At 33.9% G+C, this 57,671-nt stretch carries 59 protein-coding genes (2 of these 59 running past the window's edge); 18 read left to right on the plus strand and 41 right to left on the minus strand.

Features of this window, described 5'->3' with window-relative positions; translation table 11 throughout:
- On the plus strand, positions 1-227 hold the 3' end of the coding sequence (locus HUE87_RS07865; protein WP_194365649.1) for a nucleotidyl transferase AbiEii/AbiGii toxin family protein. Its footprint begins 472 nt before the window's first position; only the last 227 of its 699 coding nucleotides appear in the window; its start codon lies off the left edge, out of view; its stop codon occupies positions 225-227.
- A gap of 88 nt (positions 228-315) precedes the next feature.
- On the opposite strand, the gene HUE87_RS07870 is transcribed toward HUE87_RS07865, so the two are convergent.
- The 11 genes from HUE87_RS07870 to nifN form a co-directional block, all read right to left on the minus strand.
- Entirely contained in the window at positions 316-2,163 is a 1,848-nt protein-coding gene (locus tag HUE87_RS07870; RefSeq protein WP_194365650.1) for a PAS domain-containing protein, read from the minus strand.
- A 304-nt stretch (positions 2,164-2,467) separates the two neighbouring features.
- Positions 2,468-3,706, minus strand: coding sequence for an RNA polymerase factor sigma-54 (locus HUE87_RS07875; RefSeq protein ID WP_194365651.1), 1,239 nt, complete (start codon positions 3,704-3,706; stop codon positions 2,468-2,470).
- Positions 3,707-3,772: 66 nt separating this feature from the next.
- Positions 3,773-4,069, minus strand: coding sequence for a 2Fe-2S iron-sulfur cluster-binding protein (locus HUE87_RS07880; RefSeq protein ID WP_194365652.1), 297 nt, complete (start codon positions 4,067-4,069; stop codon positions 3,773-3,775).
- 81 nt (positions 4,070-4,150) lie between these two features.
- Positions 4,151-4,492, minus strand: a complete 342-nt coding sequence (locus HUE87_RS07885; protein ID WP_194365653.1) for a 2Fe-2S iron-sulfur cluster-binding protein — start codon at positions 4,490-4,492, stop codon at positions 4,151-4,153.
- A gap of 25 nt (positions 4,493-4,517) precedes the next feature.
- Positions 4,518-4,940 carry a nitrogen fixation protein NifZ gene (locus tag HUE87_RS07890; protein ID WP_229855091.1) on the minus strand — a complete coding sequence of 141 codons (423 nt, stop codon included), beginning with the start codon at positions 4,938-4,940 and terminating at the stop codon, positions 4,518-4,520.
- Positions 4,891-5,232 (minus strand): nitrogenase-stabilizing/protective protein NifW, encoded by a 342-nt coding sequence (locus HUE87_RS07895; RefSeq protein ID WP_194365654.1) that lies wholly within the window; start codon positions 5,230-5,232, stop codon positions 4,891-4,893. The genes HUE87_RS07890 and HUE87_RS07895 overlap by 50 nt, the downstream gene beginning before the upstream one ends.
- 11 nt (positions 5,233-5,243) lie before the next feature.
- Positions 5,244-5,645 carry a P-II family nitrogen regulator gene (locus HUE87_RS07900; RefSeq protein WP_194365655.1) on the minus strand — a complete coding sequence of 134 codons (402 nt, stop codon included), beginning with the start codon at positions 5,643-5,645 and terminating at the stop codon, positions 5,244-5,246.
- Between the two features lies 1 nt (position 5,646).
- Positions 5,647-6,171, minus strand: a complete 525-nt coding sequence (locus tag HUE87_RS07905) for a flavodoxin domain-containing protein (protein WP_194365656.1) — start codon at positions 6,169-6,171, stop codon at positions 5,647-5,649.
- Positions 6,172-6,182: 11 nt separating this feature from the next.
- On the minus strand, positions 6,183-6,605 hold the full coding sequence (locus tag HUE87_RS07910; protein WP_194365657.1) for a NifX-associated nitrogen fixation protein: 423 nt from the start codon (positions 6,603-6,605) through the stop codon (positions 6,183-6,185).
- Positions 6,605-7,003, minus strand: a complete 399-nt coding sequence (locus HUE87_RS07915) for a NifB/NifX family molybdenum-iron cluster-binding protein (RefSeq protein WP_194365658.1) — start codon at positions 7,001-7,003, stop codon at positions 6,605-6,607. The genes HUE87_RS07910 and HUE87_RS07915 overlap by 1 nt, the downstream gene beginning before the upstream one ends.
- 45 nt (positions 7,004-7,048) lie before the next feature.
- Positions 7,049-8,308, minus strand: a complete 1,260-nt coding sequence (gene nifN, locus HUE87_RS07920) for a nitrogenase iron-molybdenum cofactor biosynthesis protein NifN (protein ID WP_194365659.1) — start codon at positions 8,306-8,308, stop codon at positions 7,049-7,051.
- 151 nt (positions 8,309-8,459) lie between these two features.
- Between nifN and HUE87_RS07925 the strand changes: the two genes are divergently transcribed.
- On the plus strand, positions 8,460-8,759 hold the full coding sequence (locus HUE87_RS07925; RefSeq protein WP_194365660.1) for a DUF1294 domain-containing protein: 300 nt from the start codon (positions 8,460-8,462) through the stop codon (positions 8,757-8,759).
- A gap of 1 nt (position 8,760) precedes the next feature.
- Here HUE87_RS07925 and HUE87_RS07930 read toward each other — a convergent pair whose 3' ends face one another.
- The gene (locus HUE87_RS07930) at positions 8,761-9,288 is read right to left on the minus strand and encodes a 3'-5' exonuclease (protein ID WP_194365661.1); all 528 of its coding nucleotides are present in this window, start codon (positions 9,286-9,288) and stop codon (positions 8,761-8,763) included.
- Positions 9,289-9,308: 20 nt separating this feature from the next.
- Positions 9,309-9,680: a thioredoxin family protein gene (locus tag HUE87_RS07935; protein ID WP_194365662.1), complete on the minus strand. Its 372-nt coding sequence runs from the start codon at positions 9,678-9,680 to the stop codon at positions 9,309-9,311.
- A gap of 177 nt (positions 9,681-9,857) precedes the next feature.
- Here HUE87_RS07935 and HUE87_RS07940 point away from each other — a divergent pair, with 177 nt between their 5' ends.
- Both HUE87_RS07940 and HUE87_RS07945 read left to right on the plus strand, forming a co-directional pair.
- Complete coding sequence (locus HUE87_RS07940) at positions 9,858-10,043, plus strand: hypothetical protein (protein ID WP_194365663.1); 186 nt, start codon at positions 9,858-9,860, stop codon at positions 10,041-10,043.
- Between the two features lie 18 nt (positions 10,044-10,061).
- The gene (locus tag HUE87_RS07945) at positions 10,062-10,556 is read left to right on the plus strand and encodes a SprT-like domain-containing protein (RefSeq protein ID WP_194365664.1); all 495 of its coding nucleotides are present in this window, start codon (positions 10,062-10,064) and stop codon (positions 10,554-10,556) included.
- A gap of 34 nt (positions 10,557-10,590) precedes the next feature.
- Here the strand turns inward: HUE87_RS07945 and HUE87_RS07950 are convergent, their stop codons facing one another.
- From HUE87_RS07950 to HUE87_RS08010, 13 genes are read right to left on the minus strand one after another with little or no spacing between them, the layout of a single operon-like run.
- Complete coding sequence (locus HUE87_RS07950; protein ID WP_194365665.1) at positions 10,591-11,610, minus strand: aldo/keto reductase; 1,020 nt, start codon at positions 11,608-11,610, stop codon at positions 10,591-10,593.
- Positions 11,600-12,007, minus strand: a complete 408-nt coding sequence (locus tag HUE87_RS07955; RefSeq protein ID WP_194365666.1) for a 4Fe-4S dicluster domain-containing protein — start codon at positions 12,005-12,007, stop codon at positions 11,600-11,602. The genes HUE87_RS07950 and HUE87_RS07955 overlap by 11 nt, the downstream gene beginning before the upstream one ends.
- 9 nt (positions 12,008-12,016) lie before the next feature.
- Complete coding sequence (locus tag HUE87_RS07960; RefSeq protein WP_194365667.1) at positions 12,017-13,105, minus strand: hydrogenase large subunit; 1,089 nt, start codon at positions 13,103-13,105, stop codon at positions 12,017-12,019.
- Positions 13,102-13,344 (minus strand): hypothetical protein, encoded by a 243-nt coding sequence (locus tag HUE87_RS07965; RefSeq protein WP_194365668.1) that lies wholly within the window; start codon positions 13,342-13,344, stop codon positions 13,102-13,104. Before HUE87_RS07965 ends, HUE87_RS07960 begins: the two co-directional genes overlap by 4 nt.
- The gene (locus HUE87_RS07970; RefSeq protein ID WP_194365669.1) at positions 13,341-15,113 is read right to left on the minus strand and encodes a Na/Pi cotransporter family protein; all 1,773 of its coding nucleotides are present in this window, start codon (positions 15,111-15,113) and stop codon (positions 13,341-13,343) included. Before HUE87_RS07970 ends, HUE87_RS07965 begins: the two co-directional genes overlap by 4 nt.
- Before the next feature lies 1 nt (position 15,114).
- Positions 15,115-15,468, minus strand: a complete 354-nt coding sequence (locus tag HUE87_RS07975) for an NADH-quinone oxidoreductase subunit C (protein ID WP_194365670.1) — start codon at positions 15,466-15,468, stop codon at positions 15,115-15,117.
- Positions 15,455-15,988: an NADH-quinone oxidoreductase subunit B family protein gene (locus tag HUE87_RS07980; protein WP_194365671.1), complete on the minus strand. Its 534-nt coding sequence runs from the start codon at positions 15,986-15,988 to the stop codon at positions 15,455-15,457. The genes HUE87_RS07975 and HUE87_RS07980 overlap by 14 nt, the downstream gene beginning before the upstream one ends.
- Positions 15,981-16,805: a respiratory chain complex I subunit 1 family protein gene (locus HUE87_RS07985; RefSeq protein ID WP_194365672.1), complete on the minus strand. Its 825-nt coding sequence runs from the start codon at positions 16,803-16,805 to the stop codon at positions 15,981-15,983. Before HUE87_RS07985 ends, HUE87_RS07980 begins: the two co-directional genes overlap by 8 nt.
- The gene (locus HUE87_RS07990) at positions 16,802-18,547 is read right to left on the minus strand and encodes a proton-conducting transporter transmembrane domain-containing protein (RefSeq protein ID WP_229855092.1); all 1,746 of its coding nucleotides are present in this window, start codon (positions 18,545-18,547) and stop codon (positions 16,802-16,804) included. Before HUE87_RS07990 ends, HUE87_RS07985 begins: the two co-directional genes overlap by 4 nt.
- Positions 18,548-18,572: 25 nt before the next feature.
- Positions 18,573-21,278, minus strand: coding sequence for a cation-transporting P-type ATPase (locus HUE87_RS07995; protein WP_194365674.1), 2,706 nt, complete (start codon positions 21,276-21,278; stop codon positions 18,573-18,575).
- 31 nt (positions 21,279-21,309) lie between these two features.
- Positions 21,310-21,828 carry a HyaD/HybD family hydrogenase maturation endopeptidase gene (locus HUE87_RS08000; RefSeq protein WP_194365675.1) on the minus strand — a complete coding sequence of 173 codons (519 nt, stop codon included), beginning with the start codon at positions 21,826-21,828 and terminating at the stop codon, positions 21,310-21,312.
- Positions 21,829-21,842: 14 nt separating this feature from the next.
- Entirely contained in the window at positions 21,843-23,522 is a 1,680-nt protein-coding gene (locus HUE87_RS08005; RefSeq protein WP_229855093.1) for a nickel-dependent hydrogenase large subunit, read from the minus strand.
- Positions 23,522-25,939, minus strand: coding sequence for a hydrogenase small subunit (locus tag HUE87_RS08010; RefSeq protein ID WP_194365676.1), 2,418 nt, complete (start codon positions 25,937-25,939; stop codon positions 23,522-23,524). The genes HUE87_RS08005 and HUE87_RS08010 overlap by 1 nt, the downstream gene beginning before the upstream one ends.
- Positions 25,940-26,142: 203 nt before the next feature.
- Between HUE87_RS08010 and HUE87_RS08015 the strand changes: the two genes are divergently transcribed.
- The gene (locus HUE87_RS08015; protein ID WP_194365677.1) at positions 26,143-28,539 is read left to right on the plus strand and encodes a Lon protease family protein; all 2,397 of its coding nucleotides are present in this window, start codon (positions 26,143-26,145) and stop codon (positions 28,537-28,539) included.
- 3 nt (positions 28,540-28,542) lie between these two features.
- Here HUE87_RS08015 and HUE87_RS08020 read toward each other — a convergent pair whose 3' ends face one another.
- On the minus strand, positions 28,543-29,088 hold the full coding sequence (locus tag HUE87_RS08020) for an Hsp20/alpha crystallin family protein (protein ID WP_194365678.1): 546 nt from the start codon (positions 29,086-29,088) through the stop codon (positions 28,543-28,545).
- 214 nt (positions 29,089-29,302) lie between these two features.
- Between HUE87_RS08020 and HUE87_RS08025 the strand changes: the two genes are divergently transcribed.
- Complete coding sequence (locus HUE87_RS08025; protein ID WP_194365679.1) at positions 29,303-29,587, plus strand: c-type cytochrome; 285 nt, start codon at positions 29,303-29,305, stop codon at positions 29,585-29,587.
- A gap of 33 nt (positions 29,588-29,620) precedes the next feature.
- Here HUE87_RS08025 and HUE87_RS08030 read toward each other — a convergent pair whose 3' ends face one another.
- The 4 genes from HUE87_RS08030 to HUE87_RS08045 all read right to left on the minus strand — a co-directional run bounded on the left by HUE87_RS08030 (position 29,621) and on the right by HUE87_RS08045 (position 37,304).
- Positions 29,621-32,134 (minus strand): PAS domain-containing sensor histidine kinase, encoded by a 2,514-nt coding sequence (locus HUE87_RS08030; RefSeq protein WP_194365680.1) that lies wholly within the window; start codon positions 32,132-32,134, stop codon positions 29,621-29,623.
- Positions 32,135-32,349: 215 nt separating this feature from the next.
- Positions 32,350-32,901, minus strand: coding sequence for a manganese efflux pump MntP (locus HUE87_RS08035; protein ID WP_194365681.1), 552 nt, complete (start codon positions 32,899-32,901; stop codon positions 32,350-32,352).
- Positions 32,902-33,014: 113 nt separating this feature from the next.
- Positions 33,015-34,307 carry a PAS domain-containing sensor histidine kinase gene (locus tag HUE87_RS08040; RefSeq protein ID WP_194365682.1) on the minus strand — a complete coding sequence of 431 codons (1,293 nt, stop codon included), beginning with the start codon at positions 34,305-34,307 and terminating at the stop codon, positions 33,015-33,017.
- A 27-nt stretch (positions 34,308-34,334) separates the two neighbouring features.
- Positions 34,335-37,304 carry a chemotaxis protein CheB gene (locus tag HUE87_RS08045; protein ID WP_194365683.1) on the minus strand — a complete coding sequence of 990 codons (2,970 nt, stop codon included), beginning with the start codon at positions 37,302-37,304 and terminating at the stop codon, positions 34,335-34,337.
- Between the two features lie 226 nt (positions 37,305-37,530).
- On the opposite strand from HUE87_RS08045, the gene HUE87_RS08050 reads away from it, so the two are divergent.
- Together HUE87_RS08050 and HUE87_RS08055 are read left to right on the plus strand one after the other, a co-directional pair.
- Complete coding sequence (locus tag HUE87_RS08050) at positions 37,531-37,944, plus strand: permease (RefSeq protein WP_194365684.1); 414 nt, start codon at positions 37,531-37,533, stop codon at positions 37,942-37,944.
- Entirely contained in the window at positions 37,941-38,435 is a 495-nt protein-coding gene (locus HUE87_RS08055) for a permease (protein WP_194365685.1), read from the plus strand. Before HUE87_RS08050 ends, HUE87_RS08055 begins: the two co-directional genes overlap by 4 nt.
- Positions 38,436-38,462: 27 nt before the next feature.
- Here the strand turns inward: HUE87_RS08055 and HUE87_RS08060 are convergent, their stop codons facing one another.
- The gene (locus HUE87_RS08060; protein WP_194365686.1) at positions 38,463-38,978 is read right to left on the minus strand and encodes a ferritin-like domain-containing protein; all 516 of its coding nucleotides are present in this window, start codon (positions 38,976-38,978) and stop codon (positions 38,463-38,465) included.
- Positions 38,979-39,100: 122 nt separating this feature from the next.
- Here HUE87_RS08060 and HUE87_RS08065 point away from each other — a divergent pair, with 122 nt between their 5' ends.
- Genes HUE87_RS08065 through HUE87_RS08075 form a run of 4 tightly spaced genes read left to right on the plus strand, consistent with a single transcriptional unit; the run spans position 39,101 to position 43,539 of the window.
- A complete protein-coding gene (locus HUE87_RS08065) occupies positions 39,101-40,171 on the plus strand; it encodes a major outer membrane protein (protein ID WP_229855094.1) in 1,071 nt (356 codons plus the stop codon).
- Complete coding sequence (locus HUE87_RS12710; protein ID WP_229855095.1) at positions 40,172-40,447, plus strand: hypothetical protein; 276 nt, start codon at positions 40,172-40,174, stop codon at positions 40,445-40,447.
- 10 nt (positions 40,448-40,457) lie between these two features.
- On the plus strand, positions 40,458-41,198 hold the full coding sequence (locus HUE87_RS08070; protein WP_194365687.1) for a substrate-binding periplasmic protein: 741 nt from the start codon (positions 40,458-40,460) through the stop codon (positions 41,196-41,198).
- Positions 41,191-43,539, plus strand: coding sequence for an EAL domain-containing protein (locus HUE87_RS08075; RefSeq protein ID WP_194365688.1), 2,349 nt, complete (start codon positions 41,191-41,193; stop codon positions 43,537-43,539). The genes HUE87_RS08070 and HUE87_RS08075 overlap by 8 nt, the downstream gene beginning before the upstream one ends.
- Here the strand turns inward: HUE87_RS08075 and ald are convergent.
- From ald to HUE87_RS08110, 8 genes are all read right to left on the minus strand, one after another.
- Positions 43,536-44,636: an alanine dehydrogenase gene (gene ald, locus HUE87_RS08080; RefSeq protein WP_194365689.1), complete on the minus strand. Its 1,101-nt coding sequence runs from the start codon at positions 44,634-44,636 to the stop codon at positions 43,536-43,538. The two genes, HUE87_RS08075 and ald, sit on opposite strands and share 4 nt — an antisense overlap.
- A gap of 24 nt (positions 44,637-44,660) precedes the next feature.
- Positions 44,661-45,248 carry a superoxide dismutase gene (locus HUE87_RS08085; RefSeq protein ID WP_194365690.1) on the minus strand — a complete coding sequence of 196 codons (588 nt, stop codon included), beginning with the start codon at positions 45,246-45,248 and terminating at the stop codon, positions 44,661-44,663.
- A 272-nt stretch (positions 45,249-45,520) separates the two neighbouring features.
- Complete coding sequence (locus tag HUE87_RS08090) at positions 45,521-45,940, minus strand: HD-GYP domain-containing protein (protein WP_229855096.1); 420 nt, start codon at positions 45,938-45,940, stop codon at positions 45,521-45,523.
- Between the two features lie 49 nt (positions 45,941-45,989).
- On the minus strand, positions 45,990-46,109 hold the full coding sequence (locus tag HUE87_RS12935; RefSeq protein ID WP_430732984.1) for a HAMP domain-containing protein: 120 nt from the start codon (positions 46,107-46,109) through the stop codon (positions 45,990-45,992).
- A 185-nt stretch (positions 46,110-46,294) separates the two neighbouring features.
- Entirely contained in the window at positions 46,295-46,516 is a 222-nt protein-coding gene (locus HUE87_RS08095) for a hypothetical protein (protein ID WP_194365691.1), read from the minus strand.
- A 97-nt stretch (positions 46,517-46,613) separates the two neighbouring features.
- On the minus strand, positions 46,614-46,961 hold the full coding sequence (locus HUE87_RS08100; protein ID WP_194365692.1) for a hypothetical protein: 348 nt from the start codon (positions 46,959-46,961) through the stop codon (positions 46,614-46,616).
- Between the two features lie 106 nt (positions 46,962-47,067).
- On the minus strand, positions 47,068-49,029 hold the full coding sequence (locus HUE87_RS08105) for a hybrid sensor histidine kinase/response regulator (protein WP_194365693.1): 1,962 nt from the start codon (positions 49,027-49,029) through the stop codon (positions 47,068-47,070).
- A complete protein-coding gene (locus tag HUE87_RS08110; protein ID WP_194365694.1) occupies positions 49,026-50,255 on the minus strand; it encodes a sensor histidine kinase in 1,230 nt (409 codons plus the stop codon). The genes HUE87_RS08105 and HUE87_RS08110 overlap by 4 nt, the downstream gene beginning before the upstream one ends.
- 259 nt (positions 50,256-50,514) lie before the next feature.
- On the opposite strand from HUE87_RS08110, the gene HUE87_RS08115 reads away from it, so the two are divergent.
- The gene (locus HUE87_RS08115) at positions 50,515-52,452 is read left to right on the plus strand and encodes an ABC-F family ATP-binding cassette domain-containing protein (protein WP_194365695.1); all 1,938 of its coding nucleotides are present in this window, start codon (positions 50,515-50,517) and stop codon (positions 52,450-52,452) included.
- A 51-nt stretch (positions 52,453-52,503) separates the two neighbouring features.
- Here the strand turns inward: HUE87_RS08115 and HUE87_RS08120 are convergent, their stop codons facing one another.
- Complete coding sequence (locus tag HUE87_RS08120) at positions 52,504-53,853, minus strand: class II 3-deoxy-7-phosphoheptulonate synthase (RefSeq protein WP_194365696.1); 1,350 nt, start codon at positions 53,851-53,853, stop codon at positions 52,504-52,506.
- Between the two features lie 185 nt (positions 53,854-54,038).
- Here HUE87_RS08120 and HUE87_RS08125 point away from each other — a divergent pair, with 185 nt between their 5' ends.
- The 5 genes from HUE87_RS08125 to HUE87_RS08145 form a co-directional block, all read left to right on the plus strand.
- Complete coding sequence (locus tag HUE87_RS08125; RefSeq protein WP_194365697.1) at positions 54,039-54,953, plus strand: GGDEF domain-containing protein; 915 nt, start codon at positions 54,039-54,041, stop codon at positions 54,951-54,953.
- A complete protein-coding gene (locus HUE87_RS08130; protein WP_194365698.1) occupies positions 54,953-55,573 on the plus strand; it encodes a CvpA family protein in 621 nt (206 codons plus the stop codon). Before HUE87_RS08125 ends, HUE87_RS08130 begins: the two co-directional genes overlap by 1 nt.
- Before the next feature lies 1 nt (position 55,574).
- The gene (locus HUE87_RS08135; RefSeq protein ID WP_194365699.1) at positions 55,575-56,051 is read left to right on the plus strand and encodes a Fur family transcriptional regulator; all 477 of its coding nucleotides are present in this window, start codon (positions 55,575-55,577) and stop codon (positions 56,049-56,051) included.
- A gap of 11 nt (positions 56,052-56,062) precedes the next feature.
- Positions 56,063-57,571 (plus strand): lysine--tRNA ligase, encoded by a 1,509-nt coding sequence (gene lysS / locus HUE87_RS08140; RefSeq protein WP_194365700.1) that lies wholly within the window; start codon positions 56,063-56,065, stop codon positions 57,569-57,571.
- Between the two features lie 93 nt (positions 57,572-57,664).
- Positions 57,665-57,671, plus strand: the 5' portion of a protein-coding gene (locus HUE87_RS08145) for a serine hydroxymethyltransferase (protein ID WP_194365701.1). Its footprint extends 1,241 nt past the window's final position; the window shows 7 of its 1,248 coding nt (coding positions 1-7); its start codon is at positions 57,665-57,667; its stop codon lies off the right edge, out of view.

A 57,671-nucleotide genomic window follows, 5' to 3' on the forward strand; every position in this document is an offset into this window, starting at 1 on the left:
ATATCGCCATAGCTATAAAGTTAAAAGATGGCATCCTGCAAAATATGCTTGAGAGAGGCTTGATTAATGAACTAGATTTGAAAGAGTTAAAAACTTCATTGGAAGAGTTGGATAAAAAAACTTTTGAAGAAGAGATAGAAATTGTAGCGCCTTTTGAAAATTACATAAATGATGCTAAAAATGCTCCTGAGATTATAAAGCAAGAATGTCAAAAAATATTAACTTAGATGTGCTTCTGTGGAGTTCGTTTGTTCCAAAAAGAAGCGGTTGTGACATAATGAAAAAAAACGGGCTCCTGAATAATAAACCTTTAAATCATTCATGATTACTTTGAATATCATAAGGCAATTCAATTTTAAAACATGCCCCATCATCTTTATTATAAACGCTAAGTTTTCCTAAAAGATGCTTTTCAATAATCATTTTACTCATATATAATCCAAGGCCCGTTCCATTTTTTTCATTTTTTGTTGAAAAATATGGGTCAAATATCTTATCAATTATATCTTCGTGTATACCACCACCATTGTCACTAACTGTGATAATAGCACTCTCATCATTGCTTTGCTCACATCTGATTACTATGCTAGCATCGATGGTTTTTTTCTCCACTAAAATATCTTTAGCATTATTGATTATATTAATAAACACTTGCATGAGCTCTCTTGGATATATATTTATCTCTTTATCTTCTTTTGGTTTCTTCATTTTTAGAGTTATATTATTGGACTCTAAAGATTTGCCTATTACTGAAAGGGCACTTTGTATAACAGTGTTTATTTTGGTTCTTTGTTTAATCTTATCTGGCTTAAAAAAGTCTCTGAAGTCATCAATTGTTTTAGATAATTCTTGGGTGCTGGTATTTATTTTATTTGCTATTTCTTTTAATTCAATTACATTTAGGCTATCTAGGTCAATATCAGCTAAGATACTGTTAGACAGCATTGATATTGTTGATATGGGCTGTCTCCATTGGTGTGCTATCATACTTATCATCTCACCCATTGCAGCATTTCGGGATTGGACAAGAATCAAGTCATCTTTCTTTTTTGCATCTGTAATATCGTGAATATACCCATGCCATATTGTGCTACCATCTTCAAGTTTTTCAGGTTTAGAGAATCCTTGAAGCCAACGCACGCCTTTTTTTGGTAAATCTACTCTATATTTTAGATTCCAATCTTTCATACTCCGCGCGGAATCTTGAATTGTGCTTACTATCATCTCTAAATCATCTGGATGTAAAACATTAAATGCTGGCTGTGCGTCTTCGACTAGGTCTTTAGGTTCAGCTTCATATATGTCTTTTATTCCACTGCTAGCATAAGGAAAGCTTGCATGCCCATCTGCGTCAAGTTTATATTGGTACACGGTTCCCGGTATATTTTCAGTTAGTTTTCTTAACATAGTATGACTATTTGTAAGCTCGATTTTCTGCTGTATACTTTGGGTAACATCACGTGCTATTCCGTAAAGACCGATGAGTGTTCCGTCCTTATCATTAACGGGGTACTTTCGGTTGTCTACCCAACCACGTATTCCATCTTTTGAAAGTGTTTCTTGGATTTCATGAGCAATAGAAATACCAGCAAAAACTTGTTTTTCAAGATTGTAGTAAATATCGGCTAATTCTTCAGGAAAGACATCATAGTCTGTCTGTCCAAGCAAATCAGTCCAATGTTCAGCTGGATCGCAAAGTGAAACGAGGGATTGACTAGCTCCCGTAAATACATGATTACGGTCTTTGAAATAGATATAATCGTCAGTATTTTCCATTATTGCAGCAAAGTTGACCATCTCTGAGGAGTCTGCCATTGTTCTTTGCAAACTTTTTGAGTCTTGTAGCGTTACATCTAGCACTACGGTATCGGTAGCGATTTCTTTATTATATAGCATCTTAATACAACGGACACGTCCATTTGCTTGTCGGAGGCGGATATTAAACACACCTTCACTCAAGTCTTCGGTAGAGAATAGTATTTCGGCGATCTCAAGGTCATCTAAATGAAACTGCTCTTTTAAGGATACTTGTCCAGTGAGATAATCTTGCACTGTGTAACCAAGTAATCTTTCAATAGTATCGTCGATTGATAATACTAGTATGGATTCATTGCTTAATGACAATTTGAGGCTGACCTCAAGTATTGATTTTTGATTTAACAATTTTTCCCCTAAATGAGTTACTAATTTAGATTTTATATTTTGAATGATAATCTTATATAACATTTTAACATTTTTGACTTAATTAAAAAATGGATGCTTATATTGCTAATTTTTATACCTCATAAACTCTTATATTTGGAACACGAAGCACTCATATTAGTTTTCCGTGTTCCATAAAGTGTTTAAAAAGTAAAAACTGCAAAGTTCCACAAATCTTAAGGGATTATGGAACATATCATAGTCTTTGAAGATTTGCCTTTTCCGCTTCGAGAGCTGCTTCGGTAGACTTTGCTACATGTATAAACTAATCTCTAACCTTATAAATCTTCTTTCTCTCTTTAGAAGATGGAACATTTAGAAGTTTTCTGTACTTTGTTATGGTGCGTCTTACCATCTGCATGTTGTATCTCTGCATAACCATGTCAACTAAGTCTTGGTCAGTTAGTGGCTCTTCATGGTTCTCATTTTCTATAAGGTTTTGTAGATAGTTTTTAATCTCCGCTGATGATAAGTTTTTGCTTACTGCATTTGTAAAAAATGACTTGAGTGAAAACATTCCTCGCTCACACTTTATGTACTTGTTTGAAACTGCTCTGCTTATGGTCGACTCTTCAAAACCTATCTCATCTGCAACTTGAGCCATTGTCATTGGTTTAAGCTCGCTTCCGACAAAAAAGCCCATCTGTTTTTCCACTATAATCAGCACGAGTTTGTAAAGAGTTGATTTTCGAAGCTCCAGCAGGTTAACCAAGTCTCTAGCCTCTTTTAGTTTATCTTTTAACTCACTGTTTTTAGTTTTAAAAGGGTCTTTAATGATTATATCTGGATAATAACTCTGATTTATTTTGACTGATATATCATCCCCTACATCAACAAAAAAATCTGGAACTATATATGTAGAATCCTCTTGAAAGTCAATCGCAGGAGGATATTTGAACCTTTTTACAATCTCTGTAGCTTCTAAAAACCTATGATGTTTATGATACTTATCTATTTGTTTTAAATTTTGGATTATTTTTTGAACAAACAGATTTAACTCATCATCTATAAAAAGCTGTGAGAGTTGAAACTTAAATGATTCAATCATATCTAAAGAGCCTATCCCACTTGGTTCAAGATAAGAAAACCTTTGTCTGACACTCTCTACAAACTGATTTGTTGTGTTACATGTAATAGCTATTTGTTCTATATCACCTTCGAAATACCCATCACTGTTTATATTTTGAAGTATTTCATGAGCCACTTTTTGTGAAGAAGGAGTCGGAAACAGTGGAGCATCAATTTGATTTAAAACAGTATCGTATAAAGACTCTTTATATAAACTCATATTCTCAATAAAACTACTTTTATTATCAAATGTTGATAAACTGGAGTAATTTGATTCAAAAGATGATTTATATTCCAAAAATGGATTATCAAAGCTATGCTCTTTAAAGATTGTTTCCAAATCTTGAACCTGTGCTTGCAACAGTGGCAACCAAAGTTTTAGTGACAGTTGTAGTGATTGTTTTTGTGTTGTAAATAAATTAAATGTACTTGACATAAGAATATTATACTCAAACCATAAGAGGCTTGAGCAGCTCAATTGTGCATATATTATGCAGTTTCATTAGTATTTTAGTCTAACTAAACCATTAGGTTTTTCGATTTTCATTTGACATGCAAGTCTGGAGTTTGGCGTACATGTACCAGAACAAATCTCTTTGAGCACTTTTACTTCTTTTTCTGTTTTATCAGATAAAAATTCCATTCCGGATACAACTTCAACTACACATGTACCACACTCACCGTCACGGCACCCAAAAGGAAGTGCAGAACCACTTGCCTCAACGATTTCTTGGATAGTACTACCCTCTTTTACATTGATTGCTAAAAAATCATTTACTATTTCTACTCTTGTTGTCATCTTTTTTCCTTAATTTTATTTCGCTCACGCTTGGTTTGACTCGGCGTCAAGCCCACGCACCTTAGTGCTTTTTAATTCTTATTATAGAAATGGTTTAATAATTACGTCGCCCTTAACTAATGTTTGACATGCTAGTCTAACCTTAGGACTGATTGTAAACTGCTGGCAATACTCAGCATCTTTAGAGTTCATTACACCCATTTCGATTAACTTATTAAGCTCCAAATCATCTATATAGTTTGTAGGCTCTTCATCCTCAATATTTTCATATTTGATTAAACAATTTCCACACTCACCATCTTGACACTCAAAGTTAATTGCAATACCATTCTCTTTAGCCAATCTTATAATCGGCTCACCTTTAGGTGCATGATAAAGACCGTCTTTATCTTTGCTAAAACCTATAAAAATCACTTTTGCCATCTTTTTATCCTTTTTTTTAAGATTGCTATTTATTTAATTTAGCCATTTTTTCTCTATGAGCTTTCATAGCTTCTTGTTCTAGTATGTCTTCGCTAACATAACCATCTTCTATTAGTTTTAGCTCATGCTCTCTACAACCAATAATATCTACTTCCATTTCTGTACCAAAAAAATGCACTTCATAAACTCTTATTACTTGTAAAAACTCACCCATATCTTTTATGTAACCTATGCTGCCCTTTGGCATCATTAAGCTACCTATCTTTGCATGTGGGTATGTTCCATCATTTACAATATCTTCTAAAAGTTCTACTTTTTGTCCAATAGCGTATTTAGCTTCCTCGGCATCTTTTCCAGAACGACTAGCTGTTACACTATCGTGTAGTTTGACATTTGGATCAACAACCACAACTGTTTCCTGGTTGTGGTGTACAAGCCATACATCCACTTAGTTTTCCATCTTTAAACATACCCCAAATATCAGCTGCACTCGGAGCATAGCCGTTTGTAAATCTTCCATATACCTTAATAAGTGAATACTTTAAAAAATCAAGCAGTTGTTCTTCTTGCTCGGCAAGATTTGAAAACCCTGTTTTAATTAAAGTGCCATACTCTTTTAGTATATGAAACCTCTTAACGTCTATAAGACCTGAGTCATATTCTAAATCAAAAAAATCAAAATAATCTTCCGCATCAGTTAGTTCATAAAACTCATCTAATGACTTTGTATCAGTATTCATAAATCATTCCTTTAACTACATGGTGTGTCAATATTGGTTGTTAAACCACATTGCACATTCTTAATTTTCTTATTTACTTGAGTAGTTAGAGCATCTACATCTTTTTCGCCAGTACGAATTCTCTCAACACCGCCAACTTCAACCCACCACATTTTTCCAGCACCTCTACCTAAATCTTGGCTGTTACTTCTGATACACTCCATGGCTATTTCCCTATGATTAGTATCAGATATAACAATCTCAAGCTTAACTTTAGCGAGTAAATCAGTTGGTATATTGTCGGCTTCTTTTAGCCCAAAAGAACCTTTACCGATTACATAACTAACAGTGATCCCTTCTATATCATTGGAAAACAAGTCTTCAAGTACACTTTTTAAGTCATCTTGATTTATTACTGCTGTTACCATATACATTTTAATCTCCTAGTTCCGATTTTAAGATACCAACCCATTGCTCAATCCTTTGTGTTGTTTTCTCAGACTCGTTGTGCTCATCAATTGCTAGTCCACATAACTTGTCATCCATCTCAGCAAGTGAAAACTCATAGTTATAACTATCTTTTGGCATAAAGCCAATTGCTTTTGCACCAGCACCTGTAAATGTTTTGTGAAGCTTTCCTATGGCAGAACAAAAATGTTCTCCATGCTTTATGCAGTCTCCTGCTCCAAAAAATGCAACTCTCTTTGAGCTAAAGTCTATACTCTCATCTTCTATCTCTAAAATAGGATCAACCCAACTAAAGTGCAAATCACCCTGTCCCCAAGTTGAACTTCCTAAAAATAAAACATCATATGCAAGTAGCTGTTCCTCAACATCATCAAAATCTTCCTCCATGTTAATAACATCATCTTCTTCAATTTCAAATGCTTCAATCAAAGCATTCGCAACCTTCATACTTGTTCCACCTGCTGTACCTACAAAAATTCCAATTTTACTCATATAAATCCTCCTTATTTTTTATATTCTTCATAAATTTCCATAACACTCTTGAGCATCTTTTCGCCCTCTTCTTCTAACTTTTCATATGTGCGAAATGAGTGTCTGTGTGCATCTTTAAAAAATTTGTTTACAATTACTATCTTGTCTGCAATAACAACTACTCTACCAAATCCCTCATGGCTCATCTCCATCACAACTGAACACATAATTCCTGTCTTTGTTTCAAAAGCTAATGCAATCGACTGATAAATAAGTCTAATATCTTGAATCTGCATCTCATCAATATCTGCAATAACTGGGATATTTTTCAAATCCTCTTTAGTTTTTACATACTTCTCTTTTAAAATATCCTCATCAGTTCTATTAGTCCATGTACCAAATTGGTCAAGTGCTCTTACTTGACCAACAAGCGTGCTTATAAATAACTCTTTCATTATTTACTCTTTTTTTCTATGATTTTTTTAATAAATGGAGGCGGGTTTTCATTCAACATATTTACAAGTTTATTTAGCTCTTCATCAATAGAGATAATCTCTTTGTACTTAATAGGAAAAATCCCTTTTCTGATTACTTTAGCAGCCGCAGTTGGACCAATATTTAAAAAATAAACTATGTCACATCCGTTCAGTAAAGCAACAGTTGCATCTGTATCTTTGGTTGTTATTTTAATAATTGTAGATATATCAAATCCATCACTATTGATGTCATATATATTAAACTGTTTCGTACTGCCAAAGTGTGCATCGATATGCTCATTGTCATTTGTAGCAAAAGCCACTTTGATACTACCAAGGCTGTCGCTATTTGAAGTTACTTTTATAGTTGAATTCATTTTACTCTCCGTATCTTTTATAAATATACATTCATAAAGTGTTCCCTAGAGAGAATTTATAGTGTTTGCTACCTCAAACAACATGTAACAACTCCCCTCATAAAGAGTGTCATTTACAAGTTGATTGCCAACAGTCTCGTAGTTTGGGTATCCTCTAAGGAGTAAGGCTTTTTTATGTTTATGTGCAATTCTTTCACCGTGAAAATTACTTATTAACAAATCTGCTTCTTGTAACTCTTTTTCAACATCTTCAAAATCACCAACAATAATATTTTCACAACCTAGTTCATCTAAAGCAGTTGTCTTTGTCGGAATCACAATAGCTTTTATATTCGCGCCAGCTTCTTTTATGGTAGTTGCTATAGACAAAACTTGGTCTGCTTCAAGTGCTAAAACTACATCTGTACCACCTAGTGCAAAATGAGTATCTAAAAGAGCATCTTGAAGTCTTTTTCTCCATCTGACAACACTTGGTTTTGGTTTTGATATATGTTTAAAATCCATCAAAGCCTTGTAAAACTTATCTACATGTAGAAGTCCGCTCAAAGTATTAAAATGAAGATGTGTAGATTTAGGATTTTTCTCTATAAACTTTTCACCAGCCTTGTTTACAGAGTCACCTACAGTTATAACCAAAGCACTGTCTCCAAGATTTTTTATCTCTTCAACACTAATTCCGCCACTGCTAAGCGCTCCTTGTTTTACTCCTAAATGACCATCAAGCGATTCACTTAAATCTGGCAAAGCAAAAGTCTCTAAGCCAAAACTGGAGATTTCATCTTTAATCTTCTCTACTTCTATTGGTGTCAAGTTTACATTTGGGATTAAAAGAGCTTTTTGCATATCTATTTCATTTTTAGGCTCTACAAGTTGCTCTATAATTGCCTCTATTGATTTAGCAAAACCGCTCTCTAAACCACCCTCAAAATCAGGTGTATGCACATACGACATAAGTTGTGTCTCTTTTAACAAAAATGTAGCACCCTTGATATCGTCACCTTTAGTCTCCGTCATACCGGTTGTAAAAAGGCCAACCAAATCAGGTTTAACTTTTTTTGTTATGTTCTCTACAGCTTCACTGATAGAATAATCCCCTCCATCAATTACAGCAGTTATATCATTCACTGCTGTTGTTTGTACAGCTATTGGATCGCTAAAATGGCGCGTAAAAAAAACTTTGCTAAAAGAGGCACACCCTTGAGCACCATGCATCAAAGGCATACAATTTTTTACGCCTAAAAAGCACAAAAGTGCTCCCATGGGTTGTGATAGTTTTATTGGATTAATCTGTAGTGGTTTGTTCATGATAAATTCCTATTATAGAATATACATGTACATTTTTTGTTCCATTAAAAATGAAGTAATGATTTGTATCTCTTAATCAGATTTAAAATATTACTACTTAAATATTGTTTTGATAAAATTGTGGAATAAGAAAATTAAAAAAGAACTTTGGATGATACACATAAACTTCACACTAAGCTACTTTGAAATATATCTGATATCTATAAATATAATTTCATTTACGCTGTACGCTTACGATAAAATACAAGCACTAAAAAACATACAAAGAGTATCTGAAAATAAGCTACTGTTTTCTGCTTTTATTGGTGGAACTATTGGCTCTATAATATCTATGCTTATTTTTATACATAAAATTAAAAAACCATTATTTGTTATCAAATTTAGTATTGTAGCTATAGTACAAGCATTATCAATATATTTTTATATGAGCAAAGGTATTCATTTAATATGACTCAAATAGTTTTAGATTCCATCTTATTCAAAATCTCTAAAGTCTTAGTTACATCATAAATAGCACTATGATACTGTTCATCATCAAACTCAATATCGTAGTATAAACAAGTCTCAATAAGCTTTGGATTTTTTATATTACCTCTAACATTAGTAGCTTTAACAATTTTTTTATTCTCTTTCATAGTACAAAAGTGATTTTCAAATGAAAGTAACTCTCCAATATGACGAAGTTCAAAAGATATGTTGTGAGCTACTAAGGTTTTAGAATTTTTACAAAACTCTACAAAGTCCGTATCATCTTCAAAGTACTCTTCGTAATCTACATCTTTTCTTAATCTTTCAAGTCTGTTTGGTGATAGTTTATGCACTGCTAGTGCGTGAGGGTTTACTTCATACTCTGAAAAATAGTATCGATGGAATGTATCTACAACTTTATATTCATTACTTACTAGTTCAACACGAAAAGCAGCAACTTCTATAACATCATGTATATTTGCTGAGTTAGTTTCAAAGTCTAAAATTATCACGTATTCTCCATCTTTTCAAATTAAAATAACTTTGAAAAGAAACCTTTTGAGGTTCCTAATTCTTTATCAATCATCTTAAAGTAGCTCGCCATTGCAAGTAGACCAGCTTCGGCTCGTTTAACCATTTTATCTTTTCCTATAACAACAGTTAATGGAACACTTCTTACCATAAACTTATTTGAGAGTTTTGGGTTAATGGCCGAATTAACTTTAGCAATAACAACATTCTTCTCTTTATAATGCAGGGCCAAATTTGGCAAGTATGTTAGTAGCGTTTGACAAGGAGCACATGTGTCACTGTAAAAATCTATAAATACCACTGAGTCTGTCTCTTCCATAAATGCAATATAATTTGAATCTGTTAATTCTAAAATATTTTTAGGATCATCCATCTATTAACTCCTTAACACACTTCAGATTTCAAAAGTATATCAAAATCATACTACTATGAAAATAGCCATTGGCATATTATTTGCTATTTACAGATTATAATTATGACAAATTGTCATATATTTTAAAAGATACAATTAGTTATGTAAAAATATCAATTAAACTACAAGGAATAAACTATGTTATCATTAAATAACTCCATCCTACCGGCACAACTACTTCATTCAAGTGAAGAGGAAACAATCATATACAATGGTAAAGTAGTAAAAATTATTACAGTGTTTAACGACGCTAGAGGTGCAACTGCATTAGTGGAAAATGAAGATGGTGATATTTATCAAGTTCCAAAATCTTCTCTTAGATAAACTCCTCATTATCTAATAATGTTCAATAAAAAATTAGAATTTACTTTTATTATTGTTATAGCACTTGCCCTATCCATTTTGGGTTTTAATTTTTACAGTGATTACTCTTTTAAAAATAACGATATCTCAGATGGCTTTAAAGAACGCATCAAACACAAAGAAGAAGAAGTTTTGCAACATATGAAAAAGAACTTTGGACATGTATATAAGTTTCAACTTATAGTTACCGATAAACTACAAGGAAAACTTTATGGTCTTACTTCTTATAATAATGGTGAGATTAAGATATATCTCAATAAAAACGTAATGCAAGAGAGCATGGACTATATTATTGATAGCGTTATCGCACATGAGTATGCTCATGCTCTTCTTTTTAAACTCAATAGCCATCATTCTAAAGATGATGGACACTCGCAAGAGTGGAAACAGACTTGCTTAAAACTTGGTGGAGATGATTGTCAACAGTATGTAGATAGACATGAGATTGTTATGTCTAAGATGCCATTTAAATAAATGATTTATACAAAAGAGGTATCTATATTTTGGGCTACCCCATAGGATACATTATCTCTTCTTGAATAGCTTTTATCTCAGCCATGGTCTCATCACTCAACTCTACATGTAGAGCTTCAAACGACTCGTCAAGTTGCTCAGCGTTTCTTGCACCAATAATTGTTGAGGCCACAAAATCAAAATGTTTTGAGTACGCAACAGCTAGAGTCACCGGTGATATTTCTAGTTTTTTTGCTATTTCCATATATTTTGCAGTAGTTATAAGTGATTTTTCATTTACAAACCTTGTACCTTGAGCTTGTATGCGAGGATTATCACTTTTTAAATATTCTGAATATCTAGCATTGTCAGGATAAAACTTACCATTATATTTCCCACTCAAAACACCTCCGCCAATAGGTGAATATGGAAGAAGTGAAATCTGTTCCTGCTTACACACATTTGCCAACTCATCTAAAAACCTTGGATTATTTAGGGAGAAGTTATTTTGTATAGATTCGAATCTGGAAATGCCTAATCTTTTTGATGTCTCATTTGCTTTAGTTATACCATAAGCTGTGTCATTAGAAGTTCCTAAGTATCTAACCTTTCCCTCTTGAACTAACTCATCAAAAGCTTTTAACGACTCCTCAATTGGTACAACAGAGTCTGGCCAATGCATCTGGTATAGGTCTATATAATCCGTACCAAGTCTTTTAAGGCTACCCTCAATTGCAGTTTTAATATGAAACTTATCAACCGCAGTCATACCATGTCTAATGGGAGGAACAAACCAACCATTCGCAGCTCCTGCAACTTTTGAAGCAATTATTAATTTATCTCGTTGTTTGTCTTTGAGCCATTTTCCAATTATAGTTTCTGTCTCACCGGCATACTCTGCCTTTGGAGGTACAGGATAAAGTTCGGCTGTATCAAAAAAATTAATCCCTCTATCGTAAGCTTTGTCCATAATCTTAAAAGACTCAGCTTCATCACTCCAGCTACCAAAACTCATGGTTCCTAAACATATTGGAGTAACTCTTAGGCCTGTTTTTCCTATATATCTATATTTCATTTGTACCCTTTTTAAGTTTTTCTAACTCAAACCACTCATCATTAACTCTATCAGATTTAATACCTATTGGTGGCTTTTTATTGGTTTGCCAAAGTGCTTCATCTGGCTTTGGACAAGCTCTAACACATTCTGTACAATATATACAAAGGTGCGGGTTATAATAATATTTTAACCCTTTTTTATTTTTTTCATTTTGGGAATGATTTTCTATAGGAACAAATAAAATTGCTCCAGGGGGACAAACTTTTTCACATTTCAGACAGTAGATACAATCTTTCTCACCATATTCAATAAGTCCTCTATAATTTTCATCTTTTTGTATTTTAGTAACAGGATAGTCTATAGTTTGTGGTTTTTTAAAAAGATTTTTAAGCGCATTAAGTGATGATGTAAACATATTGTCTCTCTATTTAGCTGTACACGATAAACAAGGATCAAATGAAGCCAAAATTGCTGGTGCATCTGCATAATCCTGTCCAACAAATATATGTGAAAATGCTGGAATACAAGCAAAAGTAGGAGTCTTTATTCTAACTCTCTCTAAGATTGCCTTGCCATTACCTTTTACATAATACATTAACTCCCCTCTTGGGGCTTCAAATCGTACAATAGATTCCCCGTTAGGTTTTCCTTTTGCTTTTGTAAAAATTTCACCTTCAGGTAAACCTTCTATTATATTATTGCACATTTCAATCGAGTTTAGTAGTTCATTAAGTCGTACTATATTTCTTGCATTTATATCTCCATCAGAATGTGTTTGCATTTTAAAGCCAATTTCATTATATGGAAGATAATCTATCTCATTTCTAACATCTATATTAAGGCCTGATGCACGTGCTAATGGCCCTATAGCATTAAATCTATAAGCTTCATCAAGTGTTAGAGTTCCTATGCCTTTAAACTTTAAAGACAAACTCCAGTTGTTTGTAAACTCGTCAATATAAGATAGAACTTTTTCTTTAACTATTTTTAGTTTTTCAGTTATTTGTTTAGCCATTTGAGCATCTAAATCTCTATTTACTCCGCCAATACTTATAAAATCAAACTGAACTCTGTTTCCGGTGAGAAGCTCTTGAATCTCCATAATAAGTTCTCTGTCACCCATCATTCTCATAAACATTGCTTCAAATCCTGCATTTTCACATGTATGTGATAAACAAAGCATATGAGAATGGATTCTATCTAGCTCTAAAAGTAAGATTCTTAAATATTTCGCTTTTTTACTTACCTCTGCGCCTATAAGTTTTTCAATCGCAACACTATAAGAGAGGGAATGAGTAATAGCACAAAGCCCACAAACTCTTGCTACTACATATCCAATAGAGTCAAACTTAAACTTTGTAGTACAAGCTTTCTCAATCCCACGATGAACAAACCCAACATCAGAATCTACACCTATAATTTTCTCATTTTCACACTCAAACTTAAATCTTACAGGCTCTAATAGAGAAATGTGTTGTGATCCTAATGGTATGTTTATGGTTTTATTACTCATTTAGTATCTTTGTATGCCTTAATAATATCTTCTCTCATTTTTCCTAGCATATACAACTTCTTTTTCATCCCTTTTTTCTTTTCTTTCTCATCAGACTCTTTTATCTTTTCTTTAATCGATGAAATTTTATCTTTTATGGCAGAAAGTAATTTTCTTGCTTTTTTTCTATTTTTCTTATGTTCAGAATCTTCTGTTCCAAATAATCTTTCAACTTTTGTAAATATTTCTTCTATTTTCATGTTATTTCTCCTGCTAATGTTTTTATCTCTTTATCTTTTATAAATAGAGTAATTGCAACTTCAATTAATCTTTTTGATATATCATAAGCAAATGAAGAATCATTTATTAATGATGTTGCCATTTTAGAGGTAATACTATTATTTCTAATTATTGTATCAATCCTCCCATTTGCTATTATGTCAAGATCTTTTACATCTTCTTTTAAGAGTTTTATCTTAAGTAAAATCTCCATGTCGTCATCTTCTCCATTTCTAATCTCATGAATACTATTTAATGTATTTGCAATCTTCTCTCTCAATACATTGTACTCATTTTTAATGACATCATTTTTACTTTTTTGATAAAAATTGATGTTTTTTTGTAGCTCCTCTACTTCCTTGATCGCTTCAACAATATCTTTTGATGCTACTTTATAATAATAAACCATTCTTATTTGAAATTCATCCATCTTATCTTGGGACAATGTGGCATATTTTACAATATCCCCATAAAGTTCTTTAATCTTTGTTTCATAAAATCTATTGACATCGATGTCTATTTTAGAACTTGATTGTTTTACAACTTCTGACACATTTTCTTTTCCTAAAAAAGAGTGCCTATGCAGAGAGATAGCATGAGATAAAACTTCTGTTGCATTATCATATAAGTGAAGAAGCTCTTTATCTAATGCAGCTAATGCAGATTCTGGAACTTCAATCACTGCACTATCTAAATATTTAGCTCTAGATATATTCTTGTTTTTTTCTAGAAAAAGACCCTCTAAAAAAACAACTAATTTATGAGTAAAAGGAGAAACAGCCAAAACACCTATTATATTGAATACTGTATGAAACAGAGCTAACTTCATCGCATAATCTTTATCACCTATACCAACACTTGCACTTAAAACATCTACAAAATCTGCCAGCTGATACAAAAACACAATGGCTATAAAACCGGTAACAATATTAAAAATAAAATGGGCTACTGCGAGTCTTTTTCCATTTGCATTAGAAGACAATGAACCTATAATTGCTGTTACAGTAGTACCTATATTTGCACCAATTGCTAAGGCAAGAGCATTTACATATTCTATTTGTCCTGTGGCTAAAGCTGTAATAATAATAGCCATTGTTGCACTACTTGATTGTATTACAACTGTTGCTACAGCTCCAATAAGAATATATACTAAAACTCCAAGGTAACCATCCATCGCAAACTGAGCAAGGTCAAGTCCAGCCTTCATCCCTTCAAAGCCCTCTTTCATGTATCCAATACCTAAAAAAACAAAACCAAGACCAACTAAAATATTTCCTAAACCTTGGTAACTTTTGTTTTGATTGAACCTAAAGACTACACCAAAGATAAGCATTGGCATTGCGTAGTGAGCAATGTTAATTTTTACACCAAAAGCAGATACAATCCAAGCTGTTGTTGTCGTACCAATATTTGAGCCAAATATTACACCTATTGCACCGCTTAATGATATAAGTTCAGCACTTAAAAATGATATAATAATAATTGTAAGAAGAGATGAACTTTGAACAATAGCTGTTGCCAAAAAACCTGTTCCTATAGCTTTTGGAACAGTTTTTGTGCTTTTTTCCAACACTTTTTCAAGCATACCACCACTAAAAAGTTTAAAACCATCTTCCATAAAGACCATACCAATTAAGAATATGGCAATCCCTGCTATAATTGTTTTTGCATCAGCACTTGAAAACAATAAATACGCGATAGCCAATAGAAATAATGGGTACATTGACCTTTTGAATATATCTGTTCCCATATTACGCTCCTACCCCACAGCTGCTTAGTGGCATTTGTGTAGAGTCTGCGTCTAGATAGAGTCCTTTTGAACTTCCTTCAACCTCAACACCGAACATATCAACTATCTCTCTTTGTGAAATTATTGCTGATGGTATAATATCTACTACAGAAGGAACTACATCTCCTTGATTAATTACCGTAAAAAACACAACAACCTCATCTAAACTCTCATATTTTGAGAACATCCATTGAATTTCTATTTTTCCATCTTCTAACGCAACGCCATTTAGTGTTATAAAGTGCCACTCTTTTTCAGTGTAAAACTCTTTTATTTTTTCTATTGTATTCTCGAGTGATACTTCAATTTTTCTCATCAGCTTCTCCAACTTTAAGTGCACTATCTCTTCTGGAAATAATACCATCTTTTAAATTATTATCTTTAAATAATTTAAATGGTTTTTCCATTTCTTTAGTTTTTATCTGTAAAATCTCTAATCCTTTTACCACTCCGTCAATTATAAGCTCTGGCGAAGTTGCACAGCCTGGAATATAAATATCAACTGGTATATATCTATCTACACCATCCTCCACATTATACATATCTCTAAATACTCCACCCGTACAGCTGCAACTTCCAACCGCAACAACAATCTTTGGCTCTGGCATCTGAGTATATAACTCAACAAGACGCTCCCTGCTTCTATATGTTACTGGGCCTGTAACTAAAAATATATCTGATTGTTTTGGGTTTCCTGTGTTTATAACTCCAAATCTCTCTAAGTCATATTTTGGGGACATACATGCAAGTATCTCAATATCACACCCATTACAGCTACCGGCATTATAGTGAAGTATCCACGGTGATTTTCTTCTATACTTTTTTATATCAAACATAACTAAGTCCTAAAAGATTGACTAACGACAGGGTAAATCCGATAGATAAAACAATATTTATCAGATGTTTCATTTTAACTCTGGCTGTAGCGTTATCGACTATATTTACCAATAAAAAAACTCCAATCAAAAGAGCAATAGAGAGAATTATATTATTACCTGCAAACAAAACAAGTAATAAATATATAAAAACATATTCAAGCCATTTAGCCATATATATAAATTCAAAGAATATCCCACTAAATTCTACCTCTACGCCACCTACTATCTCTTGATGAGCTTCACTAGCGTCAAATGGAGACTTTTTAAGCTTTATGGGAATAATCAGTAAAAAAGAGAGAAAGATTAGGACTAGTGAGATTATTTCTGAAGGGTTTGCTCTTATAACAGGTATGTCAAAAGTGCCATTAATTATATAAAACCCTACTGCCATAATTATTAAGATTGGCTCATACGCTATAGTGGCTAACAACTCTCTGTTGGAACCTATGTGAGAATAGATAGAGTTCACACTAAAGCCAGCAAGGATTATAAAAATAGTTGAGAGCAGATGTAAAAAAACTACATAGAGTAAGTTCTCTCCGAGTATTATAAAAGCAACAACCACCCATATAGTTACAAAGTGCATTATCCCCAATATACTGTGGTAAGGGTTTACAATAAAAGCCTGCTTACCAATTAGCTTGTACATGTCATAAAAAGGCTGCAAGATTGGAGGACCTTGTCTATTCTGCATTCTAGCTCTTACAACTCTCTCAAAGCCATAAATCAAACCACCTACAATGGGTGCAATAACAATCAGTATTATTTCTATCATAACATCACCCCCACTATAAGTATGAATATACTAACTATAGCTATAACATTAATAAGTTGTTTATACTTTTGAGAAATATCAAAGTAATACATGTTTAACTTCACTTCATCTTTCTCACCACAATTATACTCTTTTACCCTATGTGCTTTTTTAAATACAAATATAGCAAATAGCATTGGTATCACAGCAATTAAAACCAAAGGAACTATAATCTCTAAAGCACTTAACAGCTCTATATCAAAACTGATATAGACACCGATAAATAGCAAAGCCAAAAGCATATATGATGGAACTGTATATAGCTTTGGTATCTCTACATGTAGCTTCTCTTTATAATCAACATCTTTGGCAAAAAGTTTTGTCACCACCTTAAAATAGAGCAGTGTTAAAAATACACTTCCCATTGCAACAAATATCAGAGCAAGAGAGTATAGAGGATTGTTTACAATCTCTTTTGCTATGGACTCAATTGCCATAAACTTTGCTACAAATGCTCCAAAAGGTGGAAGTGTCAATGAAGCAAAACCAATAATTATAAAAAAGACCACTAACGGGGAGTGATTGATTAAACCGTTTATATCATTAACATATTTCAGATGGAAGCTTTTTTCCAAAATACCAGCTTGTAAAAAGAGCAGTGCCTTAGAGATAGCATGAAACACTATTAAAACCAAACAAGCCATAATAGCTTCTTCTGTTCCTATAGCTGCTAAGCTCATCATCAGAGCAAGAAGTGCTATAGTAGAAAGACCCAATATCTCTTTAAAATAATCTTTGCTCAGAGCAAGCAGTGAGGCACTAAAAAATACGAAGGTACCGATAAGAGTAATAGTCACAGATACAAATCCGCTCATTGCAGGAGCAAGTTTAAACATTATATACGGAGCGATTTTCACCATTGTTGCACTATGTAAAATTGCACTGACTGGAGTTGGTGCAACCATAGCACCTAAAAGCCACTTCTCAAACGGTATGCTCGCCCCCTTAACAAAGCCAGCAATTGCTAAAAATACAATCGGGAGAAGATATAGCTCATTAATGTTTGTTATTAACATGTCAAAGTAGGCAGTGTTATAGTGATGTATTGAAAAAATTATAGCTATCAAAATAGCAACTCCACCTATCTGATTCATCCATAGTGCTTTTAGTGCATTATTAGAAGATATCTCATCTCCCCTATATCCTATTAATATAAAAGAGCAGAGTGTAGTCAATTCAAACAACATAAAAAATATCTCAATATTGTTAGTTGAAACAATAAAGTTCATAATCGACAAGAAGATAAACAGTATAGCAATAAAGGCATTTTTTTTAAACGCACTAAACTCTTCACTCTTTATATACTCTAAGGCATATATAATAATTATCCCACCTACAATATTTATGATTAGATACATAACTGATGATATATTATCAACTAAAATATCATTTGAAAGAAGCGTAGGGGACAAAGATAAAACTACTGAGTATAAGAGCATTTGCATTATGGCAAGAACGGTCACTAGATAGTGTTTTTTTATAATCCCTTGTGCAAGAAAGTATATAAGCAGTAGAGTATCAACTAGAATAAATATATTATGTAATGAATGAGACAAGTTGCTCTCAAAAGAAGTGGTTTCTAACGTCATGTTAAGCAGGCTTAATATACTCAAAATTATAACAAAAGAGACAACTAAAATATTTCTAATTTTAACTCTCCCAATAAAAACTGTAAGAGCAAAAATTAGTGGAGAAATAATCAATATACTATACACTTTTACTGAACCTTTAAACTGTTTTATTTACTGTTATACTCTCAATATATCTTTTAAATTCTACTACAAAAAGAACACCGGATGCAATTACTAATATCCCTATCCATGTTTGTATATCCAAAGCTTCACTTTTAAACATAATATTCATAAAACTGACATGTGTGAATGTTAACTGAGCAAAAATCATTAAACCTACCCCTAAAAGTAAAAATTTATTGTTAAATATATCTGTTTTAAAAACTGAGTTTTGCAGCTCTTTACAGCTAAACAGGTAAAAAAGTTCTACAAAAACAAATATATTTACAGCAACTGTTCTGGCATACTCAACACTATGTCCATTTGCTATCGCATAATTAAACATGCCATAAGCGGTAATCAACATGTAAACGCCAACAACTAACATCTGAACAATCATACTTTTTCTAAGAATAGAGGAGTTTGGCTTTCTTGGCTTTCGTTTCATAATACCGTCCTCTTTTGGCTCAAAAACCAACATAAGACCTAGAAATATAGCAGTTGACATATTAATCCATAAAATTTGCACAGGAAGTATAGGAAGTGTTAAACCAAGCATAATAGCAAAAAGTATCACAAGTCCTTCTCCAAGATTTGTAGGTAGTGTCCATGTGATAAATTTAATCAAATTATCAAATACATTTCTACCCTCTCTAACAGCATGAGTAATTGAGCTAAAGTTGTCATCGCTTAATATCATATCTGCTGCCTCTTTTGCCACCTCTGTGCCACCTCGTCCCATGGCTATCCCTATGTCAGCCTGCTTTAGTGCCGGAGCATCATTTACTCCATCACCTGTCATTGCCACTATCTCACCCCTTGCTTGAAGGGCATCCACTATACGAAGTTTTTGTTCAGGCTCAACCCTTGCAAATACTCTTGCATGTGATACTTTTTCAATCAACTCACTGTCTCTCATTTTTGAAAGCTCTATTCCTGTTATAACTGACTCCTCAAACTTTGAACCCTCGTCAACTATAGACATCATTTTTGCTATAGAGAATGCGGTAAGAGCATGGTCGCCTGTTATCATAATAATTTTTATTCCAGCTCCAATAGACTCTTTAACAGCTTCAATAGCTTCAGGTCTTGGAGGATCCATCATTGCCACAAGACCTAGAAAGATAAATTTATTATCAAGCAGCCTGCTGTCTATTTTATCTCCTGCTACTAATTTTTTTGAGATTGCTAGTACCCTCAAGCCTTGACCTGCAAACTCTTTTACTTTTTCAAGAATCTTATCTTTATTTATTTCTACAAGTTTTTCATCTATAAATTCAAATTCACTAATATTTAAAATTTTTTCAACAGAACCCTTGAGATACAAAATATTTTGATTATTCTCTACATCCATGTTGATGGTAGCCATAAACTGTCTATCTGATTCAAATGGGAGCAAATCACTTCTTGGAAAGGTTTTGTTTAGTATCCGTTCTTCATAACCACTTTTCAAAGCACTAACAATAAGTGAACCTTCAGTAGGGTCACCGTTTATGCTGTAGTGCCCATCTTTGTTTATCAGATAAGACTCATTACATAGATAGCCGGCTCTTAGAAGATCTTTTAATTCATCACTGAAAAATTCTAATTTATTGCCATCTTGCAAAAAATCGCCTTTTGGCTCATATCCATTTCCGGTTATCTCATATGTGTTGTCTGAACAATATATATGTGTAACACTCATCTTATTTTGTGTCAAAGTACCTGTTTTATCTGAACATATTACAGTAACACTTCCAAGTGTTTCAACTGCTGGAAGTTTTCTGATTATGGCATTTTTACTAGCCATTCTACTTACCCCAATAGCAAGAGTAATAGTTACAGCTGCTGGCAACCCCTCGGGAATAGCTCCAACAGCTAAAGCAACTGAAGCCATAAACATTTCAACCGCACTATTATCTCTTAATATACCAACAACAAATGTAAATGCAGCAAGAGCTAAAATCACATAAAGTAAAATTTTACTAAAGGCTGAAATTTTCTTTGTAAGGGGAGTATCCATAGCTGTGGTGTTTTCTATGAGATGCGCAATTTTTCCAAGCTCTGTATACCCTGCCGTTGCTACAACTATACCTTTTGCTCTGCCATAAGTTACATATGTTCCGGAGTATGTCATGTTGTCTCTGTCATTAAGTGTAATATTTTCTTTATGTATGTCTGTATTCTTTTGTGAAGGGAGTGATTCTCCTGTGAGCATAGACTCATCTACTTTTAGATTTTTACACTCTAAAAGTCTCATGTCAGCAGGTACTTTTGAGCCAGACTCTAGTAAAACTATGTCCCCTGGGACTAAATCAATAGAAGATATATTTATCTTTATTCCATCTCTAATCACTATAGCTTCGGCATTCATCATATTTTTTAGTGACTCGATTGCCTCTTGTGCTTTTACCTCTTGTATGTACCCTATAATAACGTTAATAATTACTACAGCAAAAATCACCCCGCTATCTATCCACTCTTGCAAAAAAGCAGTCACTGCAGATGCACCTAAAAGTATATATATTAAAGCACTATGAAACTGCATAAAGAATTTTTTTAACTTAGAGTCTTGTTTAGTTTCTTTTAATATATTTTTACCAAAGAACTCTTCACGGTGTTTTATGCTTAGTGGCGATAAACCATCGCTAATATCACTTTCAAATAGTTCTGTAATCTCTTTAGCTTGTATACTGTGCCAATTTTGACCTGTTAAATATTTCATGAAAACTTCCTCTGATTTATATATAATAATTCTATTTTAACTCTTTAATTACCTCTTGTAATAACACGTTATCTTTTTTTATAGCTTTAACACCTAACTCTTCTACACTCTTTATTACTGCCTCTATCAGCAAGTTGAATTTTTTTTGTAATGCCTTACTAAGTCCTATTTTAACATTGTAAATATCTTCTGCAACAACGCCAAAAATAGTTACATTTGCTATTTTATCATGTAGCTCACAAGCTTCTAACATCTGTACTACTTCAACTTCATGGGCTGTATTTTTGTATCTTGTACTCCCTAACAACTCATCAGATGGTATTTTATAGACCTCACCTGCTTCATCTTCAATTGAGATAGTGTCAATAATAAAAACATTATCATATTCAAGAAAATACTCTATCAGTCCAAAACCGAGTGTTCCACCATCAAGTATCTCTAACTCTGGATTGAAATCAAAGTTCTTTTTCAAATATGAAGCAGCAATAATACCCACCCCATCATCACAAAAAAGCAAGTTACCGATACCTATAATTATATTTTTAGCCATTTTATCTACTTTGTCTATAGAGTTTTAATCTTGTATTGACCTAGTTCTTTACCGTTTGTGTCTATTACATGTACAGCACATGCAAGACATGGATCAAAAGAGTGTATAACTTTTAATACTTCTAACGGCTTTGAGGTGTCTTGTATCTTTATCCCAATTAACGCCTCTTCGTAAGCTCCACGTTTTGAGTCAAAATTTTTAGGAGTAGCATTCCATGTTGTCGGTGCAATTACAGAAAAGTTTTCTATTTTAGCATCTTTAATTTTTACAAAATGGCACAAAACTCCACGAGGAACTTCAAGAAAAGCTCTCCCTTTGGTATCTTTTTGTAAATTGTTAAAATCAAATTTCACCCATGTATCTGTATCGTAGTATTTAATATTTTGAATCATTCTTGATACAAGTTTAAAAATATATTCACATACATAACTGGTCTCTATAGCTCTTGCTACATTTCTTCCAACAGTAGATGAGAGGTCTAAAAGTTCTAAATCTGTCTCTTGTAAAAACTCATCTACAAAAGGTTTTATAAGTTTGTTCTCTTTTATATAACTAACCAACACTCTTGCAAGCGGTCCTGTCTCCATGGTTTCACCATCGTACCTAGGAGCTTTTATCCAAGAGTATTTATCATCATTTTTTGCAGTCTTTAGAGTTCCGTCTTCATTCAAATCTGTATAGCATACTTCATTTTCTTCAGGAGTACCCTTATACCAAGCACGATCAATCTCTTCTGTTACTTTTCTCTCATCAAAATCTTCTATTTTACTAAAATCATGATTGTATATAACTCCACCGCAAAATAGTCTCTGGTCACCCTCAAACTCATATCCGCCAACAGATAAAAAGTTTCCATTAGCCCTTCCTAGCCCGACTTTTATCTCATCACGATATGCTGTGGCTAAAAGTTTTGCATCTGGAAGATAAGCACGCTCAATAAAATCTTTAGCCTCTTTTATAATAAAAAGATAATCATTGAGTCTCTGAGGATTTAACATATCGGCCACACTAGTAACCCCGCCTACTACTAATGTCTGAGGGTGTGGAGTCTTTGCCCCAAAAATAGCTACAGCCTTGCTTATATTTGTTTGAAATTTCAGCGCTTCTAAATAGTGAGAAATCATAATCAAGTTTTGTTCAGGTGTTAGTTTATAATCACTATGTCCCCAGTAGGCATTTGCAAATGGCCCAAGTTTTCCAGCTTTTACAAAATTTTGTAGTTTTTCTATAACCGCTTCATAGTGTGAATGGGAGTTTCTAAAAGGTTTTTTTGCATACTTGTGAGCCTCTTTGGATGTCGCTTTAGGGTCTGCACTTAATGCAGATGTTACATCAACAAAATCCAAAGAATGAAGATGGTAAAAATGGACTACATGGTCTTGAATAAAAAGTGCCATAGCAATTAAGTCTCTAATAATCTCAGCATTTTTTGGGATTTTTAAAGAGTAAGCATCTTCTACACATGTAATTGCTCCGCGAAAGTGTGAATTAGTACAAACACCACAAATTCTACCAGCCATAAGTCCTGCATCTCTAGGGTCTCTATCTTTTAATATAATCTCAATTCCGCGAAAAAGCTGACCACTTACATAAGCCTCTTGAACAACTCCATCTTCATCGACTTCAACCTCAACTCTTAAATGTCCCTCTATTCGTGTAATAGGGTCTATTACAACCTTTTTTATACTGCCCATTATTTCTCATCCTCAACATACTTTCTCTCATTTGCAAACTTATCAAAGAAGCCAACTTCCACACAACCCATACAACCATGTCCAGCCTGAACCGGCCAACTTGTTCCAGCATTGAACTTCATGGTCGGGCAGTTTACATTTGTGTAAGGACCTTTGCATCCAACTTCGAAGAGACAGTAACCCTTTTTAGCACCCTCATCGCCCCACTCTTTTACAAACTCGCCAAGTTCATAATGACCGCGTCTCTCACAGTTGTCATGAACTCTCCCCTCATATGCCCAAAGAGGACGGTTAAACTTATCAAGTGCCGGCAACTCTTCAAACATTATATAAGAGAGGAGAGTTCCTACTATGTTTGTCGGATTTGTAGGACATCCTGGAATATTGATAATATCATCACGTTTAAGTGCCTCGGCAACTCCAACTGCACCCGTAGGGTTTGGATGAGCTGCTACAACACCGCCATCAAGTGCACAGCTTCCAACTGCAATAACAAGTGCGGCATCTTTTGCACATTTTTGCAGAAGCTCTAATCCTGTCTCACCTTTCGGTCCGATTCTAAGGTATTTTCCATCCATAGCCAAAGGTACTGCACCCTCAACCATTAAAATGTACTTACCCTTTTCATTCTCTATGATATCTTCTAAAATTGTCTCACTCTGGTCTCCGCTTGCACTCATAAGCAACTCATGATAGTCAAGTGAGATATAGTCAAAAATAAGATCTTCTATAGCGGGGTTTGTTGATTTTATAAAAGCTTCTGAGTTTCCGCTACAATCTGCCAGCTCCAGCCAGATTATTGGGACTTTATTCAGATTACAAACTGCATTGTCTACAACCTGCTCAAAACTAGGGTGAAGCTGCATATTTGCAGTTACCATAGATATCCAGCTGTTTACCTCTTTTTTGCCTATATCGAGAGATGCCATTGCTGATTCTAGGTTGTCTGTGCTTAGGTTATTTCTCGGGTGGATAGAGTTAAATTTATCTATTCGTTTGGAGACTTCTGCAATCTCTTTTTCTCTTTTTATATCTTCTGGAGATTTTCTGGGCATATTCGGGTCTATGAGATGTTGAGACTCTTTAATTACATCTGCAACCATAACCTTACATCTTCCACACACCCTGCCCGCTTCACTAAACTGTGCAAGTTCTGAAAATGATGAAATTCCTGCTTGAGTCACAATATCAACTAAATCTTGCTGGTAAATATGCTCACAACTGCATATAAGTCTCCCTCTCTCGCCGATTAGTCTATTCTCATACAAGTAGTTTATATCTAGCTTTTCTCCGCTGTTTATTAGAGTTTCCAAATAGCCTACATCAACATTAGAGTTAATACCTATAAATCTTGTCAATTTGTCATCAGTTACAAAATACTCATCTATTCTGTTGTCTGCTTTTGATGTTATGAGAACCTTCTCATAATCACTTGTAAACTTCGGTGAATTAACTTCAATTAAGTCAAACTCACCAACTTTCAACATATCAATACTTGTGTTTAGTTCAAACTCTTTTATATCTATTTGAAGTAGATGTGAGATAGCGCAATCAGCCTGAGCAGTACACTCTTTTACATGTCCTGCTACATAGTTAAACTCGCTAACTTCTGCACACTCACCAACGGCATAGATATCCTCATCATCTGTTTGCATGTATAGATTTGTTAAAATCCCTCTGTTGCACTCAAACGTCTCTCTGAACTCCTCAATGTTTGGCTTTATGCCGACGCCAAAGACTAAAAACGGGTTTTTTATTTCAAGTTTTTTAGTTTTAAGAAGTTTAATCTCGCCGTTTTCTATAACTTTGTCAACTATCTCATCTTCATAGGATATTTTAATTTTTCCATCTTTTAGATAACACTCTTCAATGGTTTTAATAGAGTCTATTGAGAGGTTTTTGTCATACAAATGTTTACCACGGATAAGAAGAGTTATCTCTTGCACATTTGGCATCTCATTTAGAGTTTCAAGTAGTTCAAGCCCTATCGGACCGCTCCCTACAACAACAACCTCTCTATTGTTAATGCCATATTTAATCATTTCACAATCGTCAGCACTTCTAAAAACTGTTGCATTTTTTATATTTTCTATATTAAACAGAGAGATTGGTGTGGAACCGGTTGCTATAATCAGCTTATCGTAGCTAAACATAGAGTTGTCAGAAAATACACGCTTAGCATCTTTGTCTACTCTTACTACTTTTTGAGAAAGTTCCAATTTTACGGTCGGGTCTAAGGGCAGAGATATTCTGTCTGTATCATCATCTCCGTCAACCAAACGACAGAGGTGAATTCTATCGTACGGAGGGTACTTCTCATCACTTAATATCGTAACTTCCAAAGAACTGTTTTGCTTTTTAATATTGTTTGCCAAATATACTGCGGCTATGCCGCCGCCTACGATTATAACTCTCATTTTTAGCCTTACATGTAGAAGTTATTTAAAATAAATATTATATAACATTATGAATTAAAATATATTTAATTAACTGCTTTACAATTTATTCTTATTATAGACACTTCAATCTATTTAATTCCCATTTTAATTATGAAATAAGCTTATTTTACTTATTATGAGTAAATCTTAAAAAAAATTATTTATTGTTACAAAGGAACTTTATGCCTTACACTTTAGAAGTCTCTCAACTTTACCATACATGTAACAGTTCTCTTTTGTCATTTGAAACTACACAGGAGTTGCAAATGACAGATGAGTATGTATGGCATAAGGGTGCTATTGAAGCTGTCGATTTTTCCGCAAATATCGAGCAGGATGGGTATAATCTTTTTGCTATGGGTACTACTGGAAGCGGAAAATTTTCAACTATTATGAGCTATTTAAAGAACAAAGCAAAAAATGGAGCTTCACCAAGCGACTGGTGTTATGTAAACAATTTTAAAGACCCGAAAAAGCCTATTGCAATACAAATGCCGTCTGGACTCGCTTTTGTTTTTAAAGATGACATGTATGAGCTTATTGAACTTTTAAAAGGGATGCTTCCCGCTGTTTTTGAGAGTAACTCCTACAACAATGAACTCGAAGCAATCACAAAAAAATATGTTGATAAAGAAGCAGAGATATTTGAATATTTACAAGAGGAGGCAAAAAAATACGATGTCGCTATGAACTCGGCTTCAAGAAGCAGAGTTACTTTTGCCCCTGTAATAGACTCAAAGATACTAACAGCTGAAGAGTATAACGCTATAAAAGGTGAAGAAAAAGAGAATATAAAACACAAGATTGACTTGTTTGAAAAGATAGTAAAAGAGCAACTGCAAAAGGTCAGTGAACTTAGCAAAGCACAACAAAAAGAGTTTAGGGCGCTTGAGCGTAAAATCACGCAAGAGTCTGTAGAATCATTAATAGATGAAATTCGAAATAAATACAGCGATTTTGAAAAAATCACCGAGTATCTAAATGCGTTGCAAAATGATGTTGTCCGTCATGTGAAAGATTTTTTAGTAAAACCTGAAGAGATGGGTATGCCGCCATTTATACAGGAGTATTATACGCCGTCATTTTCTCGCTATAAAGTAAATCTCTTAATATCTCATGAGAAAAATGCAACTCCACCCGTAATTTTCGAGGATAACCCTATTCATCAAAACTTGATAGGTGCAATAGAACATGTATCCCAGGTCGGAACATTAGTGACTGATTTTAGCATGATTAAACCTGGTGCCCTACACAAGGCAAACGGTGGATACCTTATTCTTCATGCAAAAAAACTCTTAATGCAGCCGTTTGCCTATGAAGAGCTCAAAAGGGCTTTACATTCAAAAGAGATACGGATAGAATCACTCGCTCAACAATACTCTTTTATAAGCACAACAACCCTCGAGCCTGAGCCAATTCCGTTAAATATAAAAATAGTACTTATCGGAGAGAGGATTTTATACTATCTTCTGTATCAGTATGATCCTGATTTTCAGGAACTTTTTAAAGTGAATGCAGACTTTGAAGACGAGATACCAAGAAGTGACGACAATATTCAGCTCTATGCCAAGATGATAGGGACAATGGCAAAGCGTGATAAATTACTTCCGCTTACTCCAGAGGCTGTTGCAAGGGTAATAGAGCAGAGCTCGAGAGAAGTATCACACTCCACAAAAGTTTCCACCCATCTTAGAACACTTAGTGACCTTTTAAAAGAGGCCGATTACTGGTCTAAAAAAAACAATAAAAAGGTTATAGATGCTGACGATGTAAATCAGGTGCTGCATACCCGCATGCAGCGCCACAACAGGATTCAGATGAGGCTTTATGAGCTGATTGATGAAGGTACTATTATGATTAACGTAAAAGGGAGCGTCGTAGGACAGATAAATGCTCTTAGTTATATATCTATGGGTGGATACAGCTTTGGCATTGCATCTCGTATTACTGCAAGAACTCGCATTGGCAAAGGGGAAGTTATAGATATTGAGCGTAAAGTTGAGTTAGGCGGCCCTCTTCATTCAAAAGGGGTTATGATACTTAGTTCATATCTAGGCTCTACATACTCGCCAAATATGCCTCTGAGTCTTTGGGCTTCACTTGTATTTGAGCAGTCCTACAATTTAATTGACGGAGACAGCGCATCATCTACGGAACTATATGCTATTTTATCTTCGCTTAGCGGTCTTGCTATCAAACAGAACATTGCCGTCACAGGTTCGATAAACCAGTTTGGCGAAATTCAACCTATTGGCGGTGTTAATGAAAAGATTGAAGGCTTTTTCGATATTTGCATGCGCCAAGACCCTCAAGCTTCCTACGGCGTCATCATACCTTATGCAAACGTAAAACACCTTATGCTGAAAGAACAACTGCAAGAAGCTGTTAAAAACGGGATTTTCACTATTTACGCCGTAAAAACAGTAAATGACGGTATCTCTATCTTGACAGGTGTTGAGGCGGGTGAAGTGGATGCAGAAGGGGAGTTTCCACCCTCTTGCGTGAACGGCTTAATCACTGCTAAACTTAGAGAACTCTCAAAAATCTCCAAAGAGTTCAACAGTATAAAAAGAGCCTGAAGATTAAGATTCGCTTGTTATCTCTATTCTTCTTGTCTCTTTTTTGGGCAACACTTTTCTTGGAATAACCACACTTAACACTCCATCTTTATAGCTTGAGGTGATATTAGTTGAATCAGCATCATCGGGTATGTCAAGAATACGCTCAAATGAGCCATAACTCCGCTCTATTCGATAATAATCTTTCTTTTTCTCCTCTTTCTCCTGATGCTTCTCCCCTTTAATTTTTAATATATTGTTTGTACACTCTATACTAATATTATTTTTATCCATTCCGGGAAGTTCAACCTTGATGCTGTACTCTTTACCGTCAGAAGCCACATCAAGAGACGGCTTAAACAAATCAGTTCTGATAAGTGGATTATTTATCCACTTTGAGCCAATGGTGCGCTTCACAGAATCTAAAAAACCATCGAATTCTGTCTGCAACTCATGTATTGAGGCAGGAAACAGATGAACATCTTCTTCTATTTTAACGGGAACTATATGCCCTTTTTCCTCTTCTTCTTTTTTAAACCAATTCCACGGCACTAATTTTCCAAAATCCATTCTAAACTCCTTTAGTGTTTTAATATCAAAAACAAATATTATTACATTAAATATAACATATGGCTTAAATTAAAATAATACAGGTTCCTGAATGTTTTTATTTTTAATCCATATATAATCTATAATTATTTTAATATACATTTAACATCATAATAACTATAATTGTTGCTATATATGTAAATATATTAAATTTAATTCAAATAGGAAGCATAAAATGAAAAGAGTTTTTACCGCGATTGTTGCTATAGTTGCAACAACTACTTTGACGGCTGAAGTGAACGTTAGCACATGTACTGGATGTCATGGGACTGATTGGAGCAAAGCTGCTCTTAATAAATCTAAAAATGTTGCTGAGATGACTCATTCTGAGATTGCTGATGCTCTTAAGGGATACAAAGCTGGCACTTATGGTGGTCCGATGAAAGGTCTTATGAAGGGTCAAGTTGCAAAATACTCTGACGCAGATTTAGATGCTTTCTCACTTACTGTAGGTAAGTAAGTAGATTTTTTCTTAAAAAATTAATTTCAAGAACTATTTCGCTTTAAGAATAGGTAATCTAATCTTAAAACATGTAGTTCTACCTTCGCTTGCAACCTCTATTTTGCCACTGAGATGTTCTTGTATAATCATTTTACTCATGTAAAGTCCAAGACCTGTCCCTAATGTTTCGCCTTTTGTAGTAAAGTAGGGATCAAATATTTTTGGTAATATTTTTTTATCTATACCCTTTCCATTATCACATATCTCTGTATTTACATACTCTTCATCATCGTATACTTTAATTTCAATCGTGGCATTTTCTACTTTATGAGATAATATTGAATCTTTAGAATTATTTATGATATTCACAAACACTTGCATCAACTCTCTTGGATAAGCACTCACCTCTGAATCGGAATCACAAGAGTATTTAAATTCAATACCATTATTTACAAGAATATCTTTTACCATTGAATGTGTCTCTTCTAAAATATCTTTTAACTTAACAGGGGAAAGTATCTTATCTGGTTTAAAAAAGTTTCTAAAGTCATCTATTGTTTTAGATAGATATTGTGTCTGCTTAAGGATACTATTAGAGTACTCCTCAGCACTTTTGCTGTTAAAATCATCAAGGGATATATCTAATAGCATATTATTAGTCCACATAGCAATAATTGCCAAAGGCTGACGCCATTGATGAGCAATCATGCTTATCATCTCTCCCATTGCCGCAGAGCGTGATTGTATAATTAACATTTCATCTTTTCTTTTTAGTTCTGTAATATCCATTGCTGATGATATGACGGTGCGTTTACCATCCATTACACCAAGTGGAGCTGAGCTAAACTGCCCTATAATTATCTCTTTATTTTTTGTGATAATATTGTACTCCCCCTCACCAACAGCCTTGTTAAGCTCATACAATTCATCTATATGTTTTTTTACAGTTGGCATCTCTTTGCCATATGCTTTTTGTGTCCATTTTTCTATGGTGTTTATTTCACTGAAGCTGTAGCCTGTAAGTTCTTCCCATACTTTATTTACCATTAAAACTTTACCATCCTCGTTATGCAACATAATCGGATTTGGCGCTTCTAGTATTATGGTTTCAAACTCTCTTTTTTTCTGCTCTAACAATTCAAGAACGTTTTGTTGTTCTGTAACATCTTCATGTGAGATAACAATGTTTTGCACAGTTGCATAACTATCTTTTAAAGGGTAAATAATAGTCTTTAACCAACGTACCCTGCCTAAACCGCTCCCCTCTGTTTTACCGGTAGGATTAAACTGATATATTGGTACATGTACAGATTCACCAGCATATGCCATATTAATATACTCTAGTAGACCTGTCTTCTTTACCTCTTCGCTTTTAAATAAATTAAACTTGTTCAGAGTATGACTTGCTGGAAATTCCCATAGTTTTTCATATGCACTATTAACATCTATCTGTAAACCATCCAAATCATAGATTTCTATCACAGATGGGGATTGTTCCATTAACGACTTAAACTGCTCCTCTCTTACATGAAGTGATTTTTCTGCCTCTATTCGTTCGGTGATATCCATAAAGCTTATAACAACTTCTGTGATTTCATCTTTAGCATCAAAAGCCGCAAAACCATTTACCAATGCCCAGATAATGCTTTTGTTACCCTCAACACCATTTTTCTTAAGAATTCCAATCATTATATTTTTTATAGGTTTTTTGCTAGACAAAACTAAATTTACAGGATAATCCTCAATTTTCAAAGGGGTTTCATCTTCACGAATAAATACCCATTGCTCATCACTTACCAAACGACCTTTAATGCTTTCATTATCTAAACCAAGAATTTCCGATGCTTTTGGATTATTATATACAATTGTTGTATCCGGGGCATACACTACTACTCCCAAGTTTATGTTATATAACAAATCAGAGAATCTTTTTTCACTATTTATTATTTTTTCTTCCATCTGTTTTTGTTCAGTAAAATCAGCTGAATTTCCAACAATCCCAAAAGTATTCCCATCTTCATCTAATAGCGGTGATTTTACTGTTAAGAGATAAGCTTCATGTCCATCAGGGTAAGTAACCCATTCAAAGTTTGACTTTGCTTTATTTTCTAAAATCATTTTATTATCATATTTACGGAAAGAATCAGCAACTTCTTTTTCAAAAAGGTAATAATCACTCTTACCTATAATCTCATCTTGCAACCTACCTGTATATTTTTCAAAAGCACTATTGCAAGCAATATAAAAACCATCCATATCTTTTGCAAAAAGTATATTTTCTACACTGTTAATAATATTGTCATATAACTCCTGTTTGGATTTTATAAGATTCATAGCTTCGGATTGTTTTTTCAAAAAGTATAAAACAATAAAATAGAGGATAATGCTTGTAGAGAAGACGTAAAAAAAACCTTTGTACGTTTGGAGAAGATTTAAGTTGTTTTTATCGGTAGATATCGCTTCAACAGCAGTATCCGAAAAGTATATCCATAAAATACCCAATATAAAATAGAATATGGCAATAAGTAAGGCACTCTCAAAATTGTTTAAATTTTTATTTTTCATCAAATAATCCTGCATTTGTATTTATAAAATTGTATCTGTTTTAGACTTATTAACTGATTTATAAAGAGTTGATGAGATACATAAAGAGTTTATGAATATTGTTAGTCTGTTTGGCTATATATAGGGAGAAAGAGCGAAATTACAATGGCTCTACATGTAGGATTTATCTCAAAGGTTCTTGGGCTTGTGCCCCATATGAGCACTCGCTTTATGTACTAAAATATTGTATTTTCCAGTAAAATTTTCAGACCAATTCCTATAAGGACAATTCCGCCGATTTTCTCAGCTTTATCCTCGTAAGCACCTCCCCCTTTTGTTCCAACATACACACCGATATAACTAAACATATATGTAACCACACCTATTATAATCATAGACACAAAAGGGTTTAAATCTAAAAGCTCTAGTGAAAAACCGGCTGCCATAGCATCTATGCTTGTTGCAATTGCCAGCAGAAGAAGCACTTTGTCCGTTACTGCAGATATCTCTTCTTCTGTGTTCTCCCCAAAGCTGTCATAGAGCATTTTGATACCGATAAGACTTAGAAGAAAAAATGCAATCCAATGAGCAAACGACTCTATAAAAGTTCCAAGTCCAACACTCGCCAAATACCCAAAAAGAGGCATTATTCCTTGAAAAAATCCAAATAAAACTGCAACTTTTATGGCTAGATTTTTATTAAACTCTTTGGTTTTCACCCCAATTCCGATTGAGACGGCAAATGCATCCATACTAAGTGCAAAGGCTAAAAGTATCACTTCAAACATATTTTATCCGTCTATTTAATTTATTTGCCATTTTTCCATAAATGATATAAAGATAGGCTTTCTTATATTACAAATGCAGTATGCTACATGTAATTTTTGCAGTGTTTTAACTCTTATTTCAGCGGAATTGTTATAGTGAAACAGGCTCCGTTATCCCTATTTTCCCATGTCAATGTTCCTTTAATATGCTTCTCTACAATCATCTTTGACATATAGATACCCAGACCGGTTCCACTTACGACTTTAGAGGTTGTGTATGGTTCTCCAAGACGAGAGAGTATATCTTGTGGAATCCCTCCGCCCTCATCACAAACGCAAAGAGTTACTTCTGTGTCTCTCTCCGTAATAGTGATATAAATCTTTGCTCCGTTTTTATGCAACTCATTGATGGCATCTTTTGCATTGTTGATGAGGCTGAGAAGTACCTGAAGCAGTTCATTGGAGAAGGTATCTATCTCTCGCGTACATGTACCGTTGATAACTACCTCTATGTTGTCGTTCTCCAGACTTTTTCCGATGATATTCATAGTGTCGTCAATGATTTTATAGATGGTGGTTGTCGTGCGTTGCTTGTTGGGATGAAAGAAATTTCTGAAATCGTCAATAGTTTTGGAAAGGTATTTTGTCTGATCTGAAATATAGTCGCTCATTTCGTCAAGCTGCTCATTTGTAATAGTCTTGCCCATGGCAATACCTATCTTGATGTTACTCGCTGCCAAGGATACCACCATAAGCGGTTGTCTCCACTGGTGCGCAATCATGGAGATCATCTCCCCCATTGCTGCTTGACGTGACTGGGAGAGCATAAGCTGCTCTTGTTGAAGGAGCTTTTCTTGTGTTTTTTTAAGCTCCGATATGTCGCTGATAGTGATATTGATTAAGGGTTCATTATCCTCACCTTCACTCAAAGAGCCTGACATATGTGCCCAGAAGCTCGCAGAGTTGTTTTTTAGTATCTGCACGTCACATGACTCTGTTTTGGCTGACTCCAATATTTTTTTGCGATACAGATAGTATATATCTTGACTTTCTTTAGCTATAAAATTTGTTAGATTTTTGTCAATTATGATACCTCTTGTAACTCCAAGCATGTTGGCTGCAGTAAGATTTGATTTTAAAACCACCCCTTTATGGTTGAGAGTGAAATAACCAACCGGAGCAAGATTATAAAGGTCAAAATACTTTTGTTTTGAATTGTTAAGCTTATCTTGTGTCTCTTTCAGCGCTTCATTTTGCATCTCAAGCTCAACCTTGTGTATTTCGAGCTCCTCAAACATATGCTTTATCTCTTGTGTCGACATGAAATCAATCTGCTCGTGGAGTTTTGGCATTTTATTACCAGAAATTTCAACAGCCTTCACCCTTAAACTCTCTTTGGATTCTTCTTGTTTTATTGTTTCTCTCATCGTTTTTTAGCCTTAGTTAAGGTGTTTTTATTTTATCTCACGCTCTGTTGTAGCAAATGCGTACATCTCCCCAGCTTCATTTACCAAAGCTGTAGCTGTTAGAAAAATATCAATAATTGAACCGGATTTTGTTTTTCTTTTTGTTTGATAAGGCTCCATAATTTCATGCTTAGCAAGCTTTTGTATAAGCTTTAAGTTCTCTTTTTTTAGTTCATTTGGAATTATCTCTTTTACATTCATCTTCAATGCTTCGGCTTCGCTCCATCCGTACATTTTTTTTGCCATCGGGTTCCATGCCAAAATTTTCCCGTCTAAATCCTGCATGGTGATAGCATCATTTGCATCTCTGATGATAACAGCCATGTGCAGTAGTCTTTGATTGGCATCACTGAGCCTTTCTCTCATCTTTATGATTTCCGTGATATCCACAAAGGTGATGACCGCTCCTTCGATAATATTCTCTAGCGTGCGGTATGGCTGGATACGCATCATATACCATCTGCCGTCTATAGTTTGCACCTCAATCTCTTTTGGAATCAAAGTGTCAAGAGTCCTTTGTATGTCACTTTTTAAGTTGTCATAACCGACAAGGTTTGAAGCAATATGGCTGAGTGGCCGTCCTAAATCATTTGGAAGAAGGTTGATTATTTTAGTGAGTGCGGGAGTAAAACGGAGTATGCAAAGTTTTTGGTCAACAAACACAGTTCCTATATCTGTACCTGCTAAAAGGTTGTTCATATCATTGTTTGAGCGGGATAAATCTACGACTTTGATTTGCAGTTCGGTATTGACTGTTGAGAGCTCCTCGTTTACCGATTGCAACTCCTCTTTTGAAGTTTCAAGCTCTTCGTTTGTAGATTGCAACTCTTCATTCACAGACTGAAGTTCTTCACTAAAGGACTTCATCTCTTCATTTGAGTTTTCAAGTTTTTCATTGGCAGTTTTTAAAAACTCTCCTTGGTCTAGAAGCTCTTTTGTGAGTTTTTCTATTTGCATACCGGCATCTGACTCTGAAATATTTTTTTCATTCAATGAGAGCTCTTTTTGCTGCTCTTGTGAGATGGGAATTTCTTCAAAAATCACCAGATAAAGCGAAGAGTCATCATCTGTTGAAAGGCCTGTTTGCACCGGAATAATCACCAGATTCACCTTTAGAAAAGTATTATTTATTTTTACACTAAGCGTTGGGCTGTGTACAATCTTTTTAGTCTGTACTGCCTTATGCAGAGCTATACTTATAGCGCGATGCAACCCTTTTCGTGCCATTTTTATAATGTTGCTGGTGCCTGGTTCACCTGATGGAAGTTCAAAATATGCTCCCGTATGCCCATGCAGATAGAGAAGGTCCCCCTTGTCATTGACAAGCGTGGCCGCATGTGAGATATATTTTAAAAGGGTTTGTTCTGTTAACTCTTTAAATGGTAGCTTTAATGGTTGAATCTCTTTTTCAACCATCTGCGGTGTAGTTGAACGGATGGAATTTCCGACGGGAAATATCTTACTTATGTTGATTTTATGCTCCTTGCTGGAATACTCTTTGCGCTCATAAATATTTGCTTTATTGTCGATTACAGAAAAAAGGTTTTCATAATCACCAATGGCCTCGGAACTTCCCAAAAACAAAATTCCACCCGGATTGAGTGCATAATGGAACAATGGGAAAATCTTCTTTTGCAACTCTGAGTTCATGTAGATAAGTAGATTTCTGCAACTGACGAGGTCAATTTTTGAAAATGGAGGGTCTTTGATAAGATTTTGTTCAGAAAAAATCAGCATATCTCTGATATTTTTGTTTACTCGGTAAGTGTTCCCGTTTGACTCAGGTTTAAAAAAATAAGATAACCGCTCGCTGGAGATATCTGCTACAATATCCGCAGGGTAGATTCCAGCACGAGCTTTAGCTATAGCATTTGGGTCGATGTCGGTAGCAAAGATTTGGATTGGATTTTTTTTTTGAGTCTTGTGCATGTACTCTTTAATGAGGATTGCGATTGAGTAAGCTTCCTCCCCGGTTGAACAGCCTGCTGTCCATACCCTGATAGTGTCGTTTTCTGATTTGTTTATAAAAAGTTTTTGGATGACTTTTTCTAGCGATGCAAATGCGACTGGGTCGCGGAAAAAATTTGTCACTCCTATGAGAAGTTCATGAAAAAGGGCATCTATCTCCTCCGGTGTCTGCTGGAGATACCTAACATACTCTTCTATCATCTCAATCTGATGCAGTGCCATGCGCCTTGCTATACGGCGGTTTATAGTGCTTGCTTTATAGTTGGAAAAATCATGACCGACATTGGAACGGAGTATGATAAATATTTTATTGAGTTCATTTTCATGTTGTTGGCTTATGGTTAGTTCGGTTTTATTTATGATAAAAAAGGCATGTTGAACATAGGCGATAAGCTTCGATGGCATTTCAGTCAGCGGCAACTCGAAATCAACCAAACCCGTAGCAATTGCACTTTTTGGCATGCCGTCATACTCGGCAGTATCTGGCTTTTGTACTATTACCATTCCTCCCTCTTCTTTAATGGCTTTAATCCCCTGTGTCCCATCGCTTCCGGTTCCGGAGAGAATAATTCCGATTGCCCTCTCGTGCTGGTCATGAGCCAAAGAACGAAAAAAGAAATCTATGGGAAGACGGTGACCTCTAGGGGATGGAGGCTCAAGGAGTTGCAGTTTTCCGTTGATAAAGGCCATGTCAAAGTTAGGGGGGATGATGTAGGTGCAGTTTGGTTCTACTTTCATCCCATCTTGAACCTCATACACTTTCATTGTTGTGTATCTTTGGATGATTTCTGTAAGAATGCTTTTGTGATCAGGGGCTAAATGCTGAACTATAACAAAAGCCATGTTCATATTTATCATCTCCGGCATAGCAGAAAAAAAAGCTCCAAAAGATGAAATACCGCCAGCTGAAGCGCCTATACCGACTATTGGGAAGTTTATACGATTTTGTGTTTCATTTTCAGCAGAACTCATCTCTTTTTTTTTTACCATAATAACCCTTGATTTGAATAATTATTTTTAATATTATCTATTTTAAACTGTTAAATAACTGATTTGGTATCTATTAAACTCTTAATTTTTCATACCAATTCGTATTGATAAGCAAAACTTAAAATATATATAACCCAATTATTTAATTTCAATGGCATTTTCCATAAAAGATATAAAGATAGACTTTCTTATGTTATAAATAGACAAAAAGATAAAAGCAGTAATAATGAAAAAAGCATTTATAAAAGCATCACTTGGATTTTTTTCCATGATACCGATGATAGTTGCAACAGTTGCACTTGTAGGTCTGATGCAGGTACATGTAACTCCGCAGACACTCTCAAAATTATTTGGTCATGGTGATATTCTCGATGTTTTAACAGGAACTCTTGTCGGTGCAGTTTCAGTAGGACAAGGTATACTCTCTTACGTCATAGCTGGTGAACTAATAGAACAAGGTGTCTCTTTTTATGCCATGAGCGCCTTTACTCTTGCTTGGGTAACTATCGGTCTTGTTCAAATACCGGCTGAAGCTTCTGTATTTGGACTTAGATTTACTTTTTATCGCAATATTTTAGCTCTAATAAGCACTATATTGGTTTCATATTTTACTGTTATCAGTTTGGAATTGTTGTCATGAAAATAAACTTTAAAGGTCTTAAATTTTTAGCAGCTGTATCGCTTATATATCTAACACTTTTTATATTTGACACATCAAATACTTTCGCTTCAATACAAAAGAGCGGAACTATTTTATATAATCTTTTACCGATTTTTTTATTTATTATTTTTATAACAGCTATGCTTAACTACTTTTTAAAACCAAAAGAGATTATTAAACATTTTGGAAAAGAGAGCGGTATAAAAGGTGTAATATACTCAGTTCTTGGAGGAGTTTTAAGCCATGGTCCAATCTACGCGTGGTACGGCGTTTTGAGTGATATGAGAAACGAGGGAGTAAAAGACAGACTTCTGGTCACTTTTCTCTATGCCCGTGCAGTCAAGCTTCCTCTACTTCCATTTATGATTGATCTATTTGGAGTTTTATTTACAATCATAATGACTGTGTACATACTTTTATCATCAGTGCTACAAGGTGTAGCTATGGAATATTTAGAAAAAAGACGTTAAACACCAAAATACAATCTACATGTAATACTATTTGATAGTACTTTTAATGTCTGTTATAAACTCTGCAATATCATCATGTAAGGCTTGTAAATCTTCTTCATGTTCAACTTCATCAGCTAAAATCTCTGATACAAGATTATATGTAATAATATCCTTGTCTTTAACTATATCAGCAATTGAAGAGTAAGTACTGATTGCACACTGCTCGCCTTTTATTGAGTCTTGAAGGATTGCAACAACATCAAAATTTTTAGGCTCTTCGTAACCGCAGTTTGTGTGTGTAAACCAATCTTTAGGGTTTAGTATAGGCGTTCCACCAAGCTGAAGTATTCTATCTGCCACCATAGTTGCATGTCTTAGCTCATCTGCTGCATGTTGATTTAACTCTGCAATTGCCGCATCTTTCATAATTCCTTTAATCACTTTTGCTTCTATAAAATACTGATAATACGCCAACCACTCATCTGCATACGCCTTGTTTAAAAGTCTAATGACTTCGCTAATCTCTATACCTTTAATAATCGAATTCCCTCTAATAGCCATAATATACTCCTTTTGTTTTATTGTACATAAAAATTAATTATTACAAAATAAAACTTAATATAATTAATATGTTTTTTTATATTTATCTGATACTATTTTTAAATTACGGTCTGGAGTGCATTATGATTAATCAGCGTTTTATCTTAACAATCATGCCTTTTATGCTATCTACCAGCCTCTATGCACAAAACAACTCAGAGGAAAAAGCTAAATGGGGTGATGTATCTGGTCTTATTCGCTTTTACTATGTTTTTTCTCCTTCTTATATCAAAAGTGGCCGTTCTAAAGATTACAGTATTGATGGAAGCGCAATTGGTGGACACATTCGCTACACCTCACCTACTTTATCAAATATTGGAGCTTCTGCTGCACTCTACTATGCACAGGATACCGGACTAAACAACTTTGATAATCCAGACACAATAGGTGCAGCTGGACGGTTTTTTACAAAAGATTATTCAGCCAAAGCTGTTCTTGGAGAAGTAAACCTGTTTTATAAAGACAAACTGCATCAGATTATTGCAGGGCGACAAAAGATAGATTCTCCTTTAACGAATTCCATCTACACATATATGCCAAATATGTTTGAAGCACTATATTATTCAAACTCAAATATTTCTAATAATCAATTTATAGTTCTTCAGATAGATAAAATGGCTTATGGAACAAGAGCACCAGTAGAGTTTGGGCTGATTGGTGAGACTACAAAAACTGCAGGTTCAACACAAAGTGCTATTGATATCAGGGGAGATTTTTTACAAGTTGAGCAACAAATATTGGCAGATAGCACAGCCTCAACAAATGGAATCTCTGGATTGGCTCTTATAAACAGTTCACTTCCTAACACCACTCTGCGTCTATGGGATTTTTATGTACATGACATTATCAATATGCTCTATGTTGATGCAATCTATAAAAATAAATACAATGATGAACCCTACTACTTCTCTGCGCAGTACCTGAATGTGCGTAGTGTTGGAAAGAACTTAGCTTCAGCATGGCTAGATGCAAATAATGCAAATCTGTATGGTGTAAAAGCCAGCTTCAATTATAAAAATATTTCTACTTATGTAGCCTACAACCACTCAGGAAATGCAAAAATACTAAACCCTTTGGGAGGTGACCCGGCATACACCTCTTCATTTTTTTCAAGAAATGCATACAGAGCAAATGTTGATGCATTTAAACTATGAATGAATTTTCAACTTGCAAAAAATTTCAAAATTATCACAAGTCATGCTGATTACGGACAATCAACCACTGATGGTACATTCTCGCCGGCAAAACCGGTTGAAGCGGCAACGCAGCCAAAAGGCGATGCAATAGAATCTGCTTTACTTTTTTCATATTTTCCGATAAAATCTATAAATATACTAAGTGGTATTATTTATAAAACTAGTGAGTATTTTTACTCTGGTGAACAGGTTAAACTTCTAGATTTAGACTTGCTCATTACATATAAATTCTAAAGGTGTTTTAATGGGTAAGGTTGCAATTATTTTTCTAATAACATTCTCATTTTTGCAAGCTTCAGGGCAAATATTAACTATTAACTCTGGCTACAGCTTTCCTGAAACAAACCTTCTTGAGTCAATCATAAAAGAGGGATTTAAAAGAGCTAATATTGCACTTAAATACCAACCCCTTCCAAATCAACGCTCTTTAATCAATGCCAATAATGGTGTTGATGACGGAGAAGCTGCAAGAATTTGGGAAATCAATGAGCATTACCCAAATTTAATTCGTATTCCAGTAGCAATTCATTCAATTGACCTCGTTGTTCTAAGCAGAGAGAACCTGCATATTAAAGAGTCATCAGATTTGACATTTTACAATGTTGGCGTTATAAGAGGGATGAAAATTGCAGAACAAATTACTGAGAATGCCAAACCTCTTTCAATAACAAAAACAACCAATCATATAACGTTAATAAAAATGCTATCTAGTCATAGGCTTGATGTTATAGTAACAAGTAAAATTTCACTACTCTCAGGACTCAATGAAACAAAAGAGAAAAATTTATTTATGCTTTCAAAACCTCTTGTTTCACGTCCTTTATATATGCACTTGCATAAAAAGCATAAAAAGCTTATACCTCAGCTCGAAGAAGCGTTCAATTCAATGATAGAAGATGGTACACTAAAGCAAATTCGTGACACTTTTCTTAAGGATTTAGAGAGCCATATAGCCAATACAGTTAGGATTATCAAAGATGATTAAAAACTTTTTATATAACTATTTTATTGACAGAAAAATATCTTTCAAGTTAATGATACTTACACTGCTTTTCAGTGCAGTTATAACCTTAATAATTAGCATAATACAACTTTATATGGACTACAGAAACGGCATAAAATCAATAAATACACAACTTTCTCTTATTGAGTCAGGTTATATAGCCAGTATCAATCAAAGCATTTGGGTATATGACAAGAAACAGACTCTTTTACAGCTAGATGGGATTTTAAACCTACCGGACATTGAATTTACTGCTATAGAGCTTACAGAAGGCGAACACTATGAACGTGGAAATGAGGTAAATAAAAATTTTATTACAAAAAAAATCCAACTTTCATATCAACATGATTATGAAGAAATTATATTGGGTGAACTCACTGTGGTTGCTGATTTAAATAAACTTTACCAACAACTTGTTGATAAAATTATTGTTATATTATTATCTCAAGGTATTAAAACATTTTTAATCTCATTTTTTATACTCTTTATCTTCCAAAGATTGGTAACGCAACATCTTGAAAAAATAGCAGAGTACGCTAAATCTTTAAGAGTTTACTCTAAATCTAAACCTTTAATTCTCAATAAAACTATTTCCAAATCTAACCATGATGAACTTGATAATCTTACAGAATCTATTAATTCAATGCAAAATCAACTTTATAAATCATTTTTAAATCTATCTTCTGAATTAGAGGCAAGAAAAAAATCAGATAGATCTTTGCTAGAGTACAAAAAAGCATTAGATGCCAGTGCTTATGTTTCTAAGAGTGACTTAAACGGTGATATAACTTATGTAAACGATGCACTCTGCTCAATTACCGGATATACAAGAGAAGAACTTATAGGAAAACAACACAATATTTTCAGATATAAAGAAACTCCACCAATTGAGTATAAGGAGATGTGGGACACCATACAAAATAAAAAAGTATGGAGAGGGAGTATGAAAAATGTTAAAAAAGATGGAAGCTGCTTTTATATCAGTCAGACAATCATCCCTATCTTAGACACTCACGGAAATATTATTGAATACATTGCTTTACGCTATGATATTACAGAACTTGTAGAAAAAACAAAAATGTTAGAAAGACATTACGAAACAGATACTCTCACAAAACTAGGTAACCGTTTTAAACTTTTAAATGACATTGAAAATAGCGAACACCCTTCTCTTGCTATTGTAGATATAGATTCATTTAAGCAGATTAATGATTTTTACGGACATGAGATAGGGGACTATGTCATCATAGAGCTCTCTAAAAGGTTATTAGAACAGGCAGATGGTCGCTATACGGAAGCATACAGATTGCAAGCTGACCAGTTTGCATTTATTTGCAAGGCGTGCACAACAAAAGATCAATTTAAAGATACTATCGAGAATCTAATAAAAGAGTTAACAAAGAAACCTATATTTTTTCAACAACATGAAATAATAATTGGAGTGACTGTTGGCATAGCCACCAATAAGCAAGATTTATTCATTGATGCAGATATAGGATTAAAATTAGCTAAGCAATTGAAAAAAGATTTTGTTATATATGACAAAGCTTTCAACATTGAAAAAGAGTATGAAAATAATCTGGAGTGGACAAAAAAAGTAAAAAAAGCAATAGAGGATGGTAGAATAGTCGCTTTTTTTCAGCCTATATATAATCAAAACAGCAAAAAAGTTGAAAAATTCGAAGCACTTGTAAGAATGATAGATATTGATGGAAAAATAATTTCTCCATTTTTCTTTTTAGAGATTGCGAAAAAAGCCAAACTTTATACAAAAATCACAATGATTATGATTGATAAGGCAATTGAAGCAGCTAAACATCATGATTATGAATTTTCAATCAACCTCACCATAGATGATATAATCAATCAAGAAACAACTGACTATTTTATACAAAAAGTAAGAGAGAGTAATATTGGCCACAAAATAGTTATTGAACTTGTTGAATCAGAAGGAATAGAAAACTTTAATGATTTTTATTCATTTATCGAAAAAGCAAAACTTCTTGGATGTAAATTGGCTATAGATGATTTTGGAACAGGCTACTCGAATTTCGAATATCTGTTAAAATTAGATGTCGACTATGTAAAGATTGATGGATCACTTATTAAGAATATAGATACAAATAAGCATATGCGCCTTGTTTCAGAGACAATAATCTCATTTGCCAAAATTGCAAATATGAAAACTATTGCAGAGTTTGTATCACACAAAAAGATTTCAGACATTGTCTCAGAAATAGGAGTTGACTTTATTCAAGGCTACTATATTGGAGAACCTATGCCGTATAATGAGATTGAAAAATTTGAACATATAGTGATTTAGTTAAATTCTCTACTTTGTATGCCATGAGCTAATCCGACCGCCTTGTTGTAAAGCACTCCGTCATAAGTATTTAGAGCAGTAACCATAACAGGCATTTGTTTACAAATATTTTCAGACCCATAGTGAGCTAAATGTTTGACATAAACTATTGTTGCATTTGTTAAAGCGTAAGTTGAAGTTCTCGGATAAGCCCCCGGCATATTGGCAACACAATAGTGTACTATCCCTTCTTCCATAAAAGTAGGTTTTGTATGCGTAGTTGCATGTGAACTCTCAAAACATCCACCTTGATCAATCGAGACATCAACTAGTACGCTCCCTTTTTTCATCTTACTTAACATTTCACGTGTTATAAGTTTTGGAGCTTTTGCACCTGGAATAAGTATGGTTCCCACTATTATGTCTACATGTGGGAGTAAAGAGTCTATTGCTTCACTGCAGCTATAAAGAGTTGCTACATTTGCCGGCATTACATCATTTAGATAGTGTAGACGTTCAGTATTTATATCGAGTATTATAACATCAGCTCCTAAACCTGCTGCGACTTCTGCCGCAGCTTTGCCGGCAACGCCACCACCAAGCACCATTACCTTAGTCCTATGTGTTCCAACTACTCCACCGGCGAGAAGACCACTACCTCCATGATAACGTCCCAAATGAACTGCACCCATCAAAGAAGCCATTTTCCCTGCCACTTCACTCATAGGTTCTAAAAGTGGCAACCTGTTCCCAATTTTTAAAGTCTCATAAGAAAAAGCTCTTATCCCTTTTTCAAGTAAAAAATCTGTTAGCTGTTTGTCTGCTGCAAGATGAAGGTAAGTAAATAGTGTCTGGTTTTGCTTAAAAAGTTTATACTCTTGCTCAATTGGCTCTTTAACCTTAACAATCATCTCTACTTTACTAAATAGTTCTTCCACATTTTTTAAAAGTATAGCTCCTGCGGTTTTATAATCAAAGTCGCTAAAACCGCTTCCATCGCCCGCACTGCTCTGTACATAAACCGCATGCCCATCTATTGTAAGTTCTGCTACTCCAGCCGGTGTAACTGAAACACGATATTCATCAGTTTTAATCTCTTTTGGTATACCAATAATCATCTTATCTCCTATGAAAGCGAATGTTCATTTTTCTACATTAGCAAAGTTATCTGAAACAAATTGCCAATTTATCAGTTTCCACCATTTTTCAAGATACTCAGGTCTCATATTACGATAATCTATATAGTAGGCATGTTCCCATACATCACATGTAAGAATCGGTATCCTATTATGACGTATTGGGTTGTCTGCATTAGATGTTGCTTCAACAATAAGCTTTTTATCTTCGTTGATGCTCAACCATACCCATCCAGAACCGAAATGTCCTGCTGCTGTACTGATAAATTCTTCTTTAAAGGCTTCTATTGAGCCAAAACAACTCTTTATAAGGTCAGATAGCTCCACTGATGGATCAGTAGCTGTACCACTAAGCCCATGCCAATAAAAATCATGGTTACACACCTGTGCTGCATTGTTAAAAATCGCACCATCAGCATTTTTCACTATATACTCAAGTGACTTATTTGAGTACTCAGTCCCCTCTGTAAGAGCGTTTAGTTTGTTTACATAAGCTAAATGGTGTTTGCCATAATGGTAGCTTATGGTCTCAACAGATATGTACGGTTCCAAAGCATTTGTTTCATAAGGCAATTGCATCAATTCAAATTTCATATTATACTCCTCAATATAAAATATTAACTATTAATTATATCTAATAATAATGCACAATGTATATAAATTCTACTGAGGCACTCACTATCTCTTAAACGTATACTTACACCGACGAGGTTATATTAGTGTAAATCTTTATAGGTATTTCTAATTTTATTAATCTCTTCAAAGTTGTCAAAAAATATATCTACGAGTTTTGGATCAAAGTGCTTTGCACTATTTGCTCTGAAAAGCTCAAAGATCGCTTCATCCTTCCACGCTTTTTTGTAGCATCAGTCTGAGCCAAGTGCATCAAAAACATCTGCAACAGCTGTTATTTGTCCGTATATATGAATCTCTTCACCTTTTAGTTTTCTTGGATAACCACTGCCGTCATATTTTTCATGATGCTCATGTGCAACTATTGCAGCAGCTTTTAGAATGTCACGATTAGAGTGTTCTAACATCTCATAACCTAGCTTTGCATGTGTTTTCATAATTGTAAATTCAGAGTCTGTCAGCTTTCCTGGTTTATTTAATATATTATCAGGAATTGCCACCTTTCCTATATTGTGCATTGGACTGCATAGTCTAAGAAGTTTTGCTTCAGCAGTAGATAGACCGGCTTTTAATGCAAGAAGTTCAGAGTATGCAGCAACACGTTTTACATGCTTTCCAGTCTCTTTAGAACGTGTCTCAGTAATTGAACCCATTGTAAAGAGCACCTCTTTTTGTGTATCAGTTATCTCATTGTTTAAATTTTCAATATCTTCTATCCCCCTGCCTTATGGATATCCTCATACTATTTATTGCATTTGATATCTCACCAAGTTCATCTGAACGTATAATGTTTAGCTCATCATCAAAATTACCATCTTTTATTTTATTTTATTTATGGACTATACTATTGTTAGGGTATCTTTTTTTAGTAGTTTTCCAAAGAATATTGCTACAAAGACAACAACAAATAAAAAGAATAGACCTATATATAAAACCTCAATAAGAACCTTGTCCTCTATTACCCCCTGCACATAGTAACCGAGTCTTGGTATAGAAATATCTCATTTCTAACTGTTGAATTTAATAAAAAGAGCTTCTCTAAAAATTATATGAAAAACAAAAACTATAGAGAAGTTAAAAAGTATTTGAGAAGGTCTAAGCCCGTCTATAAAAGAACACACATTTGTACAGTAGTTTTGCATAAATATAAGAGATAAAAGTGAGGAGAGATATAAAATAATACGAATACGCCACGTTATTAATTTTTTAAAATGTTGTGAGTCTGTCATTGCTCTATTTCCTAGATATTTAATTTAAAAATCATCTAAATAAACTGCTCTCGGTATAGGCAAATTAATATGAGAAGAGCATTAAATATTTAACTACCTAACTAAGTGTAGCATCTAGGATTTTTATTGGTAAAATACCATTAGGGCCTCTTTTATTTTTAATTTTTTCTTCTAAATTGAAAAGAAGTTTTTTGATTTCACTTTTTGATTTATCAAAATCTAATTTTGTTTTTTCTGTTTCACGGCAACGCCTACCAAGAGATTCACGTTTACGACTTTTTAAATGTTGAATAGTAAGTATATCGTGTCCGTCTTCATCTTTTTGCCAGAACATCCTATATCTCAACACAATATTATAGCTATTCATTGCATCTATATAATTCTTATAAAGTATTTTTATGTTTTCACGTTCTTTTATTCGCGTGTTATTTTCAAAAAATGACATACTTCCTCCATTTCATAAACTTTATTAAATTATACCTAATTATAATAATTTAAAATGAAATATAATTTATAAAATCAAAGAGGCTTATGTAGCATGCAATTAATTATTATAGTCGCAAAGCAACTGTAAAACAAGCTCCATCTCCTACATTTTTCCAACTAAGTGTTCCTTTTAGGTGCTTCTCTATAATTGTTTTAGACATATAAATCCCAAGACCAGTGCCATTTTTATTTTTAGTTGATACATAAGGTTGACCTAGTAATTGCATTGTATCATTGGATATCCCGCCACCATTGTCGCAAATAGTAGTAACAACGAATCCATCAACTTCATTAATCTCAATAGCTATACGAGGATTATTAGATTCAGAATGCTTAACAGCATCTTTAGCATTATTTATAATATTTAAAAATGCTTGTAACAACTCACTAGGATAGATATTTACATTCTTTTTAGATTTCATTGTAATGTCTACATCTATATTGTTATTTTTAAGGCTATTACCAGTCATTCTCATAGCACGTTCCATAACATCACAAACATTAACTGACTCTTTTTTCTTGTCTGGTTTTAAAAAATCACTAAAGTCGTCTATGGTCTTGGAGAGATGATTAACTTGGTCAAAAACTCTATCACTCATTTCGTCAATCATCTCATTAGTTACTTTATTTCCTAGTTCCATATCTATTTTTAAGTTATTAACAGCCATTGAGACTACCGTAAGAGGCTGTCTCCATTGATGTGCTATCATTGCTACCATTTCACCCATTGCCGCTTGTCTCGACTGAGCAATAACAATATCCTCTTGTTTTTTCAACTCTTCTTGTGCTTCTTTTAGCTCAGTCAAATCAATATCAATACAGTACATCTCAGGCTCATTATATTGATTCTCCAATAACACACAATTTGAAAAAACTGTAACATCTGAACCATCTTCTTTTTTCAATACACGCTCAGATGATGGTATTGACTGACCACCTTTTATCCACACTGCAATATCAGAATTTACTTTATCGCATATTTCATCTGGAATAATGAGCTCATCAATCTGTTTTCCCATTGCATAGTCACAACTGTAACCAAATAAATTTTCACTGGCTCTATTCCAATATATAACTCTATGGTTTTTGTCATAACCTTGCACTGCAATGGCATCTGTATATTCAAACAGTTTACGAAAACGTGCTTCGCTCTCTTGTAATGCTGTTTCAGCTCTTTTTCGTTCGCTTATATCTCTAAAAACTACAACAACACCATTTAGTTCACCATTTTCAACTAAGGGGTTACTAGAACAATCAACTGTAAAACTGCTGCCGTCTTTACGCCAGAACAGAGTCTCAACTTGGAGTGCGGAACTTTGTTTCTTCATCGTTTTATATATTGGACAATCAGACTCATGAAAAGTAGTGCCGTCTGGATGTGTATGATGCCACATTTCGTGGCTATTCTTGCCAATCATTTCATCAATAGTATATCCAAGCATATCAGCTGCAGCCTGATTAACAATAGTGTGTTTTCCATCAATATCTAAAACAAAAATTCCGTCCCTTACAGTAGAAAGAATAAGTACCTCTTTTTCGCGCAGATTAACAACATCAGAAATTTTTTTATCTAGCTTTTGAGAGATCCTCTCTTGATAAAGAACGTCAATTCTTGTTTGAGGTTGAATTTGCTTATTACTTCTATTTATAGCTCCTTCATAATACTTATCAATTATCTCTTTAATACGCTGAATAAACAGCACTGGCTCTAATGGTTTGTGTATATAACAACAAGCCCCTAGCGCCAATCCAAGCTCTTCATCCTCTTTTTCAAGATAGGTTGCTGTATAAAAAACAAAAGGAACATCTTGTAAATTATCAATACATTTCATAACACGACATAAGGTGAATCCATCCATTTTAGGCATTAAAATATCAGAAATTATAATATCTGGAGGAGTTGCCTGTGCCAAGTTTAAAGCATCTATACCATTAGAGGCTTCCTGTACACTTAGCCCCAGACTTTCAAGCATGCTGCTTAATAAAACTAAATTATCTTTATTGTCATCTACTATTAAAACATTCATCTACTCACCTTGCTGATATTTTGTATATCATGTATATTTTCTACATGTTGTGGAATATTTAAAGTAAATGTACTACCTTCATCTATTTTGCTTATACAACTAACATCACCGCCTAACACTTCTCTAGTTAATTTTTGAGTTATATAGAGTCCAAGACCAGTCCCTGCAACTTTTTCCTTGAGTTGTGACTCTAATCGCTCAAATGGCTGATATAATCGAATAAGATTATTTTGTGAAATACCTATTCCATTGTCACTAATTGATATTTTCACTAATTTTTCATCGCATTCAGACGTCACATTAATTACTCCACTTTCACTATATTTCACAGCATTACTTATAAGATTAAATAAACATTGTTTAAGATGGATACGATCAGAATAGAGCTCTATGTTATTCGGAATATTTACAGCCAATTGTAATCCTTTTTTATGAGCTTCTTCCTCCATTATTTTCACAACTTCTCCTGCAAGAACATTTAAATTAAAAGGTTCATACTTAATAATTATTACTCCTACTTCAATTTTTAGAACTTCCACAATATCTGTAGTTAGTAGAAGGAGATGTTTACCTGATTTCTCAACCCTCTGAATATAATCACGCTGCAAATCACTTATTGGACCTACTATATCGTTTAAAATCAAGCCAGTGAAGCCAATAATAGAGTTAAGAGGTGTTCTAAGTTCATGAGACATAGAAGAAATAAATATAGACTTATTTTTATCATTATAACTTTGGTGATTTTCAACCGCATCAACATGTGTTAACTCTAATATTCTAAGACTATTTTCAATAGAGCCGCGGAATATTCCTAATAACTGCTTGGAAATGTCAGTTAGAATCAACTCTTTATTGTCAACAATACATATAGCACCAAAGACGCTATTATCCGACCAAAGTAAAGGTTCTCCATAGTAACCGACAATCTGTGTCAAATCGCTATTATTACTATTGCAACACTCATCTTTAAGTGAGTTCTCAATATAAAGCGCACTCTTTTCTCTTATAACACTCTCGCTATATAATTCAGATTCCAAACTTTTACTTGCATCAATTTTAGAAGTACATACAACCTCAATTTTCTCACTAACTGCACGCACAACCAATGAATAACTCACATCGGCAACACATGTCAGAGAATCAACCATCTCCAGCCACTTTTTAAATAATTCTTTTGGAATATCAGGCTTTTTTATTCCAATATTACAAACACTTCTAATATCCATATATTTGTCCTAACAGTATTGGAATAAATTATTATATTATGAATAATACGATAAAAACATTAAACAACACATAAAGTATATAATAAAATTTATATTAACAACAGATAATCTGTAAAATGAAAAGTAATATAAGTAATTTATTATTTCCTTGATTACTTTCTCAAATATAATCAGCATTTATTAACTAATATCACGATATCATTACAAACCGATACAAAACCTCAATAAAGCCCTAAAACGGGGGAAATGAAATATATAAATGGCATTAATAGACCTACTAAACATATCTAAACACTACGAAGCACAAAAGATTTTAATAGATGTAAATTTTCATGTAAATGAAGGTGATAGAATAGTTGTTATAGGTAAAAATGGCAGCGGAAAATCTACTCTTATGAAAATCGTAAATGGTACTCTTGAACAAGATGCCGGAGATAGGATTATAAGACAAAATTTAGAAGTTAAGATGTTAGACCAAAGACCTAATTTTAAAGAGGGTCACACAGTAAGAGAAGCTGTTGAAGATGGGCTTAATGAAATCAACATAGCAAAAAACAGATATGATGAACTTTCATTGATGCTAGCTGATAACTTTGATAACAAACCTCTTATAGACGAGCATGAAAAATTATCAAAATACATAGAGCATCATAATGCATGGAACTTAGACGACAAAATAGAGCGGATAATTCAGCATTTTGATTTAAAACGTTATGAAGAGAAGCCAATAACTCTATTAAGTGGTGGTGAACAGCGTCGTGTCGCTCTAGCATCACTATTACTTCAAAAACCTGACATTTTACTTCTTGATGAACCTACAAATCACCTTGACGTCTACATGGTTGAATTTTTAGAAGAGCTTTTGTTAAAAGAGAAATTTACAATAGTTTTTATCTCTCATGATAGATACTTTATAGACAGAATTGCTACTAAAAGTGTAGAGGTAGAAGATTGTTCACTTAGAGAATATAGTGGTGGGTATAGTAACTATCTAACTCAAAAATCAGAGTATCTAAGAACTCTGCAAAAACAGCACGATAATCTTCTTGGAGTTTTAAAAAGGGAAAACGAGTGGTATGCAAGGGGCGTAAGGGCTAGACTTAAACGGAATGAGGGTCGTAAAGAGCGACTTATGAATATTCGAGAAGATGCAAAAACGAACCCTGCAAGAATAAAAAAAATGTCTATCGAACTTCAAAGAGAGGCTAAACACTTTAACCGTGACAAAAGTATAAATAAACAAAAAATGCTTTTTGAAGTAGAAGATTTAGGCTTGACACTTGGAACAAAAGAACTTCTAAAAGAGTTTACAACAAGAATACTGCAAAAAGATGTTATTGCAATTGTCGGACCAAATGGCAGTGGAAAATCAACTCTGCTAAAAGCTCTTTTAGGAAGAATAGAACCTACATGTGGAAGTATAAAACGTGGTGAATTTAAAATAGGATACTTCGACCAACATCGCGAAATGTTAGACGATGATAAAAATCTTTTAGAAACTTTTTGTCCCCTTGGTGGAGATAGAGTAGATGTTCGTGGAAAGAACTTGCATGTATATGGCTATCTTAAAAACTTTCTCTTTCCAAGAGAGTTTTTAGATAAAAAAATAGGTGTACTTAGTGGTGGAGAAAAAAACCGTATTGCCCTTGCCCTGCTCTTTACTAAAAATGTAGACATTCTAATACTAGATGAGCCTACAAATGATTTAGATATTCCGACTATAAACATTTTAGAAGAGCAGTTAACTAACTTTCCTGGAGCTGTCATCATAGTAAGTCATGATAGGTATTTCGTAGATAAGATTGCAAAAAAACTATTTATTTTTAAAAGCGATAAACGAATTGAGGAGAGTTATCAAGAGTATTCCGAATATTTAGAGCTTGAAAAAGAGTTGAAAACCTTAGATGAGATAGGAAAAGAAGTTGAGCAGGAGAAGCCAAAAATAAGAGAGAAAGAAAAAGTACTAAAACTAACTTTTAAAGAAAAAACGGCACTTGAAAATCTACCTTTAGAGATAGAAAAACTTGAGCTGGAGATGGAAGAAAAAAACAGCTGTTTAGCCAATCCAAAATGCTATGAAGAGATTGGGATAACAAAACTGGCGCAAGAGCTACAAAAGATAGAAGATATTTACGAGCAAAAAGTTGAAGAGTTACTGACTATACAAGAGAAAGAAGAGGAGATATTGAGTTTATAACTGTGTAGTTATAAACTCTTAATAAGCTCTTACCAAAAGGTAAGAAACATTTTACTTACGAGACTCTTTTAAAGTATCTGCAATTAAAAATGCCAACTCCAAAGATTGATCTGCATTTAGTCTTGGGTCACAATGAGTATGGTAACGAGAACTTAAATCCTCTTCAGTTACAATAAATGAACCACCAATACACTCAGTAACATTTTTACCAGTCATCTCTAGATGAACCCCACCAGCAACTGTTCCCTCAGCTTTATGAACTTGAAAAAACTGTTTCATTTCTGTAAGGATTGAATCAACCGGTCGAGTTTTGTAGCTGTTTGATGATTTTATAGTATTTCCATGCATTGGATCACAACTCCAAACAACATTCATACCCTCTTTTTCAATTGCACGAATTAGCTTAGGCATACCCTCGCCAACTTTATCAGCACCCATTCTAACAATAACATTCAGGCGACCTGCCTCATTTTCAGGATTTAGAGTATGACAAAGTTTAATTAAGTCTTCTGGATCCATTGACGGACCTGCTTTAACACCTATTGGATTTTTCACACCTCGGAGGTATTCAACATGAGCACCATCAAGCTGGCGAGTTCTGTCACCAATCCATAACATGTGAGCTGAAGTATCATACCAATCTCCACTCAAAGAGTCTTGTCTTGTGAAAGCCTCCTCATATGGAAGCAATAGTGCCTCATGTGAAGTATAAAAATCTGTCTCTCTTAAATTTCTATAAGTTTTAGATGTTATGCCGCAAGCTTTCATAAACTGCAGAGAGTTTTCTATATCTTGTGCCATTTTTTCATACTTTGCAGAAACTTCACTTTGATGTGCAAAGTCTAAGTTCCACTGATGAACTTGGTGTAAATCTGCCAAACCACCAGATGCAAATGCACGAAGTAGATTCAAAGTTGCAGCAGACTGATTATATGCTTTTATCATACGCTCAGGATCTGGTGTACGAGCCTCTTTCGTAAAATCAACTCCATTAATAATATCTCCACGATATGAATCAAGAGTAATGCCATCGAATGTTTCTGTATCAGAAGAACGTGGCTTAGCAAACTGTCCGCCTAAACGACCAACTTTAACTACAGGAACGCCACCTGCATATGTCATAACAACTGCCATTTGCAAAAGTGCTTTAAACGTGTCACGAATATTATCAGCATGAAATTCACTAAAGCTCTCTGCACAATCTCCACCTTGAAGTAAAAAAGCATTACCATTTGCAACATCTGCAAGTTCACTTTTCAATCTTCTCGCCTCACCAGCAAACACCAGTGGCGGATAGTTTTTTAACTCAGATAAAACTCTATTTAAATCATCTTTATTTTGATAAGTTGGTTGTTGTAAAATTGGTTTTTCTCTCCAACTAGTTGGACTCCATATACTCATTATAAAACCTTTTCAGAAATGTACTCAACTAGATGTACAATTTATATATTTTATGAAATATTACATAAAAATACCTAAAATAGCTCTGATTAATCATAGATATTTATCTAAGAATTATATTAAAAGATATTTTTATGTATAAATGTGTATAATAATCGCAACATTTCACGCAGGAAGACAATTTAATGCAAAAAGAAGAATTAAAATCTCTTGCTAAAGAGATGTATGACAATCTTATTGTCTCTATTGATGAACAAGACAGTGCGAGTGTAGAACAATTAGTAAACTACCTAGGTACAGCAACAGAAGCTATTTCTAATATTGATGGTAGTGATATAACGACTTTAGAATATGCAAAATTAACTTTCCATAATGCTTACAAAGAGATTGCCGCTGAGGGTTTGAAACAATATCAATCTACAAATGGCAAATTTTTAGAAATTTCCCAAGAACAGAGTACAATTTTAGACCAGTACCTTGTAAAAGATATTGATTTGCCAGATGTAACAAAAAAATTTTATGAGATTCAAAAACAGATGAGTGACGAGATAGAAAAAGCAAATGAAATTATTATTAACTTGTCTAATCAAGTAAAAACACTAGAAACGAAATCAAGTATTGACTCATTAACAAAAGTTTATAATAGAAGCGCCTTGTCAGTTTACTTAGAAACCCTATGTGAAGAGGGAAATAGTAACTATGAAGTGCATATGCTTATAATGGACTTAGATGACTTTAAATTAGTAAATGACACATACGGACATATTGCTGGAGATAAAATTTTAATATTCATATCAAATATTCTTAAAAGAACACTAAGAGATGGTGATAAAATATTCAGATACGGAGGAGAAGAGTTTATAATTATTTTAAATAGAATAGATGCTAAACGTTGTATGAGCATAACAAATAGAATTTTAGAACTTGTTCGCGCTAATAACCTTATATATAAAGGTAAAACTATTAATGTAACAGGAAGTATAGGCACTACGATGTTTAAGACTGGGGACACTCCAGATTCACTAATAGAAAGAGCAGACAGGGCTCTATATATTGCTAAGAATAATGGCAAAAATCAAGTGCAAACGGTACTTGACTAATGGAATTTAGCTATTTTGACATTATCATATCTACAATAATACTTTTTTTGGGACTAAAAGGAGTTTTAAATGGTTTTTTTAAAGAACTCTTTGGACTGCTTGGCATTATAGGTGGTATATTTGTAGCCTCTCGTGTGGGAGACACTATTGGACAGCGAATTAGTGACCTAGTCTTTAAATTTGAAAGCAGTGCCGCTATCAGCTTTACTGGTTTTTTAGTTACTCTAGCTATCTTTTGGCTATTTATGGTAACTATTGGCTTTATATTTAAAAAATTAAGTTCAATGAGTGGATTAGGAATTTTTGATAAAATATTAGGATTTTTCTTTGGTGCTAGTAAATTTTTCTTTATTGTTGCAGTAATTGCTTACGCAACCTACAACATAAAAGCTATGAGGACAAGTATAGATTCGGTTATGAAAAACAGTTTTATGTTTCCAATACTTATTGAGACAGGCAGTTTTATTATGAAGCTTGATCCAGTAAATATGTCCAATGACATAAATATAACAATAGACAAAACTATAAAAAATTCAACACTTAGTATTGTAGAAAATGTAAAAGAAGAAATAAAAGAAAATCTAGAACAAAACGCATCAATTAAGGAAGATAATAAATAGTATGGCAGATATAATTACTAACTTTAATGATAAAACAATTGAGTATAAACAACTACTAAATGATTTCAAAGCACTTCTTAAAAAGAATGCTCTAAAATTCACAATTCAAAGAGAGGTTATTTTAGAGACTCTTTACAATTCAGATGAACACTTGACACCAGAGTCACTTCATCATCTAATGCAAGAAAATTTTCCAGATTTAAAAACTGGAATTGCCACTGTTTACAGAACTCTATCACTATTAGAAGATTCAAATATGGTCACATCTTTATCTTTTGGTGCTCAAGGGAAAAAGTATGAGCTTGGTGCAAAACACCATCACGACCATCTTATATGCACAGAGTGTGGAATTATAACAGAGTTTGTAGATAATCTAATTGAAGAGAGGCAACATAAGATTGCGGAAGAACTTGGTTTCAATATGCAAGACCACTCAATGCAGATTTATGGAATCTGTAAAAACTGTCAAACTAAATAAAGGAAAAGCCATTGGTTTTTGATAACAAATTTATACAACAAAGAATTGAAAAAGCAGAATTGCTTAAAAAAGCTGGATACAATCCATATTCTAACGATTCTAAAAGAAATACAACCATAGAAAAATATTTAAATGTTAATACTGATGTTGCAGATAGAGAAAATAAACGTAATGAAAACCGTCATTATGTTGTTAGTGGCCGAATAAAGCTTCTTAGAATTATGGGTAAAGCTACTTTTTTAAAAATAGAAGATGAGAGTGGAATGCTACAAATTTATGTTGCAAGAGACAATCTTCCTGAAGGCTTTTACAACGATATTTTTAAAAAAAACATTGAAGTTGGTGATATTATTGAAGTAAGCGGTTACCCATTTGTTACTGGTCAAGGTGAATTATCACTACATGCAGACGGATTGAAACTTTTAACAAAAGCTATATCTCCTCTTCCAGAAAAGTTTCATGGTGTTACAGACAAAGAGATTAGATATAGAAAAAGATACTTAGATTTAATTATGAATACTGAAGTTCGTAAAACATTTAAAATTCGTTCAAAAGTTATATCACTTACTAGACGTTTTTTTGAAGATAAAGGCTTTTTAGAAGTAGAAACGCCTATGATGCACCCTATTGCTGGCGGGGCAAATGCTAAACCATTTGTAACACACCATAATGCACTTGGGATAGACAGATTTTTAAGAATTGCCCCTGAACTTTATCTAAAAAGACTTATTGTTGGTGGATTTGAAGCTGTATTTGAAATAAATCGCAACTTTAGAAATGAAGGTATGGATGCCACTCATAATCCAGAGTTTACATCTATAGAGTTTTACTGGGCTTACAAGACTTACAAAGATTTGATTGCAATAACAAAAGAGTATTTTAAATATCTTTTTGAACACCTAAGTCTTCCTACAATACTTCCTTATGGAGATTTAGAAATAAACTTTGAGCTATTTAGTGAAATTCCGCTTATTGAGTCACTATCTTCTATTGGTGATGTTCCATCAGAGATAGTTAATGATAAAGAGAAAATTGTTGAATTTTTAAATAGTAAAAACATAACTGTTAAACCTGGCATGAATCTAGGGCAGCTTCAAGGCGAACTATTTGATGAGTTTGTTGAAGACAAACTCATCAATCCAACTTTTATAACTGAGTATCCAGTTGAGATATCTCCGCTTGCTCGCAGAAGTGATGAAAATCCTGATATTACAGAGAGATTTGAGCTTTTTATAGCAGGTCGTGAAATTGCCAATGCATTCAGTGAGTTAAATGACCCAGTTGATCAATTAGAACGTTTTGAGGCTCAAGGTGCTGCTAAAGAGGGTGGTGATGATGAAGCACACGAAATGGATAGAGACTTTGTTGAAGCTTTAAGCTATGGTATGGCACCAACAGCAGGACAAGGAATAGGAATGGATAGATTGGTTATGCTATTAACTAATGAACACTCAATTAGAGATGTACTGCTATTTCCAGCTATGAAACCAATCCAAGAAAAAAATGACGAGAGTGACTAATCTCACATACAATGTGTTGATTTAGTAAAACAGGTTGCAGAGTAGCTTTTGCTCTTTTGCAAAAAAAATAAATATTAATTAGAGGAAGTACAAATGAGTT

This window comes from Candidatus Sulfurimonas marisnigri (assembly GCF_015265475.1).
GTDB classification, from domain to species: domain Bacteria; phylum Campylobacterota; class Campylobacteria; order Campylobacterales; family Sulfurimonadaceae; genus Sulfurimonas; species Sulfurimonas marisnigri.

Bases quoted from the DNA above. Each gene is read 5' to 3' on its own strand.
- HUE87_RS07970 (WP_194365669.1), bottom strand. From the start codon at position 15,113: ATGGGAACAGATATATTCAAAAGGTCAATGTACCCATTATTTCTATTG.
- HUE87_RS08060 (WP_194365686.1), bottom strand. From the start codon at position 38,978: ATGGCTATTAGAGGGAATTCGATTATTAAAGGTATAGAGATTAGCGAA.
- HUE87_RS08005 (WP_229855093.1), bottom strand. From the start codon at position 23,522: ATGGGCAGTATAAAAAAGGTTGTAATAGACCCTATTACACGAATAGAG.
- ald (WP_194365689.1), bottom strand. From the start codon at position 44,636: ATGATTATTGGTATACCAAAAGAGATTAAAACTGATGAATATCGTGTT.
- HUE87_RS08010 (WP_194365676.1), bottom strand. From the start codon at position 25,939: ATGAGAGTTATAATCGTAGGCGGCGGCATAGCCGCAGTATATTTGGCA.
- HUE87_RS08130 (WP_194365698.1), top strand. From the start codon at position 54,953: ATGGAATTTAGCTATTTTGACATTATCATATCTACAATAATACTTTTT.
- HUE87_RS08120 (WP_194365696.1), bottom strand. From the start codon at position 53,853: ATGAGTATATGGAGTCCAACTAGTTGGAGAGAAAAACCAATTTTACAA.
- HUE87_RS08035 (WP_194365681.1), bottom strand. From the start codon at position 32,901: ATGTTTGAAGTGATACTTTTAGCCTTTGCACTTAGTATGGATGCATTT.
- HUE87_RS07880 (WP_194365652.1), bottom strand. From the start codon at position 4,069: ATGACAACAAGAGTAGAAATAGTAAATGATTTTTTAGCAATCAATGTA.
- HUE87_RS08085 (WP_194365690.1), bottom strand. From the start codon at position 45,248: ATGAAATTTGAATTGATGCAATTGCCTTATGAAACAAATGCTTTGGAA.
- HUE87_RS07910 (WP_194365657.1), bottom strand. From the start codon at position 6,605: ATGAAAGAGTTATTTATAAGCACGCTTGTTGGTCAAGTAAGAGCACTT.
- HUE87_RS08050 (WP_194365684.1), top strand. From the start codon at position 37,531: ATGAAAAAAGCATTTATAAAAGCATCACTTGGATTTTTTTCCATGATA.
- HUE87_RS08090 (WP_229855096.1), bottom strand. From the start codon at position 45,940: ATGGGTTCAATTACTGAGACACGTTCTAAAGAGACTGGAAAGCATGTA.
- HUE87_RS08020 (WP_194365678.1), bottom strand. From the start codon at position 29,088: ATGGATTTTGGAAAATTAGTGCCGTGGAATTGGTTTAAAAAAGAAGAA.
- HUE87_RS07965 (WP_194365668.1), bottom strand. From the start codon at position 13,344: ATGAAAATAGAAGAAATATTTACAAAAGTTGAAAGATTATTTGGAACA.
- HUE87_RS08115 (WP_194365695.1), top strand. From the start codon at position 50,515: ATGGCATTAATAGACCTACTAAACATATCTAAACACTACGAAGCACAA.
- HUE87_RS07955 (WP_194365666.1), bottom strand. From the start codon at position 12,007: ATGTTTACATCATCACTTAATGCGCTTAAAAATCTTTTTAAAAAACCA.
- HUE87_RS08100 (WP_194365692.1), bottom strand. From the start codon at position 46,961: ATGTCATTTTTTGAAAATAACACGCGAATAAAAGAACGTGAAAACATA.
- HUE87_RS08105 (WP_194365693.1), bottom strand. From the start codon at position 49,029: ATGAATGTTTTAATAGTAGATGACAATAAAGATAATTTAGTTTTATTA.
- HUE87_RS07915 (WP_194365658.1), bottom strand. From the start codon at position 7,003: ATGAATTCAACTATAAAAGTAACTTCAAATAGCGACAGCCTTGGTAGT.
- HUE87_RS07905 (WP_194365656.1), bottom strand. From the start codon at position 6,171: ATGAGTAAAATTGGAATTTTTGTAGGTACAGCAGGTGGAACAAGTATG.
- HUE87_RS07895 (WP_194365654.1), bottom strand. From the start codon at position 5,232: ATGAATACTGATACAAAGTCATTAGATGAGTTTTATGAACTAACTGAT.
- HUE87_RS08025 (WP_194365679.1), top strand. From the start codon at position 29,303: ATGAAAAGAGTTTTTACCGCGATTGTTGCTATAGTTGCAACAACTACT.
- HUE87_RS07940 (WP_194365663.1), top strand. From the start codon at position 9,858: ATGTTATCATTAAATAACTCCATCCTACCGGCACAACTACTTCATTCA.
- HUE87_RS07900 (WP_194365655.1), bottom strand. From the start codon at position 5,645: ATGTATATGGTAACAGCAGTAATAAATCAAGATGACTTAAAAAGTGTA.
- HUE87_RS08055 (WP_194365685.1), top strand. From the start codon at position 37,941: ATGAAAATAAACTTTAAAGGTCTTAAATTTTTAGCAGCTGTATCGCTT.
- HUE87_RS08065 (WP_229855094.1), top strand. From the start codon at position 39,101: ATGATTAATCAGCGTTTTATCTTAACAATCATGCCTTTTATGCTATCT.
- HUE87_RS07935 (WP_194365662.1), bottom strand. From the start codon at position 9,680: ATGGATGATCCTAAAAATATTTTAGAATTAACAGATTCAAATTATATT.
- HUE87_RS07875 (WP_194365651.1), bottom strand. From the start codon at position 3,706: ATGTCAAGTACATTTAATTTATTTACAACACAAAAACAATCACTACAA.
- HUE87_RS08110 (WP_194365694.1), bottom strand. From the start codon at position 50,255: ATGGATATTAGAAGTGTTTGTAATATTGGAATAAAAAAGCCTGATATT.
- HUE87_RS07950 (WP_194365665.1), bottom strand. From the start codon at position 11,610: ATGAAATATAGATATATAGGAAAAACAGGCCTAAGAGTTACTCCAATA.
- HUE87_RS08015 (WP_194365677.1), top strand. From the start codon at position 26,143: ATGCCTTACACTTTAGAAGTCTCTCAACTTTACCATACATGTAACAGT.
- HUE87_RS07995 (WP_194365674.1), bottom strand. From the start codon at position 21,278: ATGAAATATTTAACAGGTCAAAATTGGCACAGTATACAAGCTAAAGAG.
- HUE87_RS08040 (WP_194365682.1), bottom strand. From the start codon at position 34,307: ATGAGAGAAACAATAAAACAAGAAGAATCCAAAGAGAGTTTAAGGGTG.
- HUE87_RS07960 (WP_194365667.1), bottom strand. From the start codon at position 13,105: ATGAGTAATAAAACCATAAACATACCATTAGGATCACAACACATTTCT.
- HUE87_RS08030 (WP_194365680.1), bottom strand. From the start codon at position 32,134: ATGAAAAATAAAAATTTAAACAATTTTGAGAGTGCCTTACTTATTGCC.
- HUE87_RS07985 (WP_194365672.1), bottom strand. From the start codon at position 16,805: ATGATAGAAATAATACTGATTGTTATTGCACCCATTGTAGGTGGTTTG.
- HUE87_RS08135 (WP_194365699.1), top strand. From the start codon at position 55,575: ATGGCAGATATAATTACTAACTTTAATGATAAAACAATTGAGTATAAA.
- HUE87_RS08045 (WP_194365683.1), bottom strand. From the start codon at position 37,304: ATGGTAAAAAAAAAAGAGATGAGTTCTGCTGAAAATGAAACACAAAAT.
- HUE87_RS12710 (WP_229855095.1), top strand. From the start codon at position 40,172: ATGAATTTTCAACTTGCAAAAAATTTCAAAATTATCACAAGTCATGCT.
- HUE87_RS08125 (WP_194365697.1), top strand. From the start codon at position 54,039: ATGCAAAAAGAAGAATTAAAATCTCTTGCTAAAGAGATGTATGACAAT.
- HUE87_RS07885 (WP_194365653.1), bottom strand. From the start codon at position 4,492: ATGGCAAAAGTGATTTTTATAGGTTTTAGCAAAGATAAAGACGGTCTT.
- HUE87_RS08075 (WP_194365688.1), top strand. From the start codon at position 41,191: ATGATTAAAAACTTTTTATATAACTATTTTATTGACAGAAAAATATCT.
- HUE87_RS07980 (WP_194365671.1), bottom strand. From the start codon at position 15,988: ATGTTTGATATAAAAAAGTATAGAAGAAAATCACCGTGGATACTTCAC.
- HUE87_RS08070 (WP_194365687.1), top strand. From the start codon at position 40,458: ATGGGTAAGGTTGCAATTATTTTTCTAATAACATTCTCATTTTTGCAA.
- HUE87_RS08095 (WP_194365691.1), bottom strand. From the start codon at position 46,516: ATGACAGACTCACAACATTTTAAAAAATTAATAACGTGGCGTATTCGT.
- HUE87_RS08000 (WP_194365675.1), bottom strand. From the start codon at position 21,828: ATGGCTAAAAATATAATTATAGGTATCGGTAACTTGCTTTTTTGTGAT.
- nifN (WP_194365659.1), bottom strand. From the start codon at position 8,308: ATGAACAAACCACTACAGATTAATCCAATAAAACTATCACAACCCATG.
- HUE87_RS07945 (WP_194365664.1), top strand. From the start codon at position 10,062: ATGTTCAATAAAAAATTAGAATTTACTTTTATTATTGTTATAGCACTT.
- HUE87_RS07925 (WP_194365660.1), top strand. From the start codon at position 8,460: ATGATACACATAAACTTCACACTAAGCTACTTTGAAATATATCTGATA.
- HUE87_RS07975 (WP_194365670.1), bottom strand. From the start codon at position 15,468: ATGAGAAAAATTGAAGTATCACTCGAGAATACAATAGAAAAAATAAAA.